The 57671-nt window shown below is 56.0% G+C and carries 50 protein-coding genes, 3 tRNA genes and 1 pseudogene (1 of these 54 running past the window's edge); 10 read left to right on the forward strand and 44 right to left on the reverse strand.

Translation table 11 applies throughout. The features are described from left to right. Positions 1–91: 91 nt before the first annotated feature. From ACLRGG_RS04810 to ACLRGG_RS04830, 5 genes are all read right to left on the reverse strand, one after another. Positions 92–235, reverse strand: coding sequence for a hypothetical protein (locus ACLRGG_RS04810; protein WP_416248676.1), 144 nt, complete (start codon positions 233–235; stop codon positions 92–94). Between the two features lie 673 nt (positions 236–908). Beyond that, positions 909–1208, reverse strand: a complete 300-nt coding sequence (locus ACLRGG_RS04815) for a type II toxin-antitoxin system RelE/ParE family toxin (protein WP_416248677.1) — start codon at positions 1206–1208, stop codon at positions 909–911. Next, entirely contained in the window at positions 1205–1483 is a 279-nt protein-coding gene (locus ACLRGG_RS04820; RefSeq protein ID WP_416248678.1) for an antitoxin of toxin-antitoxin stability system, read from the reverse strand. The genes ACLRGG_RS04815 and ACLRGG_RS04820 overlap by 4 nt, the downstream gene beginning before the upstream one ends. Before the next feature lie 56 nt (positions 1484–1539). Beyond that, positions 1540–2589, reverse strand: a complete 1050-nt coding sequence (gene xerC / locus ACLRGG_RS04825; RefSeq protein ID WP_416248679.1) for a site-specific tyrosine recombinase XerC — start codon at positions 2587–2589, stop codon at positions 1540–1542. 28 nt (positions 2590–2617) lie between these two features. Then, on the reverse strand, positions 2618–5671 hold the full coding sequence (locus tag ACLRGG_RS04830) for a CHC2 zinc finger domain-containing protein (protein ID WP_416248680.1): 3054 nt from the start codon (positions 5669–5671) through the stop codon (positions 2618–2620). Positions 5672–5809: 138 nt separating this feature from the next. Between ACLRGG_RS04830 and ACLRGG_RS04835 the strand changes: the two genes are divergently transcribed. Next, complete coding sequence (locus ACLRGG_RS04835; RefSeq protein WP_416248681.1) at positions 5810–6175, forward strand: helix-turn-helix domain-containing protein; 366 nt, start codon at positions 5810–5812, stop codon at positions 6173–6175. Between the two features lie 71 nt (positions 6176–6246). Further along, entirely contained in the window at positions 6247–6459 is a 213-nt protein-coding gene (locus ACLRGG_RS04840; RefSeq protein ID WP_416248682.1) for a SymE family type I addiction module toxin, read from the forward strand. A 50-nt stretch (positions 6460–6509) separates the two neighbouring features. Here ACLRGG_RS04840 and ACLRGG_RS04845 read toward each other — a convergent pair whose 3' ends face one another. From ACLRGG_RS04845 to ACLRGG_RS21425, 3 genes are read right to left on the reverse strand one after another with little or no spacing between them, the layout of a single operon-like run. After that, positions 6510–7049 carry a hypothetical protein gene (locus tag ACLRGG_RS04845; RefSeq protein WP_416248683.1) on the reverse strand — a complete coding sequence of 180 codons (540 nt, stop codon included), beginning with the start codon at positions 7047–7049 and terminating at the stop codon, positions 6510–6512. After that, positions 7049–10624, reverse strand: coding sequence for a hemagglutinin repeat-containing protein (locus tag ACLRGG_RS04850; protein ID WP_503369224.1), 3576 nt, complete (start codon positions 10622–10624; stop codon positions 7049–7051). Before ACLRGG_RS04850 ends, ACLRGG_RS04845 begins: the two co-directional genes overlap by 1 nt. 30 nt (positions 10625–10654) lie before the next feature. Then, positions 10655–15697 (reverse strand): two-partner secretion domain-containing protein, encoded by a 5043-nt coding sequence (locus ACLRGG_RS21425; protein ID WP_503369223.1) that lies wholly within the window; start codon positions 15695–15697, stop codon positions 10655–10657. 434 nt (positions 15698–16131) lie between these two features. Here ACLRGG_RS21425 and galT point away from each other — a divergent pair, with 434 nt between their 5' ends. The 4 genes from galT (at position 16132) to gpmA (ending at position 20254) form a co-directional block, all read left to right on the forward strand. Next, positions 16132–17178: a galactose-1-phosphate uridylyltransferase gene (gene galT / locus ACLRGG_RS04860; protein ID WP_416248684.1), complete on the forward strand. Its 1047-nt coding sequence runs from the start codon at positions 16132–16134 to the stop codon at positions 17176–17178. A gap of 2 nt (positions 17179–17180) precedes the next feature. Beyond that, entirely contained in the window at positions 17181–18329 is a 1149-nt protein-coding gene (gene galK / locus ACLRGG_RS04865) for a galactokinase (RefSeq protein WP_416248685.1), read from the forward strand. Next, positions 18323–19360, forward strand: coding sequence for a galactose-1-epimerase (galM, locus tag ACLRGG_RS04870; RefSeq protein WP_416248686.1), 1038 nt, complete (start codon positions 18323–18325; stop codon positions 19358–19360). The genes galK and galM overlap by 7 nt, the downstream gene beginning before the upstream one ends. A 141-nt stretch (positions 19361–19501) precedes the next feature. Continuing rightward, the gene (gene gpmA, locus ACLRGG_RS04875) at positions 19502–20254 is read left to right on the forward strand and encodes a 2,3-diphosphoglycerate-dependent phosphoglycerate mutase (RefSeq protein ID WP_416248687.1); all 753 of its coding nucleotides are present in this window, start codon (positions 19502–19504) and stop codon (positions 20252–20254) included. Between the two features lie 99 nt (positions 20255–20353). Here the strand turns inward: gpmA and aroG are convergent, their stop codons facing one another. Continuing rightward, positions 20354–21406 carry a 3-deoxy-7-phosphoheptulonate synthase AroG gene (gene aroG / locus ACLRGG_RS04880; protein ID WP_416248688.1) on the reverse strand — a complete coding sequence of 351 codons (1053 nt, stop codon included), beginning with the start codon at positions 21404–21406 and terminating at the stop codon, positions 20354–20356. Between the two features lie 288 nt (positions 21407–21694). Here aroG and ACLRGG_RS04885 point away from each other — a divergent pair, with 288 nt between their 5' ends. Further along, positions 21695–22051 carry a protein YbgS gene (locus ACLRGG_RS04885; RefSeq protein ID WP_067702442.1) on the forward strand — a complete coding sequence of 119 codons (357 nt, stop codon included), beginning with the start codon at positions 21695–21697 and terminating at the stop codon, positions 22049–22051. Positions 22052–22306: 255 nt separating this feature from the next. Then, complete coding sequence (zitB, locus tag ACLRGG_RS04890; protein WP_416248689.1) at positions 22307–23230, forward strand: CDF family zinc transporter ZitB; 924 nt, start codon at positions 22307–22309, stop codon at positions 23228–23230. Between the two features lies 1 nt (position 23231). On the opposite strand, the gene pnuC is transcribed toward zitB, so the two are convergent. Both pnuC and ACLRGG_RS04900 read right to left on the reverse strand, forming a co-directional pair. Beyond that, entirely contained in the window at positions 23232–23954 is a 723-nt protein-coding gene (gene pnuC / locus ACLRGG_RS04895) for a nicotinamide riboside transporter PnuC (RefSeq protein WP_416248690.1), read from the reverse strand. A gap of 427 nt (positions 23955–24381) precedes the next feature. After that, the gene (locus tag ACLRGG_RS04900; RefSeq protein WP_416248691.1) at positions 24382–24945 is read right to left on the reverse strand and encodes a methylated-DNA--[protein]-cysteine S-methyltransferase; all 564 of its coding nucleotides are present in this window, start codon (positions 24943–24945) and stop codon (positions 24382–24384) included. A gap of 221 nt (positions 24946–25166) precedes the next feature. Between ACLRGG_RS04900 and ACLRGG_RS04905 the strand changes: the two genes are divergently transcribed. Beyond that, on the forward strand, positions 25167–26618 hold the full coding sequence (locus ACLRGG_RS04905; RefSeq protein ID WP_416248692.1) for an AlkA N-terminal domain-containing protein: 1452 nt from the start codon (positions 25167–25169) through the stop codon (positions 26616–26618). Positions 26619–26696: 78 nt separating this feature from the next. Here the strand turns inward: ACLRGG_RS04905 and ACLRGG_RS04910 are convergent. The 22 genes from ACLRGG_RS04910 to sdhC all read right to left on the reverse strand — a co-directional run bounded on the left by ACLRGG_RS04910 (position 26697) and on the right by sdhC (position 46750). Further along, positions 26697–26772: transfer RNA gene (locus ACLRGG_RS04910), tRNA-Lys, on the reverse strand. 40 nt (positions 26773–26812) lie between these two features. Then, positions 26813–26888, reverse strand: a tRNA-Lys gene (locus ACLRGG_RS04915). A gap of 35 nt (positions 26889–26923) precedes the next feature. Next, positions 26924–26999 (reverse strand) — tRNA-Lys (locus ACLRGG_RS04920). Positions 27000–27163: 164 nt separating this feature from the next. Then, a complete protein-coding gene (gene cpoB / locus ACLRGG_RS04925; protein WP_416248693.1) occupies positions 27164–28021 on the reverse strand; it encodes a cell division protein CpoB in 858 nt (285 codons plus the stop codon). A 9-nt stretch (positions 28022–28030) separates the two neighbouring features. Then, positions 28031–28558, reverse strand: a complete 528-nt coding sequence (gene pal / locus ACLRGG_RS04930) for a peptidoglycan-associated lipoprotein Pal (protein WP_067702424.1) — start codon at positions 28556–28558, stop codon at positions 28031–28033. 44 nt (positions 28559–28602) lie between these two features. Next, complete coding sequence (gene tolB, locus ACLRGG_RS04935) at positions 28603–29895, reverse strand: Tol-Pal system beta propeller repeat protein TolB (protein ID WP_416248694.1); 1293 nt, start codon at positions 29893–29895, stop codon at positions 28603–28605. Positions 29896–30016: 121 nt separating this feature from the next. Continuing rightward, the gene (gene tolA, locus ACLRGG_RS04940; protein ID WP_416248695.1) at positions 30017–31306 is read right to left on the reverse strand and encodes a cell envelope integrity protein TolA; all 1290 of its coding nucleotides are present in this window, start codon (positions 31304–31306) and stop codon (positions 30017–30019) included. A 29-nt stretch (positions 31307–31335) separates the two neighbouring features. Further along, a complete protein-coding gene (tolR, locus tag ACLRGG_RS04945; RefSeq protein WP_067702418.1) occupies positions 31336–31767 on the reverse strand; it encodes a colicin uptake protein TolR in 432 nt (143 codons plus the stop codon). Positions 31768–31780: 13 nt separating this feature from the next. Further along, positions 31781–32458 carry a Tol-Pal system protein TolQ gene (tolQ, locus tag ACLRGG_RS04950; RefSeq protein ID WP_197473287.1) on the reverse strand — a complete coding sequence of 226 codons (678 nt, stop codon included), beginning with the start codon at positions 32456–32458 and terminating at the stop codon, positions 31781–31783. A gap of 5 nt (positions 32459–32463) precedes the next feature. Next, complete coding sequence (gene ybgC / locus ACLRGG_RS04955; protein ID WP_416248696.1) at positions 32464–32868, reverse strand: tol-pal system-associated acyl-CoA thioesterase; 405 nt, start codon at positions 32866–32868, stop codon at positions 32464–32466. Positions 32869–33213: 345 nt separating this feature from the next. Continuing rightward, a complete protein-coding gene (gene ybgE, locus ACLRGG_RS04960) occupies positions 33214–33507 on the reverse strand; it encodes a cyd operon protein YbgE (RefSeq protein ID WP_416248697.1) in 294 nt (97 codons plus the stop codon). Next, positions 33507–33617 (reverse strand): cytochrome bd-I oxidase subunit CydX, encoded by a 111-nt coding sequence (cydX, locus tag ACLRGG_RS04965; protein ID WP_067702413.1) that lies wholly within the window; start codon positions 33615–33617, stop codon positions 33507–33509. The genes ybgE and cydX overlap by 1 nt, the downstream gene beginning before the upstream one ends. A gap of 15 nt (positions 33618–33632) precedes the next feature. Then, positions 33633–34772: a cytochrome d ubiquinol oxidase subunit II gene (gene cydB / locus ACLRGG_RS04970; protein ID WP_416248698.1), complete on the reverse strand. Its 1140-nt coding sequence runs from the start codon at positions 34770–34772 to the stop codon at positions 33633–33635. Between the two features lie 15 nt (positions 34773–34787). Then, a complete protein-coding gene (gene cydA / locus ACLRGG_RS04975) occupies positions 34788–36356 on the reverse strand; it encodes a cytochrome ubiquinol oxidase subunit I (protein WP_416248699.1) in 1569 nt (522 codons plus the stop codon). A gap of 693 nt (positions 36357–37049) precedes the next feature. Next, entirely contained in the window at positions 37050–37922 is an 873-nt protein-coding gene (gene sucD / locus ACLRGG_RS04980; protein ID WP_416248700.1) for a succinate--CoA ligase subunit alpha, read from the reverse strand. Further along, positions 37922–39088, reverse strand: coding sequence for an ADP-forming succinate--CoA ligase subunit beta (gene sucC / locus ACLRGG_RS04985; protein ID WP_416248701.1), 1167 nt, complete (start codon positions 39086–39088; stop codon positions 37922–37924). Before sucC ends, sucD begins: the two co-directional genes overlap by 1 nt. Positions 39089–39191: 103 nt before the next feature. Further along, entirely contained in the window at positions 39192–40415 is a 1224-nt protein-coding gene (gene odhB, locus ACLRGG_RS04990; protein WP_416248702.1) for a 2-oxoglutarate dehydrogenase complex dihydrolipoyllysine-residue succinyltransferase, read from the reverse strand. 14 nt (positions 40416–40429) lie between these two features. After that, positions 40430–43237: a 2-oxoglutarate dehydrogenase E1 component gene (sucA, locus tag ACLRGG_RS04995; RefSeq protein WP_416248703.1), complete on the reverse strand. Its 2808-nt coding sequence runs from the start codon at positions 43235–43237 to the stop codon at positions 40430–40432. Positions 43238–43519: 282 nt separating this feature from the next. Continuing rightward, entirely contained in the window at positions 43520–44236 is a 717-nt protein-coding gene (locus ACLRGG_RS05000; protein WP_416248704.1) for a succinate dehydrogenase iron-sulfur subunit, read from the reverse strand. 17 nt (positions 44237–44253) lie between these two features. Continuing rightward, positions 44254–46020 carry a succinate dehydrogenase flavoprotein subunit gene (gene sdhA, locus ACLRGG_RS05005; protein WP_416248705.1) on the reverse strand — a complete coding sequence of 589 codons (1767 nt, stop codon included), beginning with the start codon at positions 46018–46020 and terminating at the stop codon, positions 44254–44256. After that, positions 46020–46367, reverse strand: coding sequence for a succinate dehydrogenase membrane anchor subunit (gene sdhD, locus ACLRGG_RS05010; RefSeq protein ID WP_067702389.1), 348 nt, complete (start codon positions 46365–46367; stop codon positions 46020–46022). The genes sdhA and sdhD overlap by 1 nt, the downstream gene beginning before the upstream one ends. Then, positions 46361–46750 (reverse strand): succinate dehydrogenase cytochrome b556 subunit, encoded by a 390-nt coding sequence (sdhC, locus tag ACLRGG_RS05015; protein WP_067702386.1) that lies wholly within the window; start codon positions 46748–46750, stop codon positions 46361–46363. Before sdhC ends, sdhD begins: the two co-directional genes overlap by 7 nt. Before the next feature lie 636 nt (positions 46751–47386). On the opposite strand from sdhC, the gene ACLRGG_RS05020 reads away from it, so the two are divergent. After that, positions 47387–48670, forward strand: a complete 1284-nt coding sequence (locus tag ACLRGG_RS05020) for a citrate synthase (protein WP_416248706.1) — start codon at positions 47387–47389, stop codon at positions 48668–48670. A 163-nt stretch (positions 48671–48833) separates the two neighbouring features. Here the strand turns inward: ACLRGG_RS05020 and ACLRGG_RS05025 are convergent. From ACLRGG_RS05025 to phrB, 11 genes and pseudogenes are all read right to left on the reverse strand, one after another. Then, positions 48834–49301 (reverse strand): annotated as a pseudogene (locus ACLRGG_RS05025) (Hcp family type VI secretion system effector). Positions 49302–49488: 187 nt separating this feature from the next. After that, positions 49489–49992, reverse strand: coding sequence for a hypothetical protein (locus ACLRGG_RS05030; RefSeq protein WP_416248707.1), 504 nt, complete (start codon positions 49990–49992; stop codon positions 49489–49491). Positions 49993–50838: 846 nt separating this feature from the next. Beyond that, entirely contained in the window at positions 50839–51630 is a 792-nt protein-coding gene (gene nei, locus ACLRGG_RS05035) for an endonuclease VIII (protein ID WP_416248708.1), read from the reverse strand. 24 nt (positions 51631–51654) lie between these two features. Then, a complete protein-coding gene (gene pcp, locus ACLRGG_RS05040) occupies positions 51655–52302 on the reverse strand; it encodes a pyroglutamyl-peptidase I (RefSeq protein WP_416248709.1) in 648 nt (215 codons plus the stop codon). A 7-nt stretch (positions 52303–52309) separates the two neighbouring features. Next, positions 52310–53299, reverse strand: a complete 990-nt coding sequence (locus ACLRGG_RS05045; RefSeq protein WP_416248710.1) for a DUF979 domain-containing protein — start codon at positions 53297–53299, stop codon at positions 52310–52312. Next, positions 53299–54027 (reverse strand): DUF969 domain-containing protein, encoded by a 729-nt coding sequence (locus ACLRGG_RS05050; RefSeq protein ID WP_416248711.1) that lies wholly within the window; start codon positions 54025–54027, stop codon positions 53299–53301. The genes ACLRGG_RS05045 and ACLRGG_RS05050 overlap by 1 nt, the downstream gene beginning before the upstream one ends. A 78-nt stretch (positions 54028–54105) precedes the next feature. Beyond that, positions 54106–54846, reverse strand: coding sequence for a 5-oxoprolinase subunit PxpA (pxpA, locus tag ACLRGG_RS05055; RefSeq protein WP_416248712.1), 741 nt, complete (start codon positions 54844–54846; stop codon positions 54106–54108). After that, on the reverse strand, positions 54836–55768 hold the full coding sequence (pxpC, locus tag ACLRGG_RS05060; RefSeq protein ID WP_416248713.1) for a 5-oxoprolinase subunit PxpC: 933 nt from the start codon (positions 55766–55768) through the stop codon (positions 54836–54838). Before pxpC ends, pxpA begins: the two co-directional genes overlap by 11 nt. Then, positions 55762–56418: a 5-oxoprolinase subunit PxpB gene (gene pxpB / locus ACLRGG_RS05065; RefSeq protein WP_416248714.1), complete on the reverse strand. Its 657-nt coding sequence runs from the start codon at positions 56416–56418 to the stop codon at positions 55762–55764. The genes pxpC and pxpB overlap by 7 nt, the downstream gene beginning before the upstream one ends. A 213-nt stretch (positions 56419–56631) precedes the next feature. Further along, positions 56632–57375 carry a type 2 GTP cyclohydrolase I gene (locus ACLRGG_RS05070; protein ID WP_416248715.1) on the reverse strand — a complete coding sequence of 248 codons (744 nt, stop codon included), beginning with the start codon at positions 57373–57375 and terminating at the stop codon, positions 56632–56634. 17 nt (positions 57376–57392) lie between these two features. Continuing rightward, positions 57393–57671 carry the final stretch of a deoxyribodipyrimidine photo-lyase gene (phrB, locus tag ACLRGG_RS05075; protein WP_416248716.1) on the reverse strand. 1143 nt of this gene lie beyond the right edge of the window, so the window shows 279 of its 1422 coding nt (coding positions 1144–1422); its start codon lies beyond the right edge, outside the window; its stop codon occupies positions 57393–57395.

Genomic DNA, 57671 nt, shown 5'->3' on the forward strand with positions numbered 1-57671 from the left:
AGATGTGTATAAGAGACAGAGGTTATTCTCAACAACAACTTTATCTGACGTGGAGTCTGGCCACGAACACAGCTTTCCCCTGTGCTTTCCGTCAGTTAGGGACGGTTTTTCCTGTCGCACTTCCCGGACCGTAACTTTTTGCCCCGACGCGCCTTTTCAGCACCGGACACGCTACCGCCCCGGTGAGTATCACCGCGCTCAGCAGCCAGCACATGGCTTTTCTTGTCCGCTTCATTCCGCTTTCCCTGCGTCAGCCAGACCGGTATTTTAACAGCATGTTCTCCACTGTCATTACCGGTTTTCATTGCGGCGGGAACCGGGTCACAGCTCGCCTGTGGCACGGTGAACCGTCTGCCGGGCGCGGGCTGGCGAAGCCCGCAGCGCTGGACAGCGCTCTGAAGCGCCGAACCTGGAGGGAACGCAGGGGTTTGCATGACCACGCCACACCGGGCGGGCAGCGGAAGCTGGCGAGGCGGGAAGGAGCAAGGAGGAACGACTGCGACCCGCCGCAGACAGACGCAGCCGGGCGGGCATGAAGCCTTTTAAGCGGAGGCCGTCAGGCCGACAGCTGCTTTGGGGTTGCTTACAGACGATGCACAAGTTTGCGCCGCCAGGGATGGCGGCCCCACCCCGCCCGGGAACGCGGGGGCGCACGACATAATGTGTATTATGCGATACGAGCCGCAGGACGCGGCGAAGAAGAGCAGGGAAGCAGGCGGCGAGCTTCGCATAATACCCGCACATTATGTTTAATGGCCGGGCAGCGGCCACGCCTGAACGACTATATTGTGCGTGGCCCGGGCTGCTGCACGGTCATTTACCCCCGCGCACACGGTACGCGATGAAGGCAGGGAGCCGCACGGACGCGGCGCTCTGCCGCACAGCGAACAACCCGGCTCACAGAGGGCTTACGGGCTTTCCGGCGATACCGGCGGCCAGCAACGGGCTGTGTGGATCAGCGTCACTATCCAGATGATACCGGCCTCTTCATCCGTCTCGTACACAAGCCGGTAATGCTCATGCGGTATCAGCTCTCGCGTACCGGCTATTTTCCCCGCTACACCCATCAGCGGATGCTCCGCCAGCCTGGCTGCTGCTTCGTTGAACCGTTCATCCAGTTCCATCGCAGCCAGCGGATTTTGTTCTGCCAGGTAATCCCATATTGCCGTACGGTTGTTGAGCGCTTCCTGCGCCCAGAGTACCTTCATGCTTTCCCCGTCAGTTTCGCACGACGCGCGGCGAACTGCGCTTCAACCTCTTCATTGCTCACAACGTTACCTGCCCGTATGTCCTGGCGCCCTCGCTCCACTTTCTGCGCCAGGTAAGCATCGTAAGCCCGGCTCTCGGTCTGGCGCCGGATGTAGTCCCGCATCAGCTCGCGTATCACCTGCGAGGCTGGCCTGTCACTGGCTTTCGCTGCGGCGATAAAGTCTTCCCGCAGCGAGCTTTCCAGCTTCATCGTGAACACCGCTTCTTTAGGCATGGTTCTTTCTCTCATTCCGCTTAAGTACTGACTAAGTATATACTTTATCATTACCTTTACGCCATATTGTCTGGTTTCTCGCTGTCCCCCTGCTCTGCCGGATGCGTCGAACTGTGTACCGCCTGCAACGCCCGGATACTGACCTGGGTATATATCTGCGTACTCTCAACACTGCGATGCCCCAGCATCGCCTGTATCCATCTGAGGTCCGCGCCGTTCTCCAGCATCTGCGTGGCCATCGCATGCCGGAACAGGTGGCAACTGCCTTTGTCGATACCCGCCGCTCTCAGGTAAGGCACCACCGCCTGAGTGATACCGTTCACCGTTAACCCCGCCACGCCGTCCATGGCCAGGAACAGCGCCTTACACTCCGGTACGGCGAGGATTTCCGGGCGAACATGCACGATATAGCGATTCAGCCACCACAGCGCCCGCTCGCCCACCGGCACGATACGGTCTTCGTGTCCTTTGCCCTGCACGATGGTCAGTATGCGCCGCGAGAAGTCCGCGCTGTATATCTCAAGCCCTGTCACCTCGCCGCGACGGATGCCCGTTGACCACAGCAGCTCCAGCAGCGCCCGGTCGCGGATACCCTGAAGCGTCGTCAGGTCGCACTGGCTCACGATGTCCTCCACCTGCTCCACGCTCAGTATCGTGAGCGGCAGGCGTTTCTCCAGCTTCGGCAGCTCCAGGTCAGCGGCGGGATTCGCCAGTATCAGCCCCTGTTTCGCCATCCACGAGAACCACACCTGAAGCGGCTGTAGCGTGGTGCGCTGCGTCCGGCTGCTCAGTGCTTCACCGTTTGCCTTGCGGTACTGGTACAGATGCCGCTGGTAACGCTCCAGTACCGGCCTTGTCACCTCAGCCGCATACCGGATGCCCCGCTCTGCCGCCCACAGGATAAAACGGTAGCTGTGGTGCGTCTGTACCTTTAGGGTGGTTTCCGACCAGTTGCGCTCCCGCCGCCATTTCACGAAGCGCAGCAGCAGGCAGTAGAGGCTTTTCGGATGGGTGGCCGGACCGACCGGCTGACGGTAGACGTCATCCACGGCTAACAGGCGGTTTGCAGCGGGTTTACGGTTGGACGGCGGTCTGCGGTAAGTCATGGTGACACTCCATTGTCAGGACTGACGGCTAAGATGAAGGGATTTGTGATAACGAGGGCAAAGGCGGCTGCATCATTTTCTTTTTTACCTCTATTACTGCATTTTGCTCAGCCCCGACCGCTTCACCCTGTAAGCCTTCTGTTGCCTGGCCTGATGCCGCTTTTACGCTGCCCGACTGGTCCCCGACCGCCTCCCGACCAGTACCCGACCATTCAGCCTCAGACCCCGACCGGAACGCGCCGCCTTCGTTATCCGTCGCGGCGGCTTCTGCTTCGGCCACGTCCAGCAGGCCGCACAGATGCGCCTCTTCACCGCTCCCGCCGTCCCACAGCAGCGCATATTCATACGTTAAGCCGCGCCGGTGCAGCGTCAGGTATTCCATTTCCAGCAGACGGGCCAGATGGATTTTCAGCTGCGTGTCGCCCCAGCCCAGCGCCGCCCTTACCTCGCGCCGGGTGAAGTGCAGCTCGCCCGGCTTCAGCGCCTGTTGCTGCGCCGCGTCCTGCACCCATTCTTTCAGCAGCACCAGTAACTTCCTCGTCTGCGGCGGCATCTCATCCAGCGTCCGCCCTAACACCTCATGCGCCAGCCGGTTGGCAAGCGCGATATCCGACGGCTGCACCTCGATATACTCAATGACCTGTCCGCGATGCTCTGCCCGCCTGACCTCCCGCTGATGCTGGTGCAGCAGCGCCACCGCCTGTATCAGCGTCAGGTACTTCATATGGTCGCGGCGGGTGCGGGTTTTGTCCGACAGGAACGTCAGCCGCTCTGCATGCGGGTTCACCACTTTCAGCGGGCGTAACAGCCGCTGGGCGTTCTGGTGTAAGCGGGTCAGGTAACTTTTTTCACTGACCGCCAGCAGGCCCGCCAGCGTCTGCGCCTTACGCTGAGCCGCGTGTATCGCCTGCGTCTGCTCCCGCGACTCGTTCACCGTCAGCACCAGGCAGCGGTTGAGCAGCTCTTCATCCACGTCTGACGCGGTGGTGGTCAGCATCAGCATCACCGGTCCCTTCACGCTGTACTCCCGCGTCACCAGTTCACCGCTGGACTCGTCCTTGCCGGTTGACGCTATCTTCAGCTCCCCGTCCGACTGCAACAGCTTCAGCGCATACGCCGCCTGGCGCACGCCTTCCTCCTCGGCTATCGCCAGGATTTTGTGCTGTAACGACGTTTCCCCCAGGTAGTACAGGCTCTGCCCGGTCATCGCGCTGTACTGCACCCGCTCTTCTTCCGGGATAAGCCCCAGCACCGCGTCCATCAGCGACGACTTACCCGCTGCCGAAGAAGACTGGATTAGCACCGCCAGCGGCTTATCCAGCTTGCGCGAGGTGGCGGCCAGATAGCCGGTCAGCAGGTTGGCCGACTCGCCAACCACGCCACACGATGCGAGGTCAGCCACGATGCGCTCTGCCAGTTCGGGGGATTTCAGCAGCGCAAGGGCTGCGGCTTCATCCTCACCGGATACCGTGACCACCCCGCAAGTCTGCTCTGCCTCCGCCGTCCGGCGCTGTTCGTCCTGCTGCTGTTCCAGTGCCAGCAGCACCCGCCCGCATTCCCGCTTTATCACCGCGAGTTCACACGCCAGCTCGCTGGCCGCCGTGCTCACATAGCCCTGACGCTGCTTCGCGTGATACATGTCGAACGTATCAACATGGAACGCGCCGGTAGTCTCGTCCAGCACCTGCACGTTCACTTTCATTACCTCAGCCAGCGTATTCTTCTGCCAGCCACGCACCCGCCACACGCGCGGACCGGAACGTAAGAACAGTTCACCGGAAGGTGTGGTTTCGCAGGCGATGGCGGCGGTTACAGCAGGCTGATGCGCTGCCTGTGAAGCCGGGAAGGCGGCTGAAGAAGGGATGTTTTCATTGCGGGAAGCACCGGTTTCTGAAGCAGCACCGGCACCGCTGCCGGACGTTGCCGGTACAGCCGCCTGAACGGACGCAGACATCCTGACCGACTGCTCCAGCGCCAGGCTCAGCGCGGATTCAGGATTGCCGCTTTTCACCGCGTAAGCATTGGCATCCAGCCCCTGCGGGAAGCGCACCCGCCAGGCATCGATCCCGGCGCTGTGCAGTTGTGCGGCCACCGTTTCAGCACCCCGATCCCCGGCCTCGTCCCGATCGAAGGCGATCAGCACCCGCTTTGCGCCATGATACTGCAACGCTGCCAGATGGGACGTGGTGAAGCCGTTCACACCGTAAGCCGCGATGACGTTACGGAACCCGGCGCACCAGAAGGTCATGGCATCGATAAGCGCTTCACAGAGGATCACTTCTGACGACGCTTTCAGGGCGTCTTCATTCCACACCCCGGCCAGCGGCGAGGGAAGATACAGATGTTTTGCCGATCCCTTTTTTATCTGATAATCCGGCATGGTGCGCCGCCCGTAGAGCTGCAACACCCGGCCACGCGAGGCCGGATCGTAACTCTCTGACCAGCCCGTGACCGGCACCGTCAGGCAGCCACGGAAGTGATCCTGACGGGTTGATTCACGCACCACGCCGAGCCGGGTTAACCGCTGACGCAGCGACTTTCCTTCTTTCGAGTGCGGCGAGGGTAAAGCGCCGGCGATACCATGCGGCCCGGCGAACCCCAGCGTAAAGTGGCTGACCAGTTCGGGATGATTCAGGCCGCGTTTCTCCAGCCAGGCAAGCGCATCGGGCGAAGACAGCAGATTCTGGTGATACCAGTCGGTGACCTGACTCAGCAGCGCCTGGCCGTCGTCGTCCAGGTCGGTGAGGGTCTGACGGGCAGGCGGCGAAGAAGGAACGGCAGCAGCTGAAAAAGAACCGGAACCGGCGAACGCACGCAGCCGCAGCACCGCCTTTGGCAGGGAGAAGCCTTCCGTTTTCATCATCCAGTCAACCACCGATCCCGCCGCCCCGCAGCCGAAGCAGTGGTACAGGTTTTTCTCCGGCGAGATAACGCAGGACGGGGTTTTCTCCTGATGGAACGGACACAGCAGCGCAAGGTCACGCCCCTGTTTACGCAACTGATGCCCCTGCGATGCAGCCAGTGCGGCCAGGGATATGCTGCGCTTTAACTCGTCCAGTTCCTTTTGTGGGATGCGGGGCATATCACGGACTCCTGTCAAAATCACGTCAATAGACACTTGTGTAGATTATATTATCTATATAATATGTGATTAGCAACAGGCAGCTAAAAAGGAGTACGTACAATGAACCCTATTGAGTCATTGTGTGCAGGTATGGATATGTCAGCATTTGCAGAGCGTCTTCGCCTGTTGCGCGAAGCCCGCAGCCTCAGCCAGGTCCGGCTGGCGGAACTTCTTGGCGTGGACCCCCGCGCCTATAACCGCTGGGAGAAAGGCGCAACCGCACCTCATCTGGATACGGTGATTAAGATTGCCGATGTGTTGCAGGTGACGCTGGATGAACTGGTTGGCCGTAAGGCCATTTCGGAAGAGGTGAAGATCCACAACCATACGCTACATAATCTGTGGCAGAAGGCGGATATGTTGCCGGACTCCGATCAGCAGGCATTGATTGCCGTGCTGGACAGTTTTGTCAAAAAGTCGATGGTAGAGCAGGCTATTGGATTCAACAGTAACAAGCGTTAACTGAGCGCGGCAGAAGTGAGTTCGCACCTCATTCCTGCCGCTGACCACAAAAACTATTGGAGGTAGTTATTATGGCTGCGCAACATCATAAGTCAGAACAGGTTTCAACCAAAGCCCGGCGTTATACCGTGGGTTATATCCGCGATTCGAGGAAGTTTGAGCCTTCTCCGTCCATTACGTTAAAGGGCCACTGGATGGCAGATTTTGGCTTCAGTACCGGGCAGAAGATCGAGGTGATCCCGGAGACAGGGCGGCTGATCATCAGGCTGGCGGATGAAGGATAACTGACCGGTGTATAAAGTAAAACCCCAGCCGCAAGGGCTGGGATTTCTAGCTAACCTACTGCTTCAAAAAAACTATCTATTTCTTCTTGCGATAACTTGTCCAAAAATAAATTAACGATGTTTCTTCCATCGTCCATTCCCAGATAAAAATTATCACTACACCTTATCCAACTAGCCACATTTTTATTATCACCGATTACTAATAACATAGACTCCAAGGATATAATCACTTGAATTCCAAGACTAAAATCATCAACAAAACGCTGACTAAAATCATCATTCCCTGAGTGCTTCCATAGGTCTGTATTAATAACCGGAAGTCCATGCGTACTGTTTAAAAAATTTACTGACAGGGAGTCTATTTTATGGATTGAGTCTGGTTCTATCATTACTAATGTTATAGACGATAAAAATCCATTCTCTGGTAACACAGCCAGTTCAAGCAGGCTTTTATTACCGTTTCCGACCCGCCAATATAAAGGAGGAAGCTTTTTAGAATCAAGGATTTTTATATCAACAGGAACGTAACCATCAATAGTAATGGCTACACTTCCTGGTTCATTAATAATGTTTTCTACAGTTAATCTCATTATTTATACAACGCATGTTTTAATACTGGGTAAGGGTCTGTAGGTCGTTGGCTAAATACTAATTCCCAGCGCCCAATCTGCATTTTTTCGTTAAACTTAAGTCCCTGCGAAGATGCATCTTTAACAGCGCTCTGGAGACTAGTCAACATGGCCTGACTTCCTTCGGTTGTACTGTGAGACAACCCATTTCGTGTTAAATATTCGCCCATATGTTTAGTTGCATTTGGGTTCACCCAAACAGTTTGCCCATTAACATTTAATTCAAAAGACTTTGGAATGGACGTTCCGGGTATTGCAGGTTGAGTTGCCTTAATCGAATCAAAAACTGTTCCTGTTTTAACTATATCGGCACCAGCTTTTGCCGCCGCTGATTCAGCCTTACCCACAACCTTCGCAACCACCTTCTCCGTCAGGACCGCGCCACCTTTCACCACCCCGGCACCGCCTGCAAGCAGGCTGGCTATATCAGTGACCAGCTTGCCGCCTTCAACACCCGCATTAAACGAGCCACTGGCCCCGGCTTTCTGGTACTCCGCTTCCATCCGGTCAATGCGGTCTATATAGGACTGCTTCACCGCATCCGACACGTTACCCAGCACATCGCCGCTGTTAAACAGCGTCTTCAGTGCTTCGTAAGTTTCGACCGGATTACTGGCCGTTTTAACGATGCTGTCAACGGCGTCATACAGCCCTGCCGGCACCCCGGCCGCCATACCCGCCGCGAAGCTACCGTCCTGCCCGAGGTCAATCGCCGTCCATTTCGCCTGAGTCTGGGCTTTACAGGCAACATTCTTACATTCTGCCAGCTCTTCTTTCTTCTGCGCCTGCTGTTTCTGGCTCAGATAGTTATTCTCAACGGTCGTTTTCCCGGCCTGCGCCGCTGCCACCACATCTGCCGTGCCGTTCCCGGTCAACCCGCCCGCCAGACCCGCCGCCAGCGTGGCCAGCGCGCTGACCGTCTGCTTCTCGGTCTCAGACAGTTCGCTCACCGGTTTACCGTAAGCATTCAGGGCGATCATCCCGGCCATTTCAGCCGTGGCTGCACCCGCTGCGCCGACCAGCGCATTATTGCCCTGGGCCGCTGCCAATGCCGCATTGACCGCCGCGTGAGCCAGCACCTTCCCAGCATCATCCAGTCCGCTGCTGCCGATAACGTTCGCGATATACGGTGCGGAACCTCCGGCCAGTGCTTTTGCCAGGTCGCCACCTGCCAGACCCTGCACCGCCGCGGTCGCCGCCTGGATACCCTGCTGGAGGGCGCTGCCGGTGCCGAACTTCTGCATTTCTGCTTTGTATTCCGGTGAGTTGCGCAGTTTATCCAGATACGCCGCACGCTCTTTTTCAGTGGCATTTTCCTTCAGCGGCCCGAGCTTCTCTTTCGCCGCATTCAGTCCGTTAATATCACCCTGCGTCCTGGCGATATCCCCGACCTGAATCCCGATCTCCCCTATCAGCTGCGCCTCCCTCAGCCGGTTCTGCTCTTTTTCGAGATCGAAGATGGGACTCAGCGTCTGGTTCGCATGCTCAACATCACGGCTCAGCTGGACTACATCCTGTTGCTGCTTATCCCGGTCACGGACGGAGATGGTCCCTTCCGACACCGCCGATTTCGTGGTCGAGCTATCACTGCCCGAGCCGTTCACCCCGACCAGCAGCCCGGTAGCCAGGTTACTGACCAGCTGATTGCCGATATTGCCCAACACGCCGCCGTCGGGGACGCCACTACCGCTGCTGACGCTCACGCTCTGATGCTCAACCTTGTAGTCAGCTTTATTTATAATATCGCTGAACCCCAGTGTGCCAGTATCCAGTTTATTCTTATTCGCGGCTGCCGTCGACCCGATAACCGCACCGTTGAGCTGGGTATGCTCACCCACGGTGACAGCAAAGCCGCCGCTGCCGGCAAAGATGCCCGTCTGCTCCTGCACGCTCTCGAAACGACTGTGCATCTTATCCTGGCTCAGATTCACCGAACCATTGCCGCCATTCATGCTGACGCTGCCGCCCGCGCTGGCATTCTGCTGCTTCGCGTCATAAACATCTTTGTCCTGCTCGCTGGTCAGCGTCAGGTTACGACCAACCTCCAGCATCACCTTTTCACCGCCAATCTGGGCACCGGTCAGGGTGGTGTCGCGGCCACTGTTAAGGGTCAGTTTATTTCCAGCGTTCACGGTGGTTTCAGTCTGCGAGCTGCCGTTACCGGTCTCACTGCCTTTACCTTTATTAACGCTGGCATTCAGCGACAGGCCGTTCGCGCCCTGACCGAAATTGATGCCGACACCGACTGAGCCGCCTTTGCTCTCATTTTTTCCCGTAAGCGTATGGCTGTCCTGAGCTGAGATAAGGTTAACGTCCCGCGCGGCGCTCAGGCTGGCATGATTACTGGCCTGCAGCTGACTGCCCTGCACGTTGATATCCGTCCCGGTCGCGTTGATGCTCAGATTATTGCCTGCGGTCAGCGTACTACCCTGATTATGGGTCTGCGTCGCGGTCAGGGTAGATTTGGATGACTGACTGCCATAAGAGAGATTAACGCCAATGACGCTGCCTTCGCTACTGCCTGCCCCGGCCAGCTGTGCACCCTGGTAAGCCTGGGCGCCCGTCAGCGCGGCTTTTATGCCATTCAGGGCAGCCAGCCTGTCGTGACTCTCGTTACTGGTTTCGTTAACGGTCGTCACCGCCGAATTAATGGCGCTGCCGACGGTGCCGGAGAGCGCCAGCGTCAGGCCGCTCTGTTTCTGTTCCACTGTGCGGGTCTGGCTGCTCTGCTTTTCAACCGCCAGGATATTCACTTCTTTACCGGTCAGGCTCAGATCTTTCCCTGCCAGCACGTCAGATCCCTTCACCGTCAGGGCGTTGCCTGCAGTCAGGCTGACATTGCCCTGCGTACTGCCCACGGTGCTGCCCAGGCTGCTTTCCGTCACTGACCCGTCGCGGATTTTCAGTGAGCTGCTGCCGACCGTAAAGCCAATGCCACCGGTGCCCGACAGGCCGCTTTTCTTCTCTGTATGCAGATGATTTTCCCGACGGGTCTCATCAGCCGTGGTGAGGGCCAGATCGTGACCTGCCACCAGCGACACATCCTGAGTGGCCACTACGTTGCTGCCACTCAGGTTCAGGTCGTGTCCCGCCTCCAGTGTTACATGGTCGCCGCCGAAGCTGCTGCCAACGGCGCGCTGACTCTGCACCTCATCATGGGTGGTGACAGATTTTTTCGACAGCATACCGCTGCTGGTCTGATGGCTGTTTTCGGTGAGGTGGTAAGAGGCATTACCGCTGGTGACCGTTATGTCATTGTCCGCCACCACGCTCAGGCCGGATTTTGCATTAACCGTGGCTGCCCGGGCGTTAAAATCATGACCTGCCGACAACACAATATCGCCATTGCCGGTAATCTGGCTGCCGACCTCCGTGCTCTGCGTCAGGCTGCGGTCATTGCCTTTGCCCCAGCTACCGCTTTCGCTGTGGGTGGTGGTCAGGGTCGTCAGGTTGAGATTGTTACCGGCAACAATCTGCATCAGGCTGCCTTCGCCACTGTTACTGATGTGCGTCGCGTTCAGGTTAATATTATTCATCGCCTGCAGGCTGAGTGTACCGCTGTCGTTCTACACGTAAATAACCGCCGGACGATCAAATGTGATGTTGCCCGTACTGCCGGCTGCCGTGCTGATGCTGTTAATATCGCGGCCTGCTGTGGCGCTCAGGCTGCTGCCAGCCCGCACTGTTCCGCCAATATTGTCGATATCAGTGCGCGCCCGCAAAGCGACGTTATCACCGCCAATAAAGCCGCTATTCAGTAAGTTATCAGCCGACAGCTGCGCGGTCTCGCGGCCATAAAGAAGGCCACTGTTGGTCAGATCGCTATTGACGTTCAGGGAGAGGTTATTTCCTGCCAGCAGCGCACCACTGCCGTCAAGGTCGCCGGATTTTAACCGGGCGTAAAGCTGCGGCACCAGCACCTCCTGGGTGCTGCCGTCTGCCAGAGTGACAGACTGCTTCACCAGCCATACCATGTCGCTGGTGAGCTGCGCCATCTGCTGTGCTGTGAGTGCCACGCCGATTTTCAGGCCGAATGCTTTACCAAAGGTAATACCGGCATCCATCAGCGCCTGGAACTGTGCTTCATCACTGCTGTGACCGCTCAGGTAGCGGCTCCCCGTCAGGGCGACCACCTGCTGGCGGATCAGTTGCTGCTCGTAAAAGCCATCGCCCAGGCGCTTCAGGGTATTATTCGGATCCTGAGTGAACCAGGTTTGCATATAATCACTGCCCAGCCACCGCTTCTTATCGGTAAAGCGGGGATCGGTTTCGATCAGGAAGGGCACATCGTTACCGGGGATCTGCTGATAAAGGCTGTTATCCGGGAGCGTCAGGTCGGGTACGATGGTTCTGATAAGGGTATCGTCGCTGTCTGGCTGAACGATTTCGACCAGCTGCCCCGGAGGGGGATTCAGGGGGATCTGGCCCGTATCAGCAGTGATATCACCGGCGTGGATGACGGTGATATCACTGCCTGAATTATCACGCTCAGCAACGGGCCTTTTACCCGGGCCGATGGCGGTGTTGCCCTGCCATGCCATAGTGTGCAGATCGACGGTCTGAAAAATGGCGTCAGGACGGTAGTTGCTGCGATCCCTGCCCTGCGAAGTGCTTGTTCCCCCCATGCCACTGCCTGACTTTTTGGCATACCAGCGGGTCTGCGTACCAATATCGGTGATTACCCGTTTGCCTGTGGTCGCGATGTTGTTTAACTCGCCAATGATCCCGCCAAGCAGGCCACCGGCAACGATGCGGCTGTCGTGGTTATTCACCCGGTCGCTGTTAAGGGTCAGATTGCCGCCGGCAATAAGCTGCCCGGGGTCGCTCTCCTTCACCCGGGTTTCGGTAATGGTGCGCTGGTACTGATATTCGTAGAAATCATTGTCGCGCGTACCGTCGGGCATAATGGCGTCCCGCACGCCGTATTTATTCTTATAGCTGAGATCGATATCGGCCCAGTCAAACCGATTGATAGATCCTTTCAGGACGCCTTCATGATGTGAGGAGTGTTCAACCTCCACCACCTCGGTGACCAGGTGATCATTGATATTGTTAATTTCACGGATATCGAGCGTAATATCCCCAACAGCTTCCAGCGTGGCGCTGTGATTGTTGAATGCTCCCCCCCTGCCGCTGGCCCGCCAGCTGGCATTCAGCGTGCCGCCGACGGCAATATCCCCTGCGCTGTAGATCACTCCATGATCGGCATTGTTAACCTCACCTGCGCCGATATCCAGCCGCTCGCGGGCAGCAATGGTGGCGGCCCGACCATTTTCAGCCCGGTTGTTCAGCGTAGCGCTTTGCAGCGCAACACGATGGCCATAAATGCGCCCGCTGCCGGTGTTGCTCAGGATGGAGGCGGTGACGTGCGTCAGTCCGCCGTCAAGCAGGCCCCGATTCGTTACGGCACCGGCGATCAGCAGATGATTTTCTCCGGCGCTGATTTCTGCCACCTCCTGATTATCCAGTTCTGTGGCATGCAGCGTCAGTACGCCACCGGCACGGATCAGCGACTGGTTCACCAGCGTGCTGCCCAGGGTAAAATTCATATCACCGTTGGTGGTCAGCTCACCCTGATTGAAAAAGGCCTGCTGTAAATCCAGCGTCATCCCGTCCTGAGATGCTACCCGACCATCGCCGCTCAGTGCGTTCGCGGTCAGGCTGAGCACGCCACCGCCCGTCAGCGTGCCTGCGGTATTGATCAGGGTCAGAGACTGGCCGCCGTCAATGTTCAGCCGGGAGGCCGATGAGATCAGGCCGCCGCTGTTATTCAGCGCGTGGCTGCTGGCAATATCAAGCCGATCGTTCGCCCTGATGGCGCCCGCCAGGTTGTCTGTTGAAGCGCTGGTAATCGTTACCCTCTGCCCCTCAATGCCGGTGTCCCCGCTGAGGGTATTGCGGTTGGAAAGCATCGCCGTCGTCAGCGACAGGCTCCTGCCACTGCGGATCAGCCCTGACGTGTTGTCTATTCCCGCGTCTGCCGTGTTGATCTGCGCATTACCCGCTGCCTGCAGCTGCCCACCAGTATTCGACAGCATCCCGGTGTCAAGCTGCATATCCCCGGCCGAGGCAACCATCCCGCCGTGGTTATCCAGCTGCTTATACAGGGTATTGAGCTTCAGCGTACCCGTGCTGATTAACTGCCCTGATGCGTTAAGCAGTGCGCCCGTCAGCAGCGTCAGCGTCTCACCCGCGCTGAACACGCCGCGGGTATTGGTCAGTATGTTACCCCCTGTATTCAGATCCAGACGGGTGCGCGCCTGCACGCGACCAGAATGATTATTCACGGCGTGCGTTACCAGTTTCAGACCCGCGTCGCTTGTCAGCGTACCCTGCTGGTTGCTCAGGCGCCATCCGGTCAGTGACGCATCGCCGCCTGCGGCAATAAACCCGGCAGTATTATCAATATTGCCGCTGCTGACAATCATGGAGCCGCGACTGAGAATGCCGCCGTTGCTGCCGCTGTCGCGGTTGATGAGGTCGCCCGCTAACGCTACCGTCATCTCTGCGCCAGACTGGAGCAGGCCGCCCGCGTTGTTTAAACCCGAGCTGTGCAGCGACAGGCTGCCTGCCGCTGCCATGCTACCCTGCTGGTTGTCGAGCAACGACTGCGTCTCAATCCGTATCGCGCCACGCTGTGCGGCGATCAGATGCCCCTGCTGGTTATTCAGGCTTCCTGCGTTCAGCAGCAGATTACCGTTTGTCGCCATGCTGCCCTGCTGATTGTCCAGCCGCGCGTTAACCGTCACGGAGAGATCGCCGCGGCCGGTCTGCACCATGTTACCGCCACGATGGGAAAGCGAATCTGCCGTTATCGACAGCTGATTAGCCTCAACCCTTGCCTCATCCAGTACCAGTTGACTGGCACCCAGATTCAGACGTCCCTGCGTATTTAGCCTGCCCCGGGTACTGTTTACGTCGGTACTGCTGATAGTCAGATCGCCCGTACCATAGTGCTGCAGGGTTCCGTGCTGATTACTGAATGAGGAGGTGTTTAACGTCAGGTTCAGGCCGTTGCTGGCAATAATCCCGTCCGAATTGTTCAGGCCACCGGTAAAGGAGAGGTGCAGATCGTCAGTTCCGAGCTGCTGTAACCGTCCCTGCTGATTTGAGAAGGTGCTGGCGCTGAGATTGAACGCATCCGCCGAGAGGATGCCGCCATGGTTATTGATGGCTGTCCGGGCTGAGGCGGTAATCTGCTGCGCGGCCGTCAGGGAGGCATTTGAGGTGGTGAGGCTGCCGGAACGGGCCTGCAACGCCATGTTACGGCCCGTTGTCAGGCTACCGCTGAGGTCAAGCGTGGTCCCCGTTGCCGTAAGCTGGCCTGCTGCAAAAGCCTGCCCGTGGACCCTCAGTTCCCCCAGGCTACTGAGCGTTAAATTCCCGGCCGTTCCCGGCCTGCCATCGCTGTTGATCCCGGCGGCCAGCACGGCGCCTGCATGACTGACCAGTGACGCCGCATTGAGCGTGGAGTGATTACTGGCGGCGATAATTCCGCTGTTGTTCAGTGTGCCACTGGCTGTGACATCCGTACTGGCTGCCGCGTAAATCCTGCCGCTATTGTCCATCTGCCCCTGCGACGTAAGCCGCAGGTTTTGTGAAGCATTGATGCTGCCGCTGTTGCCTATTCTGCCATCGGCATTGATCACCACATCACCGGCGGCAGTACCAATATGACCGGCATTGTGAACGCCCACGCCCTTTTCAGTGCCCGTCAGGCGGATTTTGTTGGCATACATGCCGCCCAGCGCCGCGACGTCAATGGCCAGAGCAGGGGCCAGACTGTCATCAGCAGCTTTGGCCGTGACCCGATGATGATCCGCATCCACAAGGTTACGACCGGCAGTGACGTTCAGCTCCCTGGCCCAGATCCCGGCATTGATCTTAACCGCACGGGCAATCAGATCGGTTTTATCCTGTCGGCTGCTGTCCATTCCTGCGCCCCGAACCACGATTTCACCGTTACTCACATCAAAACCCGCGATCAGCCCCTGGTTCATCTGTACGCTGCCGGTGGTCAGGGTGGCACGATGCGCGTTGATAAAGCCGCAGCCGTTACAGGTAATACCGGCGGGGTTGGCAATGACGACCTGGGCTTTTTGACCAGCAACTTCAATCATGCCGTTCAACTGGCTGGCGTTGCGCGCGTTTACTTCATTGAGAATGACGCGGGCTTCCCCCCTGGCCAGCATGCCGTTGCCAGCCACCATGCCTGCCAGCTGGGTCTGCGTGTTAGCGTGGCTGTTGTTCAGCACCACGCCTTTGCTGTCAATGTCAAACTGGCTGTAGATATTACGGGATACGCCGCCGCTGCCCGGGGTCTGAATATTGACCTGGGGCGTGCCATTTGCCGTATTGATGATGGTGGGCTGTTGGTGACCTGGCGCCTGTACGTCCGCCACGACAGCCGCGCCGGAGGCAAGGCTGACGCATCCCAGCGCGACCAGCAGCGCAAACTGCAGCGCAGAAAGTCTGCACATCCGGCGTTGTATCGGTCTCAGCCCCTGAGAAGATGGGGGGGACCCGCGAGCTGACGTCGCGGTCTCGGACACCACCATCAGCATACCACGGGCTTTATTGAAAATGACTCTGTAGAGATTTTTGTTCATGGCGATCCTTGCCAGTATCTTCTTGACTGTCCCTGTCCTGTCACTCTGAATAGCCCATTTCGATTTCGGGCAGGGGCTGAAGTGACGGTGAATGCATGCAGAATAGACTGCAATTTTTAAGCAATCAACTTAAAAGATGACCGCTCAAAATTTATGCACTCCTCCTGGTTGCGTTTATGACGTTGAAAGGCACGCTCACGCTTTCCCTTATGGGGGCGATGGATGCGGGTGAAATCTCTTTGTAATCGCTTCCACTTATTGGCATTTATTAGCGATCGTCTCGCTAAATATATTGAACTATCCGCCGATAGTTCGGAATTATCAACTTGTGTAAACGATTCCATTTATCCAGACTTGATCACGCTTTGTTTTTTCACACTGTGCTATTTTTCTTTAAGGCTCCCGACGCAGAGAAAAGGTTATCAGGACGCAACATGCAAAAATTTAATCCGGTCGATCACCCCCATCGCCGCTATAACCCGCTGGCTGACCAGTGGATTCTGGTTTCTCCCCACCGCGCTAAACGCCCCTGGCAGGGCGCGCAGGAGACGCCTTCTCAGCAGCAGTTCCCGTCCCACGATCCGGACTGCTTTCTTTGCCCGGGCAACACACGAGTAACGGGTGACAAAAACCCGGACTACACCAGCACCTGGGTATTCACCAATGACTATGCGGCACTGATGACCGACACCCCGGACGCGCCGGAAAGTGACGATATGCTGATGCGCTGTGAAAGCGCGCGCGGCACCAGCCGGGTGATCTGCTTTTCCCCGGATCACAGTAAAACCCTGCCGGAGCTGTCGCTTCCCGCTCTTGAGCAGATAGTCAGAACCTGGCAGGAGCAAACTGCCGATCTCGGTCAGCACTACCCCTGGGTGCAGGTGTTTGAAAATAAAGGCGCGGCGATGGGCTGCTCCAATCCGCACCCGCATGGGCAGATCTGGGCCAACAGTTTTCTGCCGAATGAAGCCAAACGCGAAGACGATCTTCAGCGCCGCTGGTATCAGCAGCACGGATCGTCCATGCTGGTGGATTACGCCGCCCGTGAACTGAAAGATGGCAGCCGCACCGTCGTGGAAACGGAACACTGGCTGGCCGTGGTGCCCTGGTGGGCCGCCTGGCCGTTTGAGACCCTGCTGCTGCCTAAAACGGCTGTTCGCCGTCTGGTGGATTTGACCGATGCGCAGCGTCAGGATCTGGCGCTGGCGCTGAAAAAACTGACCAGCCGCTATGACAATCTCTTCCAGTGCTCTTTCCCTTATTCAATGGGCTGGCACGGCGCGCCCTTCAACGGGGAAGCTAACGAACACTGGCAGCTGCACGCGCACTTTTATCCCCCGCTGCTGCGTTCCGCGACGGTGCGTAAATTTATGGTCGGCTACGAGATGCTGGCCGAAACCCAGCGCGATTTAACCGCGGAACAGGCTGCAGAGCGCCTGCGTTCCGTCAGTGATATCCATTTCCGCGAGACGGGAGCATAACCATGACGTTAAAAACCTCTGCCCAACAGATCTTCCAGGATAACTTCGGCTATGCGGCCGACCACTATATTCAGGCGCCGGGTCGCGTCAATCTGATTGGTGAACATACCGATTACAACGACGGTTTTGTCCTGCCCTGCGCCATCAATTATCAGACGGTGATTGCCTGCGCACGCCGCGATGACCGCCAGGTGCGGGTGACTGCCGCCGATTATGAAAATCAGCAGGACACTTTTTCACTGGATGAGCCGATCCTCAGCCACAGCGACTGGATGTGGGCGAACTACGTCCGGGGCGTGGTGAAACACCTCCAGCAGCGCCATAAAGATTTTGGCGGCGTGGATATGGTGATTACGGGTGATGTGCCGCAGGGTGCCGGCCTGAGCTCCTCCGCATCGCTGGAAGTGGCGGTCGGCACGGTGTTCCAGCAGCTCTGGCATCTGCCGCTCGACGGCGCAGCGATCGCGGTGAACGGCCAGGAAGCCGAGAATCAGTTTGTCGGCTGTAACTGCGGCATTATGGATCAGCTCATTTCCGCACTGGGTAAAAAAGATCATGCCCTGCTGCTGGACTGTCGCACGCTGGGAACGCGCCCGGTGCCGATGCCTGAAGACGTGGCGGTAGTGATTATTAACTCCAATTTCCGCCGCAGCCTGGTGGGCAGCGAGTACAATACCCGCCGCCAGCAGTGCGAAACAGGCGCACGCTTTTTCAGCCAGCCGTCGCTGCGGGACGTCGACCTTAATCAGTTTAACGCCGTGGAGCATGAGCTGGACCCGCAGGTGGCGAAACGCGTTCGTCACGTGCTGACTGAAAATGCCCGTACGCTGGAAGCCGCAGACGCGCTGGCGAAGGGCGATCTGGCGCGGATGGGCGAGCTAATGGCACAGTCACATGCCTCTATGCGCGATGATTTTGAAATTACCGTCCCGCCGATTGATGCGCTGGTAGAAATTGTCAAAGCGACCATTGGTGAACGCGGTGGAGTACGCATGACCGGCGGCGGTTTCGGCGGCTGCGTGGTGGCGCTGGTGCCGCTGGATCTGGTGGATGCCGTTCAGGCGGCGGTGGCGGAACAGTACGAGGCTAAATCCGGTATCAAAGAGACGTTCTACGTCTGTAAAGCGTCAGCAGGAGCCAGCCAATGCTGACAGAACCGCATTCTCATGCCCCCGACGGCCAGGCGTGGCGGATCACCCACCTGCGTAATGCGGGTGGCATGGTCACAACCTTCATGGACTGGGGCGCGACCTGGCTGTCAGCGCGCGTACCGATGAAGGATGGATCGGTGCGCGAAGCGCTACTCGGCTGCGCCACACCCTCAGACTACCCCAGCCAGACGGCCTATCTGGGCGCGACCGTAGGCCGCTATGCCAATCGCATCGCCAATGCGACCTTTGATGCTGGCGGCAGGACAGTGCAGCTCGCGGCAAATCAGGGTGCCCACCAGCTGCATGGCGGACCCAATGGCTTTAATAATCGCCGATGGCAGATCGTGCGCCAGGCTGAGCAGGAGGTTGAGTATCGCCTGGACTCACTAGCGGGCGATCAGGGCTATCCGGGACGGCTGCTGGCCTCCGTAATCTACCGTCTGGAGGATGATAATACGCTGACGATACGCTATCACGCGACGGTAGACGCCCCCTGCCCGGTGAATCTTACCAATCATGCCTATTTCAATCTGGACGCTCATCACGGCGATGCGCGTGAGCACCGGCTCCAGGTCAGCGCCGATCGTTACCTTCCGGTCAGCAGCGAAGGGATCCCCAATGCCGATCTGACGCCCGTCGCCAACACCAGCTTTGATTTCCGTCAGGCAAAAACGCTGGCGCAGGACTTTATGCAGGATGAGGATCAACGTGCAGTGAAGGGCTACGATCACGCCTTCCTGCTTAACGCGCGCGACGCGTCCACCCCTGCCGCGCAGCTCTGCTCTGCCGATGGGCAACTGATGCTAAGCGTATTTACCTCCGCTCCTGCCCTGCAGGTTTATAGCGGTAATTATCTGGCGGGAACGCCCGCACGTGAGCAGGGCGTCTACGCAGCGCATCAGGGTATTGCGCTGGAAAGCGAATTTTTACCCGATTCGCCGAATCACCCTGAATGGCCGCAGCCGGACTGCTGGATCAAGCCAGGTGAATCGTTTCAGTCTGTGACCCGCTACCGGCTGACGGCGGTTTGATTAAGCGCATGAAAACGTGCATCCTGAATGCTTCAGGCTTACGTGCCGTGAAGATTTCCGCTATGGTAGGTCACAATCAAATTGCCAGAGCAATTTGCAGTTTACCAATATCATAGAAACGTCAGATTAAGGAGTTGAGCTATGGCTGTAACTAAGCTGGTTCTGGTACGTCACGGCGAAAGCCAGTGGAACAACGAAAACCGCTTTACCGGATGGTACGATGTTGACCTGTCCGATAAAGGCCGTACCGAAGCCAAAGCAGCAGGTAAGTTATTAAAGAATGAAGGTTTTACCTTCGACTTTGCTTACACGTCCGTGCTGAAACGAGCCATCCACACCCTGTGGGCTATTCTCGACGAAGTTGATCAGGTCTGGCTGCCGGTTGAAAAATCATGGCGTCTGAATGAGCGTCACTACGGTGCGCTGCAGGGGCTGGACAAAGCTGAAACCGCGCAGAAATACGGTGACGACCAGGTGAAGCAGTGGCGCCGCGGCTTTGCCGTCACGCCACCGGAACTGGATCGCAGCGATGAACGCTTCCCGGGCCATGACCCGCGCTATGCGGGCCTGACTGCTGAGCAGCTGCCGACTACGGAAAGCCTGGCGCTGACCATCGATCGCGTGCTGCCCTACTGGAATGAGTCCATTCTGCCACGCATGAAAAAAGGCGAGAAAGTGATCATCGCCGCTCACGGTAACTCACTGCGCGCGCTGGTGAAATACCTGGATAACATGAGCGAAGAAGAGATCCTTGAGCTGAACATCCCAACCGGCGTACCGCTGGTGTATGAGTTTGACGAAAACTTCAAACCGATCAAACACTACTATCTGGGCGATGCTGACGAGATTGCCGCTAAGGCAGCTGCCGTGGCTAACCAGGGTAAAGCGAAGTAAGCTTTCTCCCTTCCCTTTTGGGAACAAAAAATCCGCCCCCGGGCGGATTTTTTTGTGCCTGTTTTCGGGAGCAACAGCGGCTGTCGCTCCCTTCCGCCGTCAGCCGCGACGGACTCTGACGGCCTCGGCCAGCTGGCGCAGCACCTTAGTGGTATCGTCCCAGCCAATGCAGGCGTCGGTCACGCTCTGGCCGTAGACCAGCGGCTCACCGCTCTCCAGGCTCTGGTTGCCCTCAACCAGATGGCTTTCAATCATCACGCCCATGATGGCCGCGTCGCCGCCCGCAATCTGCTGAGCAACGTCATGGGCAACGTCCATCTGCTTCTGATACTGCTTACTGCTGTTAGCGTGGCTAAAGTCGATCATCACCTGCGGGGTCAGCCCGGCCTGTTCCAGACCTCGCTTAACGATATCCACATGCTCAGCACTGTAGTTTGGCTCTTTGCCGCCGCGCAGGATGATATGGCAGTCAGCGTTCCCGCTGGTTTCGACAATGGCTGAGTGGCCGTATTTGGTAACCGACAGGAAGCAGTGCGGCGCGCTGGCCGCATTAATAGCGTCAATCGCCACTTTAATGGTGCCATCCGTACCGTTTTTGAACCCCACCGGGCAGGAGAGGCCGGAAGAGAGTTCGCGATGGACCTGCGATTCAGTGGTTCGGGCGCCGATTGCCCCCCAGCTCATCAGGTCAGCGACATACTGCGGGGTGATCATATCCAGAAACTCACCGGCGGTGGGTAAACCGGAATCATTGATTTCCACCAGCAGGTTACGGGCAATGCGCAGCCCGTCGTTGATCTGGAAGCTGCCATCCATGTGCGGATCGTTGATTAACCCCTTCCAGCCAACGGTGGTGCGCGGCTTCTCAAAATAGACGCGCATGACCACTTCCAGTGCATCACCCAGCTCTTCGCGCAGGCTGAGCAGGCGTCCGGCATACTCTTTTGCCGCCGCCGTATCATGGATGGAGCACGGCCCAATCACCACTAACAGGCGATCGTCCTCTTTTTTAAGGATAGCGTGAATGGCCTTGCGGGAGCGGGCTACGGTCTGTGCCGCCAACTCCGTGGCCGGAAACTTTTCGAGCAGAGCTACAGGGGGTAGAAGTTCCTTTATCTCTTTGATTCTTAAGTCATCATTCTGATAGTTCATAGTCTTTCCAGTATCGTAGTCGCAGTACTGCACACCTGGCGCATCCCGTCCAATTTATCGCGTGCACAGGTCGCTGTAAATCAAAGGAAAGAAATTCCTGATAAGGATATTTGCCGTTTTTCCATCCTTAACTACACTTTATTGTGCATACACTTAAAAAAAACGCATAAAGATCACCAGCTTCAGGCGGGCGAACGTTATGCGTCTGGGTATTGTTTACGATACTCAGCGTTAATTGGACTGCTTTTATGCCGACTTTTCGGCACTACACAAAATGAATGGGGCAAAATGATGAATAAGATCGCAATCGTACTTCTGGCAACCGCAATGACTTTCGGCAGCACCGCAGCAATGGCTGCAGGCAGCGGCGAAGGTAATTCCAACAACGCCGCCGCAGCGGGCGCGGTAGCCGGTGGCGCAAAAGATAACCTTGCACCTAACAATGTTGATAACAACAAAATCAACACCGGGAGCGAAACCACCACGCATCCGGTGAAAAAGCATCATAAAAAGGCCCAGCATCATAAAAAAATGACCGCTGACCAGATGGATAAAAACGCCCAGTGTAAAGACGGCAAATGCCCGGACATGAACAAAAAAGTGGGTCCAGGCGCGGATACTAAAACCGATGGCACCACCAACTAATTCGTGCTTATGACAAAAGGGGGCGCTGCATACTCCCTTTAGTTGGCCGACAAACCCCACTCTCAGGTGGGGTTTTTCTTTTTTTTGACGCGCTTACATCCAGGAAAAAAACCGCTGATTAAGCAGAAGCCGGAACCTCCACTTAACCCAAACAACCCTCGCGGACTACAACGGCTAAAAGCCTGGCCGCCGGATAGGACCGCGCTAAATTTATTGATATCATTAGCAGAAGTATTCTGACGGAACTGGAAATTTATGGCTCACACCCACACTGAAGACAAAGGCAACCAAAACCGCCTGCTTGCGGCGTTTATTGTCACTGCGGTATTTATGGTGGCAGAAATTGCGGGTGGCCTGCTTTCAGGCTCACTGGCGCTGCTGGCCGATGCCGGACATATGCTCACCGATACGGCAGCCCTGCTGATGGCTCTGCTCGCGGTGCATTTCGCCCGACGCAAGCCGAGCACGCGACACACGTTCGGCATGCTGCGTCTGACCACGCTGGCAGCCTTTGTTAATGCCATTGCCCTGCTGGTGATCACCGTACTGATCGTCTGGGAAGCCGTTCGCCGCTTTATGCATCCGGAGCCCATCGCCGGCGGCGTGATGCTGGTCATTGGCGTGGCCGGACTCTTCGCCAACCTGTTTTCTTTCTGGCTGCTGCATCACGGCAGCGAGGAAAAAAACCTTAACGTTCGGGCGGCTGCGCTGCACGTACTGGGCGATCTGCTCGGCTCGGTAGGCGCCGTCGCGGCTGCGCTGGTTATAATGTATACCGGCTGGACGCCAATCGATCCGCTGTTATCCATTCTGGTCTCCCTGCTGGTGGTGCGCAGCGCCTGGGCACTGCTGAAGGAGAGTCTTCATGAACTGCTGGAAGGTGCGCCGTCACGGCTGGATGTGGAAAAGCTGACGAAAATGCTGAAGCGTGGTATCCCCGAAGTCCGGAATGTTCATCATATTCACCTTTGGCAGGTGGGTGAAAAACCGGTCATGACGCTGCACGTGCAGGTTATCCCACCGCATGACCACGATGCGCTGCTGCACCGCATTCATGAATATCTGCATGAGCACTATCAGATAGCTCACGCCACGGTGCAGATGGAGTATCAACACTGCGAGGAGGCCGACTGCATGCTAAGCGCAGAGTCAGCCGGACACGCGCACCATCACCACTAGATTATAACGAGAGCGCCCGCTCCTCGCCCTGCTGCCGGGCGCTCCTTATCCACAGCCAGCTACCGTTAAGCGCAATCAGCGTCAGAATGACATATTCTACCGCCATCGCCCAGACGCCCTGCCGGGCAAAAATCATTACGCTTATTACGTTAATGACGACCCAAATCAGCCAGTTTTCGACGTATTTCCGCGTCATTAAAATCATCGCCACAATGGATAGCACCATCAGACAGGCGTCCCAGAATGGGAAGGCGTCCGGCTGCAGCGTCGGCTGCGTCACTGCCAACCCCATCGCCTGCATTGCTTCCACCGCAATGGCGGTCAGCCAGGCAAATACCGGATTGATATAGCGCGTCATCAGCGCGATGGCGACAATGCAGACCACCAGCCAGGCCAGCGCTTTAGGCAGTCCCATCCAGCGGATTTTTAGCGCCTGCTGATGATCCGCCGTCTGCCTGCTCCAGGCATACCAGCCGTAAATATTGGCTACCAGGAAAAAAAGCTGGAGCAACAGGCTGGCGTAGAGCTGGATCTGAAAGAAGATCACCGCGAACAGGGTGACGTTTATCAGACCAAACGCGTAGTTAATTATTTTTTCCTGACTGGCAAGCCAGATGCAGAGCAGTCCAGCCAGAGTGCCTGTGGCTTCAATCCACGAAAGATCGTAACCGCCTGCGCCGAGAGGAATGTGAACCAAAATATTATGCGTGCTCAAAAAATCCATATTGACACCTTTTGCTAAGCAGTAAGGAGGCCCGTTTATATTTTTTAACCCGTCGGGAAGGTTAACACAGGATTCAGCGGTATCAACGCTATCCACGATGGGTGCGCGCAGCGGCGGCAGGTGGCCCCCTCACCTGCCGCCGGATGAAGCGATTTCATCCTGTGCAGCGCCTGGATTTGGCATTCATCGTGGGCAATACAGGTTCCCTGCCAGCAGAAGCTATCGGCTCCGGCTTGCCTGGCGACGTACAGCCCGGGGCGGCGCTCCGGCACCTGTATTTCCCGATCGGTTCAGGTTCTGGCGGGAAGGACCAGGCCGTCTCGGGATCGAATATCAGGCTCATATCGCGACGCTCGTTTCTTCGGCTTAACCCATTCCACTTTATTAAGGCTTAAGCATGCGGAAATACGAAACTTTGTTTGATCCGCTAAACAAGATAGCCGAATTTGTTGCCTCTGTCGCCGGTTTTTTCATCTGTAATGAGTGGGGCCTGCTTCGTCTCTCGGTGAATATGGGTGGCCTCAAGGCGTAGCAGCAGCGCCTTGACCGCCAGCCCGCCGGCAAAACCCGTCAGTTTACCATCAGAACCTATCACGCGGTGACAGGCGGCGATGATGGAGATCGGGTTTTTTCCATTGGCCGCGCCGACTGCGCGCACCGCCGTCGGATGGCCGATCTGGTGCGCAATCTGCGCATAGCTACGGGTTTCACCAAAGGGGATTTCCAGTAGCGCCTGCCACACTTTTTTCTGAAAATCGGTGCCGATAAAATCGAGAGGCAGGTCAAAACGGCTACGCTTGCCCGAGAAATACTCGTTAAGCTGGCGCGCCGTCTCCAGCAGTATCGGATGCGTGGGATCCTCCTGGGGTGACATCTGCCGGACTCGCCTGGGATTTTCGTTCTCCCACAGTAACGCCGCCAGACCGGTATCGCTGGCGATTGCCGTCAGCTCCCCCACCGGTGAAGGTATCCTTTTAAAAAAGTAGTTCATCATACTCTCCCTGCGTCACGACTTGTGAAAACAATAACGCTTATTATCCTTAATCCTGAAGCGGCTGCCAGCCGTTTTCGGACAGGGAAATAAACAGGTTAGCCGTCCGAAAACCGCCAGTGATGAAAATGAGTTGTCGCTATCTTCGGTGTCAGGCGATCCCTCTGGACAGCCGGTTACCTGCATGCTGTTCCCTTAACCCGATGCGAGAAGGCAATTGAATGATTGATCCTACCCTGGCCTGGCGTGCGCTGACCTCGCGTGACGCCCGCTTTGACGGCGTGTTTTATGTTGGCGTCACCTCGACAGGAATTTATTGTCGGCCTGTCTGCCCGGTCAAGCCGCCCCACCTGCAAAACTGCCTGTTTTTTGACAGCGCCGAAGCCGCGGAAAAAGCCGCCTTTCGACCCTGCCTGCGCTGCCGCCCTGAGCTGGCGCCGGGTAATGCGCCGATCGATAACGGCCAGCGAATCGCTAATCTGCTTATCCAGCGTATTGAGGACGGCCAAATCGATGCGGCAGAAGGATTAGAGCAGACTGCCGCCCGGTTTGCGCTCAGCTCCCGTCAGCTACGGCGCATCATACATAAAGAACTCGGCGTCTCTTTCGTTGAGCTTCGGCAAACCCGACGTCTGCTGCTGGCAAAGCAGCTGCTGACCGAAACGGCACTGTCGATCACCGATATCGCCTATGCCAGCGGCTTCGCCAGCCTGCGGCGGTTTAACGAGGTGTTCAGCAGGCAGTATCGCATGCCGCCAGGGCGCCTGCGTAAAACAGTCCGTGAGACCGGGGCCGCTTCCCTCGGGGAAACCTCAACGCTGCTGATGAGCTATCGTCCACCCTACGACTGGGCGTCCCTCCTTGATTTCCTGCGCCTTCGCGCACTAAAAGGCATAGAGAGCGTGGATCAGGAGAGTTATGCCCGTACGGTGCGTCTGGGGCAATATACGGGCTGGGTGCGCCTGTTGCACGAGCCGCATAAAAACAGTTTGCGCCTGGAGTTTACCCATTCGCTGATACTGGTTCTGCCCATGCTGCTCCGGCGACTGAGAAATTTATTCGATCTGGACGCTCACCCCGATCGCATCTCAACGCACCTTAAACAATCCCCACTGCTGCGGGAAAGCCTGCAAAAAAACCCCGGACTCAGGCTTCCCGGCGCCTTTGATGGCTTTGAAACGCTGGTCAGAGCCATTCTCGGGCAGCAGATCACCGTTAAGGCCGCTACCACGCTCGGTGGGCGCTTTGCGGCAGCCTTTGGTGAACCGTTCGCCACGCCGCTGCCGGCGTTAACGCATCTGACGCCGCTGGCGGCAGATGTGGCACAGGTAAGCCTGGATGAGGTTGCCCGCCTGGGTATTATCAGCACACGCGCACGGACGATTATCGCCGCCGCTCAGGCCTGTGACAGCGGGGCGCTGACGTTTGATGCCGTAGCGCACCCGGAGCAAACTATTGCCGCGCTGACCGCCCTGCCAGGTATTGGTCACTGGACCGCACACTATATCGCCATGCGCGCACTACACTGGCCGGATGCTTTCGTCAAAGAGGATGGGGTCGTGAGGAAGAATCTGGGCGGCGTGAGCGCCCGGGAGGCGGAGAAGATTGCTGAAGCCTGGCGTCCCTGGCGCAGCTATGCCGTTATGCATATCTGGAAAAACCTGACGCCCTGAGCGTGCATTTCGTTGCAGGTTCCAACCCCGCACCAATGCAGAAAAGCAAAAAGGCGCCTTTAGGGCGCCTTTTGACATTGGTGGGTCGTGCAGGATTCGAACCTGCGACCAATTGATTAAAAGTCAACTGCTCTACCAACTGAGCTAACGACCCGCTGAAGCGGTGTAGTGCTGTGGCTATCTGAATCTGATAGTGGTGGGTCGTGCAGGATTCGAACCTGCGACCAATTGATTAAAAGTCAACTGCTCTACCAACTGAGCTAACGACCCGCTGAAGCGGTGTACTGCCTGTGACTATCTGATAGTGGTGGGTCGTGCAGGATTCGAACCTGCGACCAATTGATTAAAAGTCAACTGCTCTACCAACTGAGCTAACGACCCACTTTCGTGCTGTCAGAACGTTTTAACATATGTCCCGGCAACGGCGGCATATATTACTGATTTACCGATTCAGCGCAACCACTATTTTAAACCAACCCGTTCAACTGACTACCTTTCGCGCGTATGGACCAGAAATCACGCGATAACGGGTCAAAGCTTAACACTTACTGCGTGCCAGCCCGTTTTTGCGCATTTTTTGCCGCGTCACTGTTCGGGTAAAGTTTAACCACCTGCTGCCAGACGGCTTTCGCTTTTTCCGTGTCACCCTTCTCCTGCATGATCACGCCAACCTTGTAGAGTGCATCAGGACTTTTCGGCGATTTAGGGTATTTCTTGACCACGGTAGCGAAATAATAGGCCGCGTCGTCTTTCTTACCCTTGTTGTAATTCAACTGTCCCAGCCAGTAGTTCGCATTAGGCTGATAGGTGGAATCCGGGTATTTTTTTACAAATGCCTGAAAAGCAGTGATAGCCTGATCGTTCTGTTTTTTCTCCAGAACAAGGGCGACCGCCGCATTGTAATCGGTATTTGCATCTCCGCTTTGCACGCCAGCCGTAGCCGTGCCGCTGTTAGCGTTAGTCCCGCCTGCGGCGGCTGCGGTATCCTCACCCGATACGGTTGGCTGAGCCTGAGCACCTGTACCTGTACCTGTACCTGTACCTGTACCTGTACCTGCACCTGTACCTGCACCTGTACCTGCACTGCCAGCATTACTGCTAAGCGTATCAATCTGCTGATAAAGGTTTTTTTGACGCTCGGTGACCTGATTCAGCTGATACTGGTTTTCCTGAATCTGTCCACGGAGGGAATCGATATCGCGCTGGGTGTCGGAGAGCTGCTGCTGAAGCTGCTGAAGAAGTTGTCCCTGGGCATTCGAGATACGCTCAAGGGTGGTGACGCGGTCATCGACCGAGCCTGAGCCAACGTTACTGATTGACGCCTGGGCATTAGCGGCCCAGGGAGCCGCTACGCCAACCAGTAACGACAGACCCAACAGGTGAAGTCTGAAGTTACTAATCATGTGATTCTCTTAGTAGACCAGAACGGCACGACGGTTTTTGGCATAAGCCGCTTCGTCATGACCCAGCACCGCTGGCTTCTCTTTACCGTAGGAGACGATAGAGATCTGATCGGCAGAAACGCCTTTGCCCTGCAGGTACATTTTAACCGCAGTCGCACGACGCTCGCCCAGGGCGATGTTGTACTCTGGGGTTCCGCGCTCATCCGCATGACCTTCTACGGTCACTTTGTATGAAGGGTTGTTACGCAGGAAAGTCGCGTGCGCATCCAGCATCTGAGCGAAGTCAGACTGGATATCATACTTGTCCAGACCAAAGTAAACGATGTTGTTTTTCTGCAGCTCCTGCATCTGCAGGCGAGCCTGCTCGTCAGAAGACATGTTGCCGCCGCCATTCATGCCGCTGTTCATGCCGCTATTTGCACCATCGCCCATACCGCTGGTCTGGTCGTTGTTGTTGTTTTTGTGTGAGCTACAAGCAGCCACTGCGATTACTGGCAGTGCCAGCATTAAGCCTTTCAGCACTTTATTCAGTTGCATTTCTACAATCCTATTATTGTTTGCCATACATATTTACACATGCATCACAGATACGGCGACCAGGCAGGTGATTTTACCTGTCCATCGGTTGCCGGAAGACGCGCTTTGAAACGCCCATCAGTCGAAACCAGCTGCAGAACGGAACCCATACCCTGTGTAGAGCTGTAGATTACCATCGTGCCGTTTGGCGAGAGGCTTGGCGTTTCATCCAGGAACGTGTCCGTTAATTGTTGCACGGCTCCCGTTTCCAGATCCTGCCTGGCGATGTGCTGCGCACCACCGTTGGTGCTGACCATCACCAGTGATTTACCGTCAGTGCTGACGTCGGCATTCTGATTCTGAGAGCCTTCCCAGGTCAGACGCTGGGCTGCGCCACCGTTAACACTGATTTTATAGATTTGTGGACGACCGGCCTGATCGGAGGTGTAAGCCAGGGTCTGGCTGTCCGGGAACCAGGTCGGTTCGGTATTGTTATAGCGACCGTCCGTTATCTGGCGGATCTGACCGGAACCCAGATCCATTACGTACAGATTCATGCTGCCGGTCTTCGATAAGGTGAACGCCAGCTTAGTGCCATCCGGTGAGAAGGCCGGTGCGCCGTTGTGGCGTGGGAATGAGGCCACCTGACGAATAGCACCGTTTGCCAGCGTCTGAATGACCAGCGCTGATTTGCCGCTTTCAAAAGTCACATAAGCCAGTTTGCTGCCGTCTTTTGACCAGGCCGGAGACATCAGCGGCTGCGGTGAACGATGCACGACAAACTGGTTATAACCGTCATAGTCGGAGACGCGCAGTTCATACGGGAACTGACCGCCGTTCGTCTGAACGACATAGGCGATACGCGTACGGAATGCACCCTTAATGCCGGTCAGCTTCTCGAAAGATTCGTCACTGGCGGTGTGCGCCGCGTAACGTAGCCACTGTTTGGTTACCTTATACTGGTTTTGCGCCAGAATAGCACCTGGATTCCCTGAGGTATCCACCAGCTGGTATGAGACCAGATAGCTGCCGTCAGCGCCCGGCTGCACCTTACCTACCACCACGGCATCAATGCCCAGGGCGGTCCACGCCGCAGGCTGGACCTCCGCCGCCGTCGTCGGCTGCTGTGGCAGACGTGAGCGATCCAACGGGTTAAACTTACCGCTGTTGCGTAAGTCTGCCGCCACAATGCCGCCAATATCTTCAGGCGCGGCACCCGGACCATCCCATTTAAAAGGCACCACGCCAATCGGACGCGCGGTGTTCACCCCCTGGGTGATTTCAATACGAACTTCTGCATGCGCTACCGCGACAAACAGCAGTAAAAAACTCAGTGCTACACGAAATGCCTGCTTCATCTTTTCTCCCTTATCTGAACGCGATGTCCACGATAATTAGCAGTGTTTCAAAGAACCGTGAATGCATATGTAGAGTCCGGCAGGGGAGTTTTGGTTCCCCCTGCCGGAACATACCGGTTTATTATGGCTTGAATATCAGCGTTGCGTCTTTCACCGCCTGATAAACATCAGCGCTGGGCGGCTTCGGTATCCGCGCCATTCTGGCCGCGTTAATTGCCGCCTGGCACAGCGCCGGATCGCCACCCGACTGCACGGCCGAAATTAACAGACCATCAGGTGCAAGTTTGATGCGAACGTCGCAGGTTCTGCCCTTGAACGTATCTGAATCATAGAACTTACTCTGAATTGCGCCCTGCACCTGGCCAAGATAACTGTCAATGGCCGCGCCGGAAGCGCCGGATTTTTTCTGGTTACCCTGCCCCGCCGCGCCACCGGATTTACCCTGTTTTGGCGCATTCTTGCCAGAACTGAGTCCGCCCAGCAGATCGTCAACATCACTGCTGTCTTTTGCGGCTTCAGCTGCGGCTTTTTTCTTCGCATCGGCCGCGGCTTTTGCTTTGGCAGCGGCGGCAGCTTTTGCTTCCGCTTTTGCCTCTGCTTTGGCCTTCGCTTCTGCCTGAGCTTCTGCTTTGGCTTTCGCTTCCGCCTTAGCCTCGGCTTTCGCTTTCGCATCCGCAGCAGCCTGCTGTTTGGCTTCCTGCGCCGCTTTGGCTTCTTCTGCAGCCTTAGCTTTCGCATCGGCAGCGGCTTTGGCTTTCGCCTCCTGCGCAGCCTTCACTTTAGCGGCTTCGGCCGCAGCCTGTCTCGCCTCGGCATCCGCCTGCTTTTTAGCCTCAGCGGCCGCTTTTTTGGCTTCAGCTTCGGCTTTTTTATGCGCATCAGCCGCCGCTTTGGCCTTTACCTGAGCGTCTGCCGCCGCCTTAGCCTGTTCATCCGCCCGGGCTTTCGCATCAGCTTTGGCCTGCGAGGCAGCCGCTTCAGCCTGCTTCTGCTGCTCCTCAGCCTGCTTAGCCGCTTCCTGCGCCTGCTTCTGTTCCGCTGCCTGCTCGGCCGCCTGCTGTTTCGCTTCCTGCTGAGCCTGCAAACGCTCTTTTTCCATTTGCTTTAGCTGCTGCTGTTCCGCCGCCTGCTTCTGCTGTAGCTCTTCCGCCTGCTGTTTTGCCTGCTTCTGACGCTGCTGCTCGGCACGTTTGCTGTCGCTCTGTTGATTCTGCTGACGATTGTACTGTTCAACCACTGCGCCAGGATCAACCATTACTGCATCAATGTCACTACCGCCGCCGCCGCCGCTGGCTTCGATATGTTCGTCAAAAGAGCTCCAGATCAGCAGTGCAATCAAAAAGATATGCAGAATGACTGAAATGATAATCGCTCGTTTTAACTTATCGTTTTGCTCGGTTGCCTTCGACACTCTCGGTTCCCAAAAACGGTTCGAATGAATTAAATCGGCTGCGTCATTAAGCCAACAGACTTAACGCCTGCCTGATGCAGCAGGTTAAGCGCCTTGATGATCTCGTCATAGGGCACGGTCTTCGCACCGCCAATCAGGAAAACCGTCTTCGGATTTGCCTGGATGCGACGCTGCGCTTCAGCAATGACCTGCTCAGGAGGGAGCTGCTCCATGCGGTCATGATCGACCACCAGGCTGTACTGCCCTACCCCCGCCACTTCCACGATCACCGGTGGATTATCATCGCTGGAAACGGTTTTTGAATCTGTTGCATCCGGCAGGTCAACTTCCACGCTCTGGGTAATGATGGGCGCCGTTGCCATAAAGATCAGCAGCAGCACCAGCAGCACGTCCAGCAAAGGCACAATGTTGATTTCGGACTTCATGTCGCGGCGACCGCTGCGACCACGCTTTCTGGCCATAGAGCCTCCGCTGTTACTTGCTGACGTCGCTGGAGAACGCCTGACGATGCAGAATGGCCGTGAACTCTTCCATAAAGTTATCGTAATTCTGTTCCAGCCGGTTCACGCGCTGATTCAGGCGGTTATACGCCATGACCGCCGGGATCGCCGCAAACAGACCGATCGCCGTGGCGATCAGCGCTTCTGCGATCCCCGGTGCCACCATCTGTAGCGTGGCCTGTTTGACCGCGCCCAGGGCGATAAAGGCATGCATAATCCCCCAGACCGTACCAAACAGCCCGATATAGGGGCTGATCGACCCGACGGTGCCGAGGAAAGGAATATTGTTTTCGAGCGCTTCCAGCTCGCGGTTCATTGAAATGCGCATAGCGCGCGTCGCGCCCTCCACCACCGATTCCGGCGCGTGATTATTGGCGCGATGAAGGCGGGCAAACTCTTTGAAGCCGGCATAGAAAATTTGTTCAGATCCCCCCAGCTCGTCGCGACGTGCCTGACTCTCCTGATAAAGGCGGGAGAGTTCGATTCCCGACCAGAATTTATCTTCGAATGCATCCGCATCACGTCCTGCCGCATTCAGAATGCGGGTACGCTGAATAATGATTGCCCAGGAGGCGATAGAAAACCCAATCAAAATCAACATGATAAGTTTGACCAGAAGGCTTGCCTTCAGGAACAAATCAAGAATGTTCATGTCAGTCACTGCTTGAACTCCGCGACAATAGACTTGGGAAGCGCAATTGGCTTCATTAGATGTGGATTAATGCAGGCGATAAGAACCTCCGCTTCGTTCAGCGTCCGCCCCTCTGCATTCACAATTCGTTGTGCGAAAGTCATCGTCGTTCTGGTCATCCTTACTACCTCAGACTGCACCTCAAGAAGATCGTCAAGGCGCGCAGCAGCAAGATAGTCAACCGTCAGGCGACGCACGACAAACGCAACCTGCTGTTCCAGCAGCGTCTGCTGATTGAAATGGTGCTGGCGCAGCATTTCAGTTCGTGCCCGTTCATAAAAAGCGACATAGCTGGCGTGGTAAACCACACCACCGGCGTCCGTGTCTTCGTAGTAAACACGCACCGGCCATCGAAACAGCGTTGTACTCACTTCTACATCCCGGTATTACTTTTAAAAAAAGTCAGGCTGCATCCCCAGGGGGCGTAGCGTTGTTGCACTCTCAGACGTTGTCAGACGTTGTCAGACTTCGGCTAAGGCAATAACTTCCCGCGTAACGCTTTAAAATTAACGTAACGCTTGCCGTACTATACGCAAGAGATATGCCCTTGGGAATGGGTTGCCAGAGGGGAGAGAAAATAATTATCGTTTGGAAACAACTTCATTGTTTTTGACAGACTTTTCAGACAGAACATGACAGTGCCTGAAGCGGATGGAGAGGGGTAAACGTAAACTGACGCAGCGGGGATAAGGGCGGCGGAAAAGCCGCCCGACATATCATTTAAAAAAGAATAACAGCCCTGCCAGCAGGACGCACCAGGCGAGGGGCGGACAGAAAAAGGCCTGCCAGCGCAGCCGCCGTGGCCGGAACCCTACGCCGTGAATAACGCCTGCGCAGACGGCCCAGATCGCTAACAGCCCCTGCCAGACCGCCAGCTCACCGCTGTTAGCCGCAAAGCGGGCGGGCTCCCAGAAGATACAGCCCGCCAGCAGCAGCGCCATCAGCAGGGACAGCGCCCGTATCGGGCTGCTGTCCATCACCTTGAGAACCCTGAAAATTCCCGTTTTCATTAGCGTTCGTTTTTCACTTCGCTCTCTTCGATATGCTCTATCGCCAGCGCCGTAATAATCCCAAAGGCGCAGGCCAGCAGCGTGCCAAGTATCCAGGCAAAATACCACATTGTGCAGCTCCTCGATCAGTAGAGTGAATGGGTGTTATTTTCAATCTGCTCACGCGTGATGCGCCCGAACATTTTGTAATAACACCAGGTTGTGTACGCCAGAATAATCGGCACAAAGATAATGGCGGCCACGGTCATAATTTTCAGCGTCAGCAGACTTGAGGTCGCATCCCACATTGTCAGGCTGATATTGGGAACCGTGCTGGAGGGCATAATGAATGGAAACATCGCCACTCCCGCCGTCAAAATCACGCAGGCCAGCGTCAGGGAAGAGAAGAAAAACGCCCAGGCGCCCTTCTCCAGCCGCGAACAGAGCACCGTCAGCAGCGGCAGTACCACGCCCAGCGCCGGAATTGCCCAGAGTAGCGGGGCACGGTTGAAATTCACCAGCCAGGCCCCTGCTTCCCGTGTGACCACCTTAGCCAGCGGATTCGATGGCGCATTGTGGTCCAGTACGGTGCCAAGCACATAACCTTCAATGCCCTTCATCACCCAGACCCCCGCCAGCACAAAGCACACCATCATCACTAAGGCTGAAACTTGCGCCGCGCCGCGTGAGCGGATGTGAAGCTCGCCGGTGGTACGCATCTGTAAATAGGTGGCGCCCTGCGTAAGGATCATACTAACGCTGACGATACCCGCCAGCAGCGCAAACGGATTCAGCAGCTGGAAGAAGTTGCCGGTGTAGAACAGACGCAGATACTCATCGGTATGGAATGGTACTCCCTGCAACAGGTTGCCGAAGGCCACGCCAATCACCAACGGCGGCACGAAGCTACCGATAAAAATGCCCCAGTCCCAGGTACGACGCCAGCGCGGATCTTCAATTTTCGAGCGGTAGTCAAAACCCACCGGACGAAAGAACAGCGAGGCCAGCACCAGAATCATCGCCACGTAGAAGCCGGAAAAGGCCGCGGCGTAGACCATGGGCCAGGCGGCGAACAGCGCGCCTCCGGCGGTGATAAGCCAAACCTGATTGCCGTCCCAGTGCGGGGCGATACTGTTGATCATAATGCGGCGATCGGTATCGGTCCGCCCGAGAATGCGTGAGAGCATGCCCACGCCCATATCAAATCCGTCCGCCACGGCGAAACCAATCAGCAGTACGCCGATCAGCGCCCACCAGACGAATCGCAGCAGTTCATAAGTAATCATCAGAAGACTCCTGTCTTAGCGTGCTGCTGGTGTGGTAAGGGGAGACTGTTCATAGTGGTATCGACCCGTTTTCAGGCTGCCTGGACCCAGTCGGGCAAACCTGAACATCAGATACATTTCAACCACCAGGAACAACGTGTAAAGCCCGCAGATCAGAATCATCGAGAACAGCAGATCGCCAACCGTCAGTGAGGAGTTCGCCACCGCCGTCGGCAGCACCTCGCCAATAGCCCAGGGCTGACGGCCATATTCCGCGACAAACCAGCCGGACTCGATGGCGATCCACGGCAGAGGAATACCGTAAAGCGCGCACTTAAGCAGGAAGGTACTTTTGCCAATGCGGTTACGGACTACCGCCCAGAATGCGCCGCCGATAATCAGCAGCATCAGGATGCCGCTGGCGACCATGATGCGAAATGAGAAGTAAAGTGGCGCGACCTGAGGAATGGAGTCTTTGGTCGCCTGGGCAATCTGCGCTTCAGTGGCATCACTGACGTTTGGCGTATAGCGCTTCAGCAGCAGACCATAGCCCAGATCTTTTTTCACCGCGTTGAAGGCGGTGCGTACCTGAGGGTCATCGTTGCCGGATCGCAGCTCGGCCAACAGCTGATAAGCTTTCATCCCGTTACGGATGCGCACTTCATGCTGCCCCATCAGCTCTTTCAGCCCGGTCACCTGCTTATCAAGGGAACGGGTAGCAATCAGCCCCAGCGCCCAGGGGATCTGAATGGCGTATTTATTCTCCTGTGCCTGCTGATCGGGTATACCAAACAGCGTAAAGGGAGCTGGCGCAGGCTGGGTTTCCCATTCGGCTTCAATCGCGGCCAGCTTCGTCTTCTGCACGTCGCCGATTTCATAACCGGACTCGTCACCAAGCACGATAACTGACAGAATCGCCGCCATGCCGAAGCTTGCCGCAATGGCAAAGGAGCGTTTAGCGAAGGCAACGTCGCGACCGCGCAGCAGGTAATAAGCGCTGATACCAAGAATAAACATCGCGCCGCAGGTGTAGCCCGCCGCCACGGTGTGCACGAATTTCACCTGAGCGACCGGATTGAAGATAAGCTCTGAGAAGCTGACCATCTCCATGCGCATTGTTTCAAAGTTAAAGTCAGAGGCAACGGGGTTCTGCATCCAGCCATTCGCGACCAGGATCCACAGCGCAGAGAGGTTAGAACCTAACGCCACCAGCCAGGTCACCGCCATATGCTGGACTTTTCCCAGCCGATCCCAGCCGAAGAAAAACAGTCCGACGAAGGTCGATTCCAGGAAGAAGGCCATAAGCCCTTCAATCGCCAGCGGTGCGCCAAATATATCCCCAACGTAGTGTGAATAATAAGACCAGTTGGTCCCGAACTGAAATTCCATGGTCAGTCCGGTAGCCACGCCCAGCGCAAAGTTAATACCGAATAACTTGCCCCAGAATTTCGTCATATCTTTGTAGATTTGCTTACCTGACAGTACGTAAACCGTTTCCATAATTGCCAGCAAAAACGCCATACCCAGCGTTAAGGGCACAAACAGAAAGTGATACATAGCGGTCAGAGCAAACTGTAAGCGCGACAGTTCGACAATATCAAACATCTTGACTCCTTGCTCCTCGTTCGAGGGTGTTGGCCCTTGCGATGCGCCCTGCCAGGCGGGGCGGCGGGCCAGTGCCAGTAACTAAAAAAGATCCCACGGGTGAGTAAAATAAAGATTATTAATATCTTTTCATCGTGCCTTTAGAGAAAAACGCAGGCTCGCAAAGATATCCATGGCAAAAAAAATATTAAGCCGCCACAAATAATGATAAATAAAGCTTAATTATTAAGAATAATAAACCCATCGTGAAGATCATTCTTCAAAAGGGGCACCCGGCAGGTGCATTTTGATGTAACGCAATTTAATCCAAAAGGCTGTATCTAATCCAGAACTAACAATTTAAATAGATTGTACTTTCTTGATATTTATCAAGGTGCACGGCTCAATTTATATGTTAGCGAGGTTTTATTGTTAATTTATTGTATTCTACTTAACGGCATTAGGAATAATTAAACAATAATTACCTGGATTATTTAACCGAAGCGGCAGGCGGGAGGGAGATGAAGTCACAGGATAATAAAGGGTCAAGCACAGAGGATCAGGATTATGCTGAACAGGGTATTAAAGGGCCAGACTGCCATGAAAAAAGCCTGAATCCGTCGTCGGGACGAACTCAGGCCGATGATACTGCCGGTTTCACCGCCCTGCGCTGGCTTAGCACAGGGCGGCGGGCACGGTAATGAAAACGTCGGGTTAGCGAGGCAGAACGGCTTTCACCGCTTCGCCAATGTCGGCCAGGCTGCGCACGGTTTTCACCCCTGCGGCTTCCAGCGCGGCGAATTTCTCATCCGCTGTGCCCTTGCCACCGGCAATGATTGCGCCCGCATGGCCCATACGTTTGCCTTTTGGCGCGGTCACGCCGGCAATATACCCCACCACCGGCTTGGTGACGTTTGCCTTGATAAACGCGGCCGCCTCTTCTTCGGCGCTGCCGCCGATCTCGCCGATCATCACAATCGCTTCCGTCTGCGGATCGTCCTGGAACAGGGTCAGGATATCAATAAAGTTAGAGCCGGGGATCGGATCGCCACCAATGCCGACGCAGGTTGACTGGCCGTAACCGATATCCGTGGTCTGCTTAACGGCTTCATAGGTCAGCGTACCCGAGCGGGAAACGATGCCGATACGTCCTGGCTTATGAATATGTCCAGGCATGATGCCGATTTTGCATTCGCCGGGGGTAATGACGCCCGGGCAGTTAGGCCCAATCATGCGCACGCCCGCTTCGTCCAGCTTCACTTTCACCGTCAGCATATCCAGCGTAGGGATACCTTCGGTGATGGTGATGATCAGCTTGATGCCCGCTTCAATCGCTTCCAGGATGCCGTCTTTACAGAAGGGAGCCGGAACATAGATAACGGATGCGGTCGCACCGGTCGCTTCCACGGCTTCACGCACGGTATTGAAGACCGGCAGGCCCAGGTGTTCTGTGCCGCCTTTGCCCGGCGTTACGCCGCCCACCAGCTGCGTGCCGTAGGCCAGCGCCTGCTCAGAGTGGAACGTCCCCTGCCCGCCGGTGAAGCCCTGGCAGATTACCCTGGTGTTTTTATCGATAAGAATGGACATTATTTACCCTCCGCTGCGGCCACAACGCGCTGCGCCGCGTCGCTCAGGCTGGTTGCTGCAATGATATTCAGGCCGCTGTCCGCCAGTTTTTTGGCGCCCAGTTCGGCATTATTTCCTTCCAGACGCACCACGACCGGTACGCTGACGCCCACTTCCTCAACGGCGCCAATAATGCCGTCGGCAATCAGATCGCAGCGGACGATACCGCCGAAGATATTAACGAAAACCGCTTTTACCGCGTCGTCGGAAAGGATGATTTTAAATGCTTCGGTAACACGTTCTTTCGTCGCGCCGCCGCCCACGTCAAGGAAGTTAGCAGGCTGACCGCCGCTGAGCTTCACGATATCCATGGTGCCCATCGCCAGACCGGCTCCGTTGACCATGCAGCCGATATTTCCTTCCAGCGCCACGTAGTTAAGTTCCCACTGCGCAGCCTGCGCTTCGCGGGCATCTTCCTGGCTCGGATCGCGCATTTCCCGCAGATCCGGCTGGCGGAACAGCGCATTGCCGTCGGCACCCAGTTTGCCATCCAGGCAGATCAGATCGCCTTCTTTGGTGATAACCAGCGGGTTAATTTCCACCAGCGCCAGATCGCGCTCCAGGAACAGGTTTGCCAGCCCCATAAAAATTTTGGTGAACTGCCCTACCTGCTTACCGGTCAGACCCAGCTTGAATGCCAGCTCACGTCCCTGATAAGGCTGTGGACCGGTCAAGGGATCGAGCGCCATTTTGTGGATCAGGTGCGGAGTTTCCTCCGCGACTTTCTCAATTTCCACGCCACCCTCGGTAGAGGCCATAAACACCACGCGACGGGTGCCACGGTCCACTACCGCGCCCAGATACAGCTCCTGATCGATATCGGTCGCCGCTTCCACCAGAATCTGGTTAACAGGCTGACCCTGAGCATCGGTCTGATAGGTGGTCAGGCGTTTGCCCAGCCAGTGCTCGGCAAAGGCGCGGATCTCTTCTTTGCTTTTCACCACTTTCACACCGCCCGCCTTACCGCGGCCTCCGGCATGAACCTGACATTTCACTACCCACGGACCGGCGCCAATCTTGGAGGCGGCTTCTTCTGCTTCACGTGGTGTGGTGCAGGCATAACCGGTGGGTGCCGGTAAACCATACCGTGCAAACAGCTGTTTTGCCTGATATTCGTGTAAGTTCATGATGTTAATCCATTTAGTCGGAATAAACTCAGCCGCATCCGGCAGCGTGCCAGAGTATCGGCTCTCATAGGGTGGGCGCGGCATTTACCGCGCCCGACAGGGTTCAGACGTCCAGCAGCAGGCGAGTCGGATCTTCCAGCAGCTCTTTAATGGCGACCAGATAGCTGACCGACTCTTTACCGTCGATCAGACGGTGATCGTAGGAGAGCGCCAGATACATCATTGGCTGGATAACCACCTGACCATTGACCGCCATTGGGCGATCCTTGATCGCATGCATCCCCAGGATGGCGCTCTGCGGTGGGTTGATGATCGGCGTGGACATCAGCGAGCCAAATACGCCGCCGTTGGTAATAGTGAAATTACCGCCGGTCAGTTCGTCAACGGTCAGCTTGCCGTCGCGGCCTTTGATCGCCAGCTCTTTGATTTTCTTCTCAATGTCGGCCATACCCAGCGCATCCACATCTTTCAGCACCGGCGTAACCAGCCCGCGCGGGGTGGAGACGGCAATGCTGACGTCGAAGTAGTTGTGGTACACCACATCTTCGCCGTCGATCGAGGCATTGACTTCCGGGAAGCGCTTCAGCGCCTCAACCACTGCTTTCAGGTAGAAGGACATAAAGCCCAGGCGCACGCCGTGACGTTTTTCAAACGACTCGCCGTACTGCTTGCGCAGATTCATGATCGGCTGCATGTTGACTTCGTTGAAGGTCGTCAGCATAGCGGTGCTGTTTTTTGCTTCCAGCAGACGCTCCGCCACGCGCTTGCGCAGACGGGTCATTGGCACACGCTTTTCACTGCGACCGGCCAGCGCCGGTGCTGCTGCTGCTCCGTCAGACGCTTTCGCTTCTGACGAAGCCGTGGCAGGTTTTTTCGCCAGATGTTTTTCGACATCTTCACGCGTCAGTCTGCCACCCACGCCCGTGCCGCTGATGGCCGCCGGGTCAAGACCGTGCTCGGCGATCAGACGGCGAATGGCCGGGCTGAGCGCGTCGTTGCTCTCATCACTCAGGGACGCGCTCTGGCGCTGCGCAGGCGTAGAGGCTGCGGCATCAGACTTCGCTGAACTCTCTTTTCCACCGCTGTTGCCCTCTTTCAGACGGCCCAGAGGCTGCCGTGAGGTCACCGTTGCGCCCTCATCTTCCAGAATGGCTTCCAGTATTCCGTCTGCGGAGGCCGGAACTTCCAGCACCACTTTATCGGTTTCGATCTCTACCAGGACTTCATCGCGCTGCACGGCATCGCCCGGTTTTTTGTGCCAGGTCGCCACGGTGGCATCGGCAACGGATTCAGGCAGGTCGGGAACGAGAATATCTACGCTACTCATTATTTTTCCTTTAATTAATTAACGTTCAGCGCATCATTAACCAGATCTTGCTGCTGCTGCTGGTGAACGGACATATAACCTACTGCCGGCGAGGCCGAAGCCGGGCGGCCGGCGTAACGTAATGAAGCCTGAGCGGGTACGGCTTCGCGGAAATGATGCTGACTGCTGTACCATGCGCCCTGGTTCTGCGGCTCTTCCTGACACCAGACAAAATCAGTGACATGCTTATAGTGCTTAAGCACGTCCTGTACCACTTTGTGCGGGAAGGGATAAAGCTGCTCAATACGCACGATAGCGACATCGGTCTGCTCGTTCTTACGGCGTTTTTCCAGCAGATCGTAATAAACTTTACCGGCACACATCACCACGCGCTTCACGCCCTGCGGATCGAGGTCGTCGACTTCGCCAATCGCGGGCTGGAAGCCGCCGTTCGCCAGCTCTTCAAGAGAAGAGACCGCCAGCGGATGGCGCAGCAGGGATTTTGGTGACATCACCACCAGCGGACGACGCATTCCGCGCAGTGCCTGTCGACGCAGCATGTGGTAAACCTGCGCCGGCGTGGAGGGTACGCAAACCTGCATGTTCTGCTCGGCGCAGAGCTGCAGATAGCGTTCCAGGCGGGCGGAGGAGTGCTCCGGTCCCTGCCCTTCATAGCCGTGCGGCAGCAGCATCACCAGCCCACACATGCGGCCCCACTTCTGCTCACCGGAGCTGATAAACTGATCGATAACTACCTGCGCACCGTTGGCGAAGTCGCCGAACTGCGCTTCCCAAATGGTCAGCGTGCGAGGCTCAGCCGTCGCATAGCCATATTCAAAGGCCAGCACCGCTTCTTCCGACAGGACGGAGTCCCATACCCGGAAGGTGCCCTGACCGTTATGAACGTGCTGCAGCGGAGTCCAGGTGGAGCCATTAGCCTGGTTGTGGATCACCGCATGGCGATGGAAGAAAGTCCCGCGCCCCATATCCTCACCGGAGAGACGGCAGGGTATGCCCTCATCAACCAGCGTGGCATAGGCGAGGTTTTCCGCTGCGCCCCAGTCAAACGGCTTGTTACCGGCCGCCATCTCAGCGCGATCGTTGTAGATTTTCGCCACGCGCGACTGCATTTCGATCGACTCCGGCACCGTGCTGATGCGCTTCGCCAGATCCTGCAAACGCTGGAAGTCCAGGCTTTCCGGGTAGCTCTCATCCCAGTCGTGATTCAGATACGGTGACCAGGTGAAAGAGTGCAGACTCATCGGACGCCATTCTGGTACCACGCACTCGCCTGCATCCAGCGCATCGCGGTAAAGATTAACCATCTCCGTCGCGTCTTCCAGGCTGGCAATCTTCTCTTCCTGCAGGCGGTCAGCATAGATCTTACGCGGCGTAGGATGCTTTTTGATCTTCTGGTACATCACTGGCTGCGTAGCGCTTGGCTCGTCGGCCTCGTTATGGCCGTGACGGCGATAGCAGACCAGATCGATAAACACATCGCGCTTGAAGGTGTTACGGAAGTCCAGCGCCAGGCGGGTAACAAAGGCTACCGCTTCAGGATCGTCAGCATTGACGTGGAAAATGGGTGCCAGCACCATTTTACCGATATCGGTACAGTACTGCGTCGAACGGGCATCTTTCGGATTGGAGGTGGTAAAGCCAATCTGGTTATTGATCACGATACGCACCGTGCCGCCCACTTCGTAGCCGCGCGCCTGAGACATGTTCAGCGTTTCCTGAACCACGCCCTGACCGGTTACCGCAGCATCGCCGTGGATAGTAATCGGTAACACCTGATTGCTACCCGGCTGATCGAGTCTGTCCAGACGCGCGCGTACCGAGCCCATTACCACCGGGCTGACAATCTCCAGGTGCGACGGGTTGAAAGCCAGCGCCAGATGGACCATGCCGCCTTCGGTTTCAACATCGGACGAGAAGCCCATGTGGTACTTCACATCACCGGTGCCGAGATGCTCTTTGTGCTTGCCGGAGAACTCGTCGAAGAGATCCTGCGGCTTTTTACCCAGCACGTTGATTAGCACGTTAAGGCGGCCACGGTGGGCCATTCCCAGCACCACTTCACGGGTGCCGCTTTTACCGGCGTGATGGATCATTTCATTCAGCATCGGCACCAGCGCGTCGCCCCCTTCCAGCGAGAAACGCTTCGCGCCGGGGAATTTGGCCCCGAGGTAGCGCTCCAGACCTTCCGCAGCGGTAAGCTGTTTCAGAAAGCCCTTTTTCTCATCGGTGGAAAAGGAAGCCTGACCCGCCACCGATTCGATACGCTGCTGGATCCAGCGCTTCTCTTCGGTGTTGGTAATGTGCATATATTCCGCGCCAATCGAACCACAGTAGGTCTGCTTCAGCATGGCGAACAGATCGCCCAGCTTCATCGTATCCCTGCCGAAAGCAAAGGATCCTACGTTGAAGGTTTCCTGAAAGTCCGCTTCGGTCAGATCGTGGAAAGCCGGATCGAGATCGGGCACCGATTCCTGCTGCCACAGGCCTAACGGATCGAGGTTAGCCAGCTGATGGCCGCGGAAACGGAAAGCGTTAATCAGCTGCAGAACCTTCACCTGTTTGGCATTGGTATCGGGATCGCTAACGGAGGCGGTGTAGCGGGTGGCATCTTTCGCCAGGCGCTTAAAGTATTCGCGAGTTGTCGAATGGAATTGTTCAGGTCTGACTCCCTGACCTGGAAGCTGTTCGAACAGCGATTTCCAGGCAACATCAACAGAGTCAGGATCGGTCAGGTAGTCCTCATAGAGTTGCTCTATGTAGGTCTGGTTCGCGCCGGCCAGCCAGGATGAGTCTAGCCAGGGTTTCATCGCGCTGTTCTGCATTGTGATCCCTTAAGCATTTGTGCTTTCTTTCGCCGTGATTTATTTAAAGGGGAGCTTTGCAGTTCCCACGCCGCACAGGCGGCTTGCCCCAGGTCGTATTCCGCAACTGCTGCGGGACGCGACCTGAAAGTTCTTCGATACGAGCGCTGCGCGCAACTACTGGCGCCCGGGCCCGTAAGGGAACCCTGGTGAAACGTTTCTGTGACGCATAATCAAAACTTTTCAACAGGGCCACCTGATACCTGCGATCCGGGAACCTTTCGGCTCCCGGTTGCCCGCTAATCAGGCACTGCGCTGCAACAGCATCGACTTAATATGGCCGATGGCGCGCGTCGGATTCAACCCTTTCGGACACACGCTCACACAGTTCATAATGCTGTGACAGCGAAAAACACTGAACGCGTCATTCAGATTATCCAGACGCGCATCGGTTTCCGTATCCCGGCTGTCTATCAGGAAACGGTAGGCGGCCAGCAGGCCTGCCGGACCGATGAATTTCTCCGGGTTCCACCAGAATGACGGGCAGGAGGTGGAACAGCAGGCGCAGAGAATACATTCGTACAGACCGTCCAGTTTTTCGCGCTGCTCCGGTGCCTGTAAATGCTCACGCGCCGGTGGTTTCTCCCCGTTATTCAACAGGTAAGGCTTAATCTTCTCATACTGAGTATAGAACTGGCCCATGTCCACCACCAAATCACGGATTACCGGCAAGCCCGGCAGCGGGCGGATAACAATCTTTTTCTTTCCGCCGCCCAGCGCCGAGACTGGCGTGATGCAGGCCAGGCCATTTTTTCCGTTCATATTGATGCCGTCGGAGCCACATACCCCTTCGCGGCAGGAGCGGCGAAACGCCAGCGTCGGATCCTTTTCTTTCAGGCGGATCAGCGCATCCAGCAGCATCATGTCGCGCCCTTCTTCCGATTCCAGGCTGTAATCCTGCATACGCGGCGCGTCATCGACGTCCGGGTTATAACGATAAATAGAAAATTCGAGTCTCATCGTCTTATCTCCGCAACCTAGTAAGTACGTGCTTTTGGCGGGAACGCCGCGCGCAGCTTCGGCGCCATGTTCACCTCACGGCGAGTCATGCTTTCGCTCTGCGGCAGATACACGCTGTGGCACAGCCAGTTTGCATCGTCACGTTCAGGATAATCGAAGCGGCTGTGCGCGCCCCGGCTTTCGGTACGGAAGTTAGCCGCAACCGCGGTGGCATAGGCCGTTTCCATCAGGTTATCCAGCTCCAGACACTCAATACGCTGGGTATTGAAGTCAGCGGAACGATCGTCCAGACGGGCATTTTTCAGGCGTTCACGCAGCAGTTTAAGCTCAGCCAGCCCCTTCGCCATCGCCTCGCCTTCGCGGAAGACGGAAAAGTTATTTTGCATACAGGTTTGCAACGCTTTACGCAACTCGGCAGGATCTTCGCCGGTGGTATTATTGTTCCAGCGGTTCATGCGGGCCAGCGAAGCGTCGATCTCTTCATCGGTCGCTTCCAGCAGTTCGCCCTGCTCCTGAATGGATTCCTGCAGATGCAGGCCTGCGGCGCGGCCAAACACCACCAGATCCAGCAGTGAGTTGCCGCCGAGGCGGTTAGAGCCGTGCACGGAGACGCAGGCAATTTCGCCTACCGCAAACAGACCCGGCACCACCACATCTTCGCCCTGCTCGTTAACCGTAATCGCCTGGCCGGTCACTTTAGTCGGGATACCGCCCATCATGTAGTGACAGGTCGGGATAACCGGGATCGGCTCTTTCACCGGATCAACGTGTGCAAAGGTACGCGACAGCTCAAGAATACCCGGAAGACGCGCTTCAAGCACTTCACTGCCCAGATGGTCCAGCTTCAGCTTAATGTGGGGTCCCCAGGGGCCTTCACAGCCGCGCCCTTCACGGATTTCAATCATCATTGAACGGGCAACCACATCGCGTCCCGCAAGGTCTTTCGCATTAGGGGCGTAGCGCTCCATAAAGCGTTCACCGTGCTTGTTCAGCAGATAGCCACCTTCGCCACGGCACCCTTCGGTTACCAGCACGCCAGCCCCGGCAATACCGGTCGGGTGAAACTGCCACATTTCCATATCCTGGACCGGTACGCCCGCGCGCAGCGCCATACCTACGCCGTCGCCGGTATTGATGTGCGCATTGGTAGTGGACTGGTAGATGCGTCCTGCGCCGCCGGTCGCCAGCACCGTCGCCCGCGCTTTAAAATAGACCACTTCACCGTCTTCAATATTGAGCGCGGTACAGCCAACAACGGCGCCGTCGGCGTTTTTCACCAGATCCAGCGCGTACCATTCAGAGAAGATGGTGGTTTTGTTTTTCAGGTTCTGCTGGTACAGCGTGTGCAGCAGGGCATGACCGGTACGGTCAGCCGCAGCGGCGGTACGGGCAGCCTGCTCGCCGCCGAAGTTTTTCGACTGTCCACCGAAGGGGCGCTGATAAATGCGACCATCATCAAGACGGGAAAAAGGCAGCCCCATATGCTCAAGCTCCAGAATCGCTTCCGGGCCGGTTTTACACATATATTCGATGGCGTCCTGGTCACCGATATAGTCGGAACCTTTTACCGTGTCATACATATGCCATTCCCAGTCATCTTCATGGGTATTGCCCAGGGCAACAGTGATGCCCCCCTGCGCAGAGACGGTATGAGAACGGGTAGGGAAAACTTTCGATAACAGAGCGCAGCTCTGTCCTGATTGTGAAATCTGTAGCGCCGCACGCATGCCCGCACCACCTGCGCCGACAACCACGGCATCAAATTCTCTTACTGGCAACTTCATTACGCACCCCACACAACAACGGTTCCATAAATTGCATACACTAACAGCGCAACGACCACAATCAGTTGCAGTATCAGGCGTGTAGCCACAGCCTTGACGTAATCTGTTAATACCTGCCACATCCCGATCCAGCCATGCACCAGAATGGAGAACAGCGTTAAAAGGGTGAAGACCTTGGTTAACGGAGAGGCGAAAAAGCCGCGCCAGATCTCATAGGTCAGCGTGCCAGACATAACGATAAAGCCAAGAACATACAGAACATACAGGGTGATAATCATGGCAGCGGCGCGCAGCAGCAGCCAGTCATGAACGCCGTTACGACCCAGTGCAGAAGCGTTGCTTACCATACGAGGACTCCAGCCAGAATTGAAAGCACGACGGTAATAACAAATGTAATGTGCGCAGAGCGCTTACCCGTCTCCATTGTTTCAGCCAGAAAGCCAAAATCCATTAGCATGTGGCGAATGCCGCCGGCGATGTGATACGCCAGTGCGGTCAGAATGCCCCAAACGATGAATTTGACAAAAAAGCTGCCCATAACGGCGGAGGCTTGCAGGAAGCCCTCGGGAGAGGAGAGTGACAGGCCCAGTAACCAGAGCAGAATTCCAACGGCCACAAAGGTTATGACGCCAGATACGCGGTGGAGAATAGACGCTATTGCAGTAACGGGAAACCGGATCGTGGAGAGATCCAAGTTGACAGGTCTTTGTTTTTTCACGGTTTTGCCCACACAGCCTTTCTTATTTTGCTTCCTCCGGTCCTGAGGGCGGGTCAGACAGCGTTTAATCAAGCACTGCGCCAGGCACTAAAACTTCAACGTCCAGAACTTCAACGTCCAGTGTCAAAACGACGCGTATAAAACGCTGGGTGGCTCCTACAGCAGGGTTTTCCGGAGACCTGGCCGAAGTATAGGGGGTTCACAAACTCATTACAATTCCCCTACAAACATCCTTGTCACATTTAGGTGGAACAGTGATCATCATCACATTTTTCACAATTTATACAAATTTAATTATCTGATTTGACAAAAGTTCAACATTCCTGTTACAAACTATCGATCGAAATTTATATGATGCACAAAAGTTAAGGGGATACACTTCCCCCTCATGGCAAGTTATGTAACATTGGCTTCAACTATACTTAAAGAACCCGATAAGAGTTACTGACCAGTAATGACCAGACCGGATCTTTAACAACCGCGAAACGCAGACAGATTGTACCCGCCGACCTGCACGCGCCCATCACTCTGTACCCTGCACGATAAAAGATGCCACAGAGTCGATTACCTGCGCACCAGTTTCAACTGCGGATACAGCGGCATTTCCGTTGTCAGAGATTCATCGTTAAGGCGCTAAGGAGACTGTAAATGGCTGATAAAAAAGCAACGCTAACCCTACCAGGTGAAGCTCCTATTGAACTTGATGTGCTGAAGGGTACGTTAGGCCAGGAAGAGATTGATGTCCGTAGCCTGGGTTCACAGGGATATTTCACCTTCGATCCGGGTTTTACTTCCACTGCGTCCTGTGAGTCGAAAATCACCTATATTGATGGTGATGAAGGTATTCTGCTGCATCGTGGTTTCCCTATCGATCAGCTGGCCCTGCACTCAAACTATCTTGAAGTGTGCTATATCCTGCTAAACGGCGAAGCCCCGACTAAAGCGCAATTTGAAGAATTCCGCACCATCGTTACCCGCCATACCATGATTCATGAGCAGATCCATCATCTGTTCCGTGGCTTCCGTCGCGATTCACATCCGATGGCGGTCATGTGTGGAGTAACGGGCGCGCTGGCCGCGTTCTATCACGATGCCATGGACGTTAACATTGAACGTCACCGTGAAATCGCCGCATTCCGTCTGCTCTCTAAAATGCCTACCGTGGCGGCGATGTGTTACAAGTATTCGATTGGTCAGCCTTTTGTTTATCCACGCAACGACCTCTCCTATGCCGGTAACTTTCTGAACATGATGTTCTCTACGCCCTGTGAAGAGTATGTGGTTAACCCAATCCTTGAACGCGCTATGGACCGCATCCTTATTCTGCATGCGGATCATGAGCAGAACGCCTCTACGTCTACCGTGCGTACCGCAGGTTCATCCGGTGCCAATCCGTTCGCCTGTATCGCTGCCGGTATTGCGTCTCTGTGGGGACCTGCGCACGGTGGGGCAAACGAAGCCTGCCTGCGGATGCTGGAAGAGATCAGCAACGTCGAGCATATTCCTGAGTTCCTGAAGCGTGCGAAAGACAAAAATGACTCTTTCCGCCTGATGGGCTTTGGTCACCGCGTGTACAAAAACTACGATCCACGCGCTACCGTGATGCGTGAAACCTGCCATGAAGTGCTGAACGAGCTGGGCATGAAGGATGACCTGCTGGAAGTCGCCATGGAGCTGGAGCATATCGCCCTGAACGACCCGTACTTTATCGAGCGTAAGCTCTATCCTAACGTCGACTTCTACTCCGGTATTATCCTGAAGGCGATGGGTATTCCGTCCTCTATGTTTACGGTGATTTTCGCTATGGCGCGTACCGTGGGCTGGATCGCGCACTGGAAAGAGATGCACGATGACGGCGTTAAAATCGCCCGTCCCCGTCAGCTCTATACCGGCTACGATAAGCGCGATTTTAAATCAGAGACCGCGGAGTAACGCTTTCCGTTCGGGCGGGAAACCGTACGGGCGGGCTGATGCCTTCGCGCTTAAGCTTAACGGTGGGCTATGCTCACCGTTTAGGGTAATCTCCGAAAATCGTTGTATTTATCAGTTTAAATCTCTCGCATTTGGAAAAGTCGGACCGGTTAGCGCCCTACGCTTAGTAAGTAGCCCTGTGATTCCACTCATCTTTGTACTGGATATTTCCATCAACATGTTTCCATAAGATAGATTCGTAACGTAGCATTATTGATTCATGATGCGTGCCAGTCATCGCACCAGCGTAAAGATCTGGCGTAATCGAAGTAATTTCAACGTTACTCAAAATGATATTAAAATACTCTTGCTCTATTCCAGCATCAAGAATTTGATACACCCTGATGATAGCTGATTTTAGCGTAGCCCCCTGACTAAGGGCTTTATATAAGAGAGGAGGAACTTTATCAAATTCCTTTTGGAATAGTATAGGACTGTGCACACGGGTTCCTGTCTGGCTATCAGTAGGAATGCTCACATTGTGTGTGAAAGATTTTAATTCTATAGCACCAACTCGACCACTAACAAGTGAACCTCAAGTAACAGGGTAATCATTTTCATCTGTTAGCCATAAGTAAGCGGGATTGGATATGATAACTCCTTATGCTATTTATATTTATCAAACTTTTTCGTGAAAGTTGCAAACACATATATCCATATAATAGTGAATATGAATCCGCACAGTACACCATAAGAGGGGATATAAAGCACACAGATACACCAGCTACCAATGATAACAACAGGAAAAATCAGGTCAGAAAAAAATTGAAATCAGGCTCTTAAACATTGAACTTACTTCTCACCTCTCTGTACAATTCATCTGGAACCAGATTGGCTTTCATTTGTGCTGTGTTGATAATTTCTTCTAGCACAGGTTCAATAAAATAATACAACATTTCCAGTTGCGCGGTATACAGGAACGCAAAGTAGCGAGGTGCTAATATTTTTAATTTTCTGGCAGCTAAAGCTGCTTTATGATCTATACCTAAAACCTGTAAGGTGAGCACGATATAAGGCGATTTACTCGCGATTCTCTCAGCAACAACTTTAGATACAATCTCTGACCCTGCGAGTGCTTTAGCCAGTGCAAAGGCGATGCTATGACGTTTAGTTCTTCCTTTGGCAACTTTAGAAGAGTAACCTGCTACGCCTTTCACCAGCTCCTGTACTCTCCCTTTTTCATTCCCGTTTCCGCTATCTTTCTCAAGCATTTCAAAATAGAGAACAAGCATATGCAAGATCACATCATGGTATCTGAATACGGATGCTACTGAAAGTGCCATTCTTTTTTCTTCTGTGACAAGCTCATGACAGACATCACCATATCGAGGAATAAGGCAAGATGAATACCAGCTAACCCTTTCTATGCCCGCAGAGATATCGGATAATGCGTTTTTGGTTGCTTGCGAAAATGAGCTGAATCCCTGTTGAGTACAGATAGAGAGCTGCCTGTCACTCTGAAGCTTCATCCTCAAATAATCCGATCCCTGCACAGTATTTACTCATGTTATTTAGCAGTGAAAGGATACTTACTTATAATGATGAAGTAAACTGGAAGGGCACAAAAATGTGAGGGAGATCTTTATTCATTTCTGGCTAAGTCTTGACTATCTCGTTCTTCCAGCCTGTACGCTGCCGCCAATAAATTACTTGAAAAAGCAACTCGGCACATGGCTCAATATTTTACATAACATTACTATAAAGCTTTTTACACTTCATCAGCGTCATAATACGAGACGCCTTCGGTTTTAAAGTGACGTTTTCTCTATAAAACCTCTAAAAATAAAATGTATATGACTGACTTAGTGACTTAACTGAAATTGCCAAATCAACCCTTTAGTCGTTGTAAAATACAAATCAATTATTTCATATTCACCAAGCCTTAATAAAAAGGCGCGTAAAAGAAAGTTCGCTATGTTAGGGTATTGATAAAAATATCCATTGCACAGACGTCTTGAATAACCGCCAGGGTGTATAAACAGATTAAGACAGGCGGGGAGCGCAGACAACCTTTCCACCCATATATGCAAACGTCTGCGGCCAAAAAGGAGGAGCCCGGCGGGGAAACAGACCCCAGCCGCAGGCCTTACTTCCTTAGGCTGCGCCTCACCCTCAGCACAGTCCCCCCCTTAATGCTGGCAGCCCGGGCACCAGTAAAAGGGCCGCGATGAGAGCGTGGTCCGCTCAATGATGCCGCCACAGCGCTCGCACGCCTTCCCTTCGCGATGAAAGACCTTAAAACGAAATAATGCGCCGTGATGCCGTTTTTCACTGACTACGCCCCGCGTCTGATACGAAAGGCGCGGCACCGCCAGCAGCGCCTCCGCCAGTCGTTGCAGCGCCTCTGGCGACAAATCCTGAGCGCGATGGTGTGCGGCAATCCCTGCCTGCCAGAGTATTTCAACCCGCAGGTAATTGCCAAGCCCGGCCAGAAAAGCCTGATCCAGTAGCAGACCGCTGAACTGACGCCGGTGAAAACGCGTTGACAGCAGGCGCCCCGCCACATCAGCAACGGTCAGCGACATATCCAGCACGTCTGGCCCCACGCGCTGCAGGAAAGGATGCGTTGTCAACGAATCGCGATCCAGCATCTCAATGTCCGAGGCGCTGTAGAGCAGAATAGTTTTATCCTCCGCCCCCAGCCTGACGCGCAGTACGCGAGTAGAGTCAGGCGTTTTACCGCTGTCGGTCACGCGCCAGACGCCGTAAAGCTGATTGTGGCTGTAGAGCGTCTGACCACTGGAAAAGTGGCTGAGTATCGCTTTACCACGGGTCTCAATAGCCTCGATGCGTTCACCAAGCAGCACCGGCTGCCAGACTTTCAGTTCAGGAAACGCGAACCACACGTCGGTCAGCGTTTTGCCTTTAATTGCCTTTTCCAGCGTGTCGGCCGCCCGGCGAATTTCAGGTCCTTCTGGCATCAAATATGCCCTCCAGATAACAGGTTAATGCGTTGCGCCGCCTTCCAGACGACGATCTTCCTCAACGGTCAGGGCGATACTTATCGCCATTTCCAGCGCCAGACCTACCGTCTGCAGCGGCATACTCGCCAGCCCCTGATGCTTAACCGCCTGCTCTGGCAGCAGGGGAATATGGATAAAGCCGCCGCGCACCGGGCCTTTCTGCTTAGCCAGCGCATGCAGCAGGCCATACATCACGTGGTTGCAGACATAGGTACCCGCAGTCTGCGACACCGTTGCCGGAATACCCGCCTCGCGGATCCCTTCCACAATGGCCTTTATGGGCAGAGTAGAAAAATAGGCTGCCGGACCGTCTTCGACGATGGCCTCATCAATCGGCTGATTGCCGGTGTTATCGGGAATGCGCGCATCGTTGATATTGATTGCCACCCGTTCGACGCTGATATCGGTCCTTCCCTCCGCCTGACCGACGGCAATAACCAGGTCAGGTTTAAGTGTATCCAGCGTCTCATTAAGCACCCTCAGGGACTCATCAAACACGCAGGGTAGCTGTTTAGCCACGACGTGCGCCCCACAAATCATCCGCTCATGCAGGTGGCGTACCGCCTCCCATGAGGGATTCACCCGCTCGCCGTCAAAAGGTTCGAAGGCGGTAATCAGAACCGTTTTCATCTCGACCTCACAGAAACATCAGATACCAGAGCAGGAAAATATTCACTATTAACAATAGCACGCCGGTCGGCACCTGAGCTTTGATCACCGCGTTGCGATCGGGTAGCTCCAGCAGCGCAGCCGGAACAATATTGAAATTCGCCGCCATCGGCGTCATCAGCGTGCCGCAGTAGCCCGAGAACATCCCTATTGCCGCCATCACCGCCGGATTGCCGTGGTGCTGTAGCACCAGAACCGGAATGCCAATACCCGCGGTAACAATCGGGAAGGCGGCAAACGCATTGCCCATCACCATGGTCAGCAACGCCATGCCGATGGCATAGCTGGCGACGGCGACAAAGCGGTTATTAACGGCCAGATAGGTTTCCGTCAGGTGCGCAATCGCGGTCCCCACGCCCGCGCTGGTAAACAGCAGCCCCAGCGTCGCCAGCAGCTGCGGCAGTATAAAGGCCCAGCCGATGGCATCCAGCAGGCGGCGCGACTCCTGAACCGACTGCGCCGGGGTATCCCGGGTCATTTTTAGTGCAATCAGCCAGCCCGTCAGGCAGCCGACCATCATGCTAAACAGCGTGACCAGAGTGGCATGATTACCCGCACCAAATACGGCGTTTTGCAGGCCGGGCAGATTATTAAATGCCACTACCCCTGCCACGGTCACTACCGGAATTGCCACCGCAGGCAGGAACAGGCGGTTGCGCAGCCGCGCGGCACTCTCATCACGCTGCTGCTGGCTGCGCTGAGGGTAGGATCCCAGTTTTACGCCACCCAGCCCGGCAATAAGCGCGGTAATCACCACCAGAACGCCGGTGAGGATATGCAGGTTACGCGCCCCCAGCAGGTTTTCCGCGCCGTCGCCGATAAAAAAGAACGCGCCGTACAGCGCCCAAAACAGTCCGTTCGTCAGACGGCGGGGATTGGCCTTATCGCGCCACGACATGCCCGCGACCACCAGCAGAATGACGCCCGCCAGCCAGAAGAGATAGTGCTGTTGAAACATTAGCGTTCTCCTTTGGCTTTCAGGGCCGTGGCGTTCAGCGTCGAGAGTTCGGCGGCCAGGGACTTATCCAGACGCCGCAGGCGCAAGGCGTGGATCAGAAAAGCGCAGAGTGCCGTAGGTAAACCCCATGCGGCAATATGCAGCGGCTCGGTCTGGATCCCCGCCGATTCCTGCATAAAATTATGCATAAAGATGATGGCGCCAAAGGCAACAAATACGTCCTCGCCAAAGAACAGCCCGACGTTATCGGTTGCCGCCGCCATTGCACGCAGCCGATAGCGCACCTCAGGCGGCAGCTCGCCATAGCGGTTTTCGGTTGCCCCCTCGGCCATTGGAGCCAGCAGCGGGCGCACCATCTGCGGATGCCCGCCCAGGCTGGTCAGCCCCATGGCGGCTGTGATTTCACGAACCAGCAGATAAACTATCAGCAGGCGCCCCGCCGTCGCCGTTTTGATTTGGGCTATCCACGCCTGCGCGCGCTCTTTTAAGCCATGCCGCTCAAGCAGTCCGATAATCGGCAGCGGCAGCAGCAGGATCAGCGCCAGATTGCGCGTAGTGAGGAAGCCGGAGCCGATCTTCTCCAGGATATCGCCGACCGGCATATGGGCCGCCAGCCCGGTGATCCAGCCGGCAATCAGCACCACCACTACCGGATTTAAGCGCAGTAAAAAACCCACAATAATCGCTGCGATACCGGCCAGCGGCCACAAATTCACTACCGTTTCCATCTCTTCTCCTGGTTTCTCTGAATATCGCCCGCGCCGTACCGGGAAACTGAAAATATTGCACCCAGCCCGCTATTTAAATTAGCGTTCGCTGGTCACAAGGATGTGCTGTTCGGCAAAGGCCTTGCGCAGCTGGCGGGCAAAGGCCAGTGCATGTGCGCCGTCCCCGTGTAAACAAACCGTTTCTGCCCGCACCCGCACCCACTCGCCGCTCAGACTTTGCACCTCACCGCGCGCGACCATACCCAGCGTCCGGGCTATCGCCATTTCGTCGCTGTCGACCAGTGCGCCAGGCTGAGCGCGCGGCACCAGTGAACCATCGGACTGATAGCCGCGATCGGCAAACACCTCTTCCCGCGTGCTCAGCCCCAGGGCCTGCGCCACGCGGATTGATTCGCTGTTCGCCAGCCCCACCAGCACCAGCCTGGGATCCACCGCTTTCACCGCACGGGCGATGGCGTCAGCCAGCGCGGGATCCTGCGCGGACTGGTTATAGAGCATTCCGTGCGGCTTAACGTGCGCCAGACTTCCCCCTTCACTCTCCGCCATCGCCTTCAGTGCGCCAATCTGGTAAACCACCTGGGCGTAAACGAGCCCGGGCGGCAGCGTCATACGCGTGCGGCCAAAATTTTCACGATCGGGGAAGCTGGGATGGGCGCCAATCGCCACGCCACTGGCCAGCGCCCAGCGCACGCTTTGCAGCATGGTCCCTGCATCCCCCGCGTGAAAACCGCAGGCGATATTGGCTGAAGAGACAAGCTGTAGCAGGGCGTGGTCGTTGCCGCATCCTTCGCCGAGATCGGCGTTTAAATCAACCTTCATGTGCTAACCCCCAGGCCATCTGATCGAGTGATCGCTGACGTTCGCGTTTTGCCTGTAGAGCCTCTTCTAACGTGCAGTGAACAAAGTGGATCGGTTCACCCAGCCGGATCTGCGCAAGGTGATAAAGATCGGCCTCGATCACGCAGCCAATACGCGGATAGCCGCCGGTGGTCTGCGCGTCGGCCATCAGCACAATGGGCTGACCGTTGGGGGGAACCTGAATGACGCCGGGCATCAGCCCGTGCGACAGCATATCCCGCGTGGCGAGGCGTTTGAGCGCCCTGCCCTGCAGGCGATATCCCATACGATTACTCTGCGGGTTAAGCTGCCAGCCGGTCCGCCAGAAGGCCGCCCGGCTCTCCGGGCTGAACTCATGGAATTCAGGGCCAGGCAAGGCGCGGATGCGGTTGCCAAACAGCAGCTGACGAACGCCAGCAGGCTTGCTAAAGCGCTGCGGCGGTTCAGCCTGCGGCAGCAGGTCGCCCTCTTCGAGTTTTCTCCCCTCGAAGCCGCCAAAGCCCGCTTTAACATCCGTGCTGCACGACCCCAGCACCGGCAATATGTCAAAGCCGCCGTCAAGCGCCAGATAGCTTCGCATACCACGCTGAGGCATTTTAAGCGTCAGCCGCTGACCCTTCCTTACCGCTGTACGCCAGCCGGTCCACACCGGCTGGCCGTCAATATCCGCACTGCATCCCGCGCCGGTAAGCGCAATCCAGCCGTCGCGCCCAAACTCTGCGCAAAACTGCCCCAGGGTTATCTCCAGCACGGCGCTCTGTCGGGGGTTGCCCACCAGCATATTGGCCGTCTCCATTGCCGGATGATCTAATACGCCCCCGACGCTAATGCCGGCGTCCCGCCAGCCTGTCCGCCCCGCATCCTGTAGCGTTGTGCTCATTCCGGCGCGAATAATCTTCAGCATATGCCCTCCTTTTGCGGGATAAATCGCACGCTGTCGCCAGGCCTGAGCCAGGTCGGCGGCCGATTTTGCGGATCGAACAGCGCCACCCCGGTATGGCCGATCAGCTGCCATCCGCCCGGCGCGGACAGGGGATAAACGCCGGTCTGACTGCCGCCAATACCCACCGAACCCGCCGGAACCGCTACGCGCGGCTCGGCGCGTCGCGGCGTATGCAGCCGGTTATCCAGCCCGGCGAGATAAGGAAAGCCCGGCTGGAAACCAATAAAGAAGACCTGATATTCCGCAGCGGCATGCGCTTCCACCACCTGCTGCGGGGTAAGGCCGCTGTGGTGCGCCACCACCTCAAGATCGGGTCCAGCCTGGCCACCATAGACCACCGGGATCTCGATCCGACGGGTTGCCAGCGACAGCGCCTCGCTCTTCTCCCACCAGGATTGCATCCATTCAATCGCATCCAGCGCCGTGCTCTGTGGGTCGCTAAGCAGTACCGTAATATTGTTCATTCCCGGTATCACCTCTGTGACTTCAGGGCGAGCGCTGAGTGTTGCCGCCAGCCCCCAAATGCGCTGCTGGCTGTCGAGTGAAACCGGCGGCTCCAGCTCAAGCACTACCGCGCGCTCGCCTAACAGGTAACAACGTGCTCGTTGCAAAATGCGCCTCCTGACCCGCGATGCGGTTTTTTTCTCATTAAGGCAAACAGTTATGCGTAAATGTGATTAAGGTGTCAACAAGGTGTGTATCTGTCGTGAGTGCGAGGAGGATGAGATAAACGGTTTTGCGCGGCGAAATGGGCTCGTAGGCGCGACGGGCGGCAAACTGAGGCTCGGGCGTACAACGGGCGGCGGCAGCGCCGCCCGGCTTCATCAGGCGGGATTGGCAATATCAATAAAGGTTACGTCCAGGCCATGTACCTTTGCGAGCCACTCCCCCAGCGCCCGGATCCCGGCACGTTCCGTTGCGTGATGCCCTGCAGCAAAGAAGTGCAGGCCCTGTTCACGCGCGCTATGGATGGTTTGTTCAGAAACTTCCCCGGTAATAAATGCATCAGCGCCAAAGGCGGCGGCATCATCAATAAATCCCTGCCCGCCGCCGCTGCACCAGGCTACCCGGCGTATAAGCGCAGGCGCATTATCGCCACAGTGAAGCGGCTCGCGGCCAAGCACCTGAGCGATGCGGGCAGCGAGCTGCTCTCCGGTCAGCGGATCCTGCAGTTCGCCCCAGGGAACCAGCGGCAGCACCTCGCCTTTAACTGTGATGTCCAGCAGCTTCGCCAGCTGTGCATTATTACCCAGTTCAGGATGCGCATCCAAAGGCAGATGCCAGCCGTAGAGATTGATATCGTTCGCCAGCAGCATTTTCAGACGGTTACGCTTCATCCCTTTAATGGCCGGGGCTTCGTTTTTCCAGAAGTAGCCGTGGTGTACCAGTACCGCATCGGCCTCCAGACGTACGGCTTCATCGAGCAGCGCCTGGCAGGCGGTCACACCGGTAATAATTTTAGCGATCGCTTCCCTGCCCTCAACCTGAAGTCCGTTGGGGGCGTAATCGCTAAAGCTGGCGGCGTTAAGTTTCTCATTAACAAGGTGTTCAAGCTCTGTATTACGCATAGTTATTCCCGATTATCCTATTTTCGCGCGGCCTCATAGGCGTCAAGGGTCTGCCTGCGCGCCTCTTTATGATCAACAATCGGGGCCGGATAATCCAGCGTGACATGATTCTTTTCCGCCCAGCTGTGCGGCTGATGGATCCACTCGTCAGGTACCTCCTTCAGGGCGGGCAGCCACGTACGGATAAATTCGCCCTGCCGGTCAAAGCGCTCCCCCTGGGTGGTGGGATTAAAAATGCGAAAATAGGGTGCGGCGTCGGTTCCCGTCGACGCGGCCCACTGCCAGCCTCCGTTATT

Source organism: Erwinia sp. PPS120 (genome assembly GCF_047918655.1).
Classification (GTDB): domain Bacteria; phylum Pseudomonadota; class Gammaproteobacteria; order Enterobacterales; family Enterobacteriaceae; genus Erwinia; species Erwinia tasmaniensis_A.

What these genes read in the sequence shown, in the direction of transcription:
- tolB (WP_416248694.1), bottom strand. Translation starts at nt 29,895, where the DNA reads ATGAAGCAGGCATTTCGTGTAGCACTGAGTTTTTTACTGCTGTTTGTC.
- galM (WP_416248686.1), top strand. Translation starts at nt 18,323, where the DNA reads ATGCTGACAGAACCGCATTCTCATGCCCCCGACGGCCAGGCGTGGCGG.
- odhB (WP_416248702.1), bottom strand. Translation starts at nt 40,415, where the DNA reads ATGAGTAGCGTAGATATTCTCGTTCCCGACCTGCCTGAATCCGTTGCC.
- tolQ (WP_197473287.1), bottom strand. Translation starts at nt 32,458, where the DNA reads ATGAACATTCTTGATTTGTTCCTGAAGGCAAGCCTTCTGGTCAAACTT.
- pcp (WP_416248709.1), bottom strand. Translation starts at nt 52,302, where the DNA reads ATGAAAACGGTTCTGATTACCGCCTTCGAACCTTTTGACGGCGAGCGG.
- ACLRGG_RS04900 (WP_416248691.1), bottom strand. Translation starts at nt 24,945, where the DNA reads ATGAACTACTTTTTTAAAAGGATACCTTCACCGGTGGGGGAGCTGACG.
- ACLRGG_RS05020 (WP_416248706.1), top strand. Translation starts at nt 47,387, where the DNA reads ATGGCTGATAAAAAAGCAACGCTAACCCTACCAGGTGAAGCTCCTATT.
- ACLRGG_RS04850 (WP_503369224.1), bottom strand. Translation starts at nt 10,624, where the DNA reads ATGAATAATATTAACCTGAACGCGACGCACATCAGTAACAGTGGCGAA.
- ACLRGG_RS04835 (WP_416248681.1), top strand. Translation starts at nt 5,810, where the DNA reads ATGTCAGCATTTGCAGAGCGTCTTCGCCTGTTGCGCGAAGCCCGCAGC.
- pxpC (WP_416248713.1), bottom strand. Translation starts at nt 55,768, where the DNA reads ATGCTGAAGATTATTCGCGCCGGAATGAGCACAACGCTACAGGATGCG.
- ACLRGG_RS05045 (WP_416248710.1), bottom strand. Translation starts at nt 53,299, where the DNA reads ATGTTTCAACAGCACTATCTCTTCTGGCTGGCGGGCGTCATTCTGCTG.
- xerC (WP_416248679.1), bottom strand. Translation starts at nt 2,589, where the DNA reads ATGACTTACCGCAGACCGCCGTCCAACCGTAAACCCGCTGCAAACCGC.
- ACLRGG_RS04820 (WP_416248678.1), bottom strand. Translation starts at nt 1,483, where the DNA reads ATGCCTAAAGAAGCGGTGTTCACGATGAAGCTGGAAAGCTCGCTGCGG.
- ACLRGG_RS21425 (WP_503369223.1), bottom strand. Translation starts at nt 15,697, where the DNA reads ATGAACAAAAATCTCTACAGAGTCATTTTCAATAAAGCCCGTGGTATG.
- pal (WP_067702424.1), bottom strand. Translation starts at nt 28,558, where the DNA reads ATGCAACTGAATAAAGTGCTGAAAGGCTTAATGCTGGCACTGCCAGTA.
- tolR (WP_067702418.1), bottom strand. Translation starts at nt 31,767, where the DNA reads ATGGCCAGAAAGCGTGGTCGCAGCGGTCGCCGCGACATGAAGTCCGAA.
- cydB (WP_416248698.1), bottom strand. Translation starts at nt 34,772, where the DNA reads ATGATTACTTATGAACTGCTGCGATTCGTCTGGTGGGCGCTGATCGGC.
- ACLRGG_RS04810 (WP_416248676.1), bottom strand. Translation starts at nt 235, where the DNA reads ATGAAGCGGACAAGAAAAGCCATGTGCTGGCTGCTGAGCGCGGTGATA.
- ACLRGG_RS05050 (WP_416248711.1), bottom strand. Translation starts at nt 54,027, where the DNA reads ATGGAAACGGTAGTGAATTTGTGGCCGCTGGCCGGTATCGCAGCGATT.
- galK (WP_416248685.1), top strand. Translation starts at nt 17,181, where the DNA reads ATGACGTTAAAAACCTCTGCCCAACAGATCTTCCAGGATAACTTCGGC.
- cpoB (WP_416248693.1), bottom strand. Translation starts at nt 28,021, where the DNA reads ATGATTAGTAACTTCAGACTTCACCTGTTGGGTCTGTCGTTACTGGTT.
- galT (WP_416248684.1), top strand. Translation starts at nt 16,132, where the DNA reads ATGCAAAAATTTAATCCGGTCGATCACCCCCATCGCCGCTATAACCCG.
- gpmA (WP_416248687.1), top strand. Translation starts at nt 19,502, where the DNA reads ATGGCTGTAACTAAGCTGGTTCTGGTACGTCACGGCGAAAGCCAGTGG.
- ACLRGG_RS04845 (WP_416248683.1), bottom strand. Translation starts at nt 7,049, where the DNA reads ATGAGATTAACTGTAGAAAACATTATTAATGAACCAGGAAGTGTAGCC.
- ACLRGG_RS05030 (WP_416248707.1), bottom strand. Translation starts at nt 49,992, where the DNA reads ATGGCACTTTCAGTAGCATCCGTATTCAGATACCATGATGTGATCTTG.
- sucC (WP_416248701.1), bottom strand. Translation starts at nt 39,088, where the DNA reads ATGAACTTACACGAATATCAGGCAAAACAGCTGTTTGCACGGTATGGT.
- pnuC (WP_416248690.1), bottom strand. Translation starts at nt 23,954, where the DNA reads ATGGATTTTTTGAGCACGCATAATATTTTGGTTCACATTCCTCTCGGC.
- cydA (WP_416248699.1), bottom strand. Translation starts at nt 36,356, where the DNA reads ATGTTTGATATTGTCGAACTGTCGCGCTTACAGTTTGCTCTGACCGCT.
- ACLRGG_RS04905 (WP_416248692.1), top strand. Translation starts at nt 25,167, where the DNA reads ATGATTGATCCTACCCTGGCCTGGCGTGCGCTGACCTCGCGTGACGCC.
- aroG (WP_416248688.1), bottom strand. Translation starts at nt 21,406, where the DNA reads ATGAACTATCAGAATGATGACTTAAGAATCAAAGAGATAAAGGAACTT.
- ACLRGG_RS05070 (WP_416248715.1), bottom strand. Translation starts at nt 57,375, where the DNA reads ATGCGTAATACAGAGCTTGAACACCTTGTTAATGAGAAACTTAACGCC.
- sdhA (WP_416248705.1), bottom strand. Translation starts at nt 46,020, where the DNA reads ATGAAGTTGCCAGTAAGAGAATTTGATGCCGTGGTTGTCGGCGCAGGT.
- sdhD (WP_067702389.1), bottom strand. Translation starts at nt 46,367, where the DNA reads ATGGTAAGCAACGCTTCTGCACTGGGTCGTAACGGCGTTCATGACTGG.
- ACLRGG_RS04885 (WP_067702442.1), top strand. Translation starts at nt 21,695, where the DNA reads ATGATGAATAAGATCGCAATCGTACTTCTGGCAACCGCAATGACTTTC.
- ACLRGG_RS04815 (WP_416248677.1), bottom strand. Translation starts at nt 1,208, where the DNA reads ATGAAGGTACTCTGGGCGCAGGAAGCGCTCAACAACCGTACGGCAATA.
- nei (WP_416248708.1), bottom strand. Translation starts at nt 51,630, where the DNA reads ATGCCAGAAGGACCTGAAATTCGCCGGGCGGCCGACACGCTGGAAAAG.
- ACLRGG_RS04830 (WP_416248680.1), bottom strand. Translation starts at nt 5,671, where the DNA reads ATGCCCCGCATCCCACAAAAGGAACTGGACGAGTTAAAGCGCAGCATA.
- ybgE (WP_416248697.1), bottom strand. Translation starts at nt 33,507, where the DNA reads ATGAAAACGGGAATTTTCAGGGTTCTCAAGGTGATGGACAGCAGCCCG.
- cydX (WP_067702413.1), bottom strand. Translation starts at nt 33,617, where the DNA reads ATGTGGTATTTTGCCTGGATACTTGGCACGCTGCTGGCCTGCGCCTTT.
- sucA (WP_416248703.1), bottom strand. Translation starts at nt 43,237, where the DNA reads ATGCAGAACAGCGCGATGAAACCCTGGCTAGACTCATCCTGGCTGGCC.
- ACLRGG_RS05000 (WP_416248704.1), bottom strand. Translation starts at nt 44,236, where the DNA reads ATGAGACTCGAATTTTCTATTTATCGTTATAACCCGGACGTCGATGAC.
- ACLRGG_RS04840 (WP_416248682.1), top strand. Translation starts at nt 6,247, where the DNA reads ATGGCTGCGCAACATCATAAGTCAGAACAGGTTTCAACCAAAGCCCGG.
- zitB (WP_416248689.1), top strand. Translation starts at nt 22,307, where the DNA reads ATGGCTCACACCCACACTGAAGACAAAGGCAACCAAAACCGCCTGCTT.
- pxpA (WP_416248712.1), bottom strand. Translation starts at nt 54,846, where the DNA reads ATGAAGGTTGATTTAAACGCCGATCTCGGCGAAGGATGCGGCAACGAC.
- sucD (WP_416248700.1), bottom strand. Translation starts at nt 37,922, where the DNA reads ATGTCCATTCTTATCGATAAAAACACCAGGGTAATCTGCCAGGGCTTC.